The sequence below is a fragment of the Acinetobacter tianfuensis genome (genome assembly GCF_003611465.1).
GTDB lineage: Bacteria > Pseudomonadota > Gammaproteobacteria > Pseudomonadales > Moraxellaceae > Acinetobacter > Acinetobacter tianfuensis.
The window spans coordinates 1-42,424 of sequence record NZ_RAXV01000035.1 but is presented as its reverse complement, the minus strand read 5'-3'; the positions used below and the strand labels follow the sequence as shown (position 1 = coordinate 42,424).

Genomic DNA, 42,424 nt, shown 5'->3' with positions numbered 1-42,424 from the left:
TTCTAACGTGAGTATTGTGCCGAGCCTCCTATGCTTTACGCTATGCCCAAAAAAATCCAATTTGCACCATCTCAATCGAAATGGCAGCTGTCATCTGAGCAGTCTGTATTGGTATTAGTAGGACTGCAAAACTTACGTATGCAGCAGGGCGTACAAGATACACAATTAATGGAAAATATTATCCAGCTGACCAATAAAGCCAAAGCCTTAGAGATTCCAATTGTTGATTTATATGGTGATGATTTGCTTCAAGGCATGCAGCAGCTCGGTGAATATGCAACTACACATCCGCAGCTGATCTTTGCCGGGCAAATAACGCCTATGCTGAAACAGATTTTGCCGCATCTATACAGCGTAACTGAACAAATCTGTGTGATAGACGATGCAGTTGTGCTGAATACTCAGGAACAGCATATTCAATGGGTGGATGCAATTTCAGAGCAAGGCATTCATCATATGAATAGCTACAGTTTAATGCGGCTTTGGAATCTATCAGCGCCTGCAGAATTTGTTTTATCGGCAAAAGGCATATTATTAGCAATTGCAGAACAGCTGGATATGGATGCCTTAGAAATTGATCCATTAACCGATTTACGCAGCTATGGCTTAGACTCTGTGGCCATGGTCAGTCTAGTTGGACTATGGCGTGCCAATGGTGCAAATATTACCTATGAAAGTTTTTGGCAGCATGCAACTGCAGCCGAATTGCTGCAAATTTTGATGCCTGAAAATTAAATTTCAGCAAATCGAAAATATTTTTTTATAAAATAGGAAAAATCATCACCAATTCAGACTTTGCGCATTGTAATTCTTGCTTAAGCTTTCTATCATTGCGCCCTTGTTTTCGCGATTGGCCTGGATTGAACATTGAATAATTTTCTAGCAGAACATTTGATTCATCGTGATGAAGATTTTATGGTGATACATAAGCCTGCAGGCTTGCTCACAGTACCAGGAAAAACTGCAGATTTGCAGGACTGTCTAATCAATCGCTTACTCCAAGCAGAACCAAGAACTTTGCTGATTCACCGCTTAGACCGCGATACATCAGGCATCTTGGTTTTTGCACTTTCTAAATTGGGTCAAAACCGCATCTCCCGTCAGTTCCAAGAACGTCAGACCTCCAAAACATATCAAGCTATTGTGGCAGGCCATTTGCATGGTGAAGGCACTGTAGATGTCCCTGTGATTTACGATCCAGAGCATCCGCCTTTGCATATTGCTGCGCCATCACACAATAAGCCCGCATTAACGTACTGGAAAGCTGCTGAACAATTTGAAATTGACGGCTCTCCTGTGACGCGGATGATCTTGACTCCAATTACAGGGCGTTCGCATCAGCTTCGGGTGCACATGCAGTATTTAGGTCATCCAATCATTGGGGATACCCTATATGCAAGCCCTGAACAGCAGGCGCTGTCTGCTCGTTTATGCCTGCATGCAGCGCAATTAAGCTTTAAACATCCTAAAACTGAGCAAGACGTTGAGTTTAATTGTCCTGTGCCGTTTTAATGTCTGAAAAATATCGGTTATTTCGCTCACATTTTAGTGGGCTTTATGTCAAAATATATTGCTAAGAGATGCATTTTTTTGCTCAAATAAACTTCAATGTTTGGGTCTCAAAATCGCAGTCCTAACTCTAGATAAAGGTGGAAAAATTGCAGCAGTTTGCTATTGGTCAGCGTTGGTTATCTGATACAGAAACAGAGCTTGGTTTAGGTGTCCTTATTGACGTTGACGAACGTTCAATCAGCATTTTATTTCCAAAAAGCGATGAAACCCGTGTATATGCACGCAATAATGCCCCTTTGTCCCGTATTGTTTTTAATGCTGGCGATGAGCTGCAAGACCAAGAGGGTGCAGCTTGGACAGTAGAATCTGTTGAAGACCGCAACGGTGTGCTGCGTTATAACGTGATCCGCACTTTAGAAGACGGCACAGAAGAGCGTAAAGCGCTGAATGAAACACGTATTGGCGCCAATATTCAGCTGTCTAAACCTTTAGACCGTCTGCTTGCCAGCCAAGTAGACTACAAAGAATGGTATGACTTACGTATTGAAGCTTTGCTCATGCAAGCGAATATGAAAGCGAGCCCATTGCGCGGTTTAGTTGGTTCTCGTGTGGGCCTGATTCCGCATCAGTTATATATTGCACACGAAGTTGGTAAGCGTTTTGCACCGCGTGTATTGTTAGCCGATGAAGTTGGCTTGGGTAAAACCATTGAAGCGGGTCTGATTATTCATCAGCAGCTGAAAACAGGCCGCTCTGAACGCATTTTAGTTTTAGTCCCAGATTCACTGCAATATCAGTGGATGATTGAAATGCGCCGCCGTTTCAATCTTGAGTTCTCTTTATTTGATTTGACCCGTACAGCTTCAATTAAAGAACATGATCCCGATTTAAATCCATTCTTGACAGAGCAGCGTATCATCGCATCTGTCGATTTGATGATTGACCATGATGACTTGCGTGAACAGGCGCTTGAAGCTGGTTTTGACTTGCTGGTGGTCGATGAAGCGCATCATTTGATGTGGAGCGAAGAGGAAGGCGGCAATGACCGTTATGACCTGATTGAAGAGCTGGCACAGCAAACGGCTGGTGTATTGCTGTTAACAGCAACACCAGAGCAGTTGGGTGTAGAAAGCCATTTTGCGCGTTTACGTCTGCTGGATCCTTCACGTTTTAACTCGCTTGACCGTTTCTTAGATGAAGAAGAGCAATATCAGCAGACTGCAAAAATTGCAGAAGTGCTGATGTCTGATATGCCGCTTGAAGCTGCGCATTTAGAGGCAGTCGAAGTGCTGTTAGGCCAGCGTATTGAAGATACGCCTGAGCAGCGTTTCCGCGCGATTCATGAAATTTTAGACCGTCATGGCACGGGCCGTATTTTATTCCGCAATACACGTGAAGCAATTCAGGGTTTCCCAGGCCGTGACTGCCAGCCAGCACCATTGCCCGCGCCGGAAAACTGGTCTAAAGACGGTAAGCTGCGTGAGCAAATGTGGCCAGAAGAAGCGCAATTAGATGGCGCTTGGATGGAACATGATCCGCGTCTGATGTGGCTGATGGAAAAGCTGCGCACAGAATTGAAGCACAATAAAGTGTTGCTTATCGCACGCAGCGGTCCAGTGGTTGAAGCGCTGGAAAATGTACTTCGCCTGCATGCGGGGATCCGTACAGCAATGTTCCATGAAGGCATGAGTTTGCTTGAGCGTGACCAAGCTGCAGCTTACTTTGCTGAAGAGTCATATGGCGCGCAAATTTTACTGTGTTCAGAAATTGGTTCTGAAGGCCGTAACTTCCAATTTGCCTCTGACCTCGTGTTATTTGACTTGCCGGCGAACCCAGACGTTTTAGAGCAGCGTATTGGCCGTTTAGACCGTATTGGCCAAGAAAACCGTATTCAAATTCATGTGCCTTATTTAGTGGGTACTGCGCAAGAGCGTATGTTCCGCTGGTATAACGAAGCACTGAATATTTTCTGCAATATTTCACCTACAGCGCAAACGCTGCAAGAAAACTTCATTGTAAACTTAAAAGATTGTTTGCTGACTGATATGGGGCAGCAGTTTGAAGATTTGCTTGAAGAAGTGTCTGTACAGCGTGAAGCTTTGGAAGCTGAGCTGCAAGCTGGCCGTGACCGTCTGCTTGAATACAACTCATGCCGTCCAGTTGTGGCGCAGGAAATTGTACAGGCTTTAGAAAGCTATGATGACAACACGACTTTGCCAATGTTCATGAAGCGCTTTATGGCGTCTACAAATATTGACTTTGACGAGCAAAGCAACGGTACAGTCATTATTAAGCCGACGGATCAAATGCAGGTGCAAGGCCTGACATTGGATGAAGAAGGCATGACAGCAACGTTCTACCGTGACCAAGCGCAGTTGCGTGAAGATGCGCAGTACTTGACGCTAGAGCATCCATTCACAGAAAGCGTGATGGAAATGATCAATACGCAAGGTTTCGGCAGCACCAACGTTGCTGTATTGAAATCCGCTGCATTGCAGCAAGGTTCAGTGCTGATAGAAGTTTGGTTTAAGGTGGATGTCATTGCGCCGAAAGCATTGAACTTGCCGTCAAGCTTGCCGCAGCAGCTGGTACGTGTGCTGTTAAGTGAAAAAGGTCAGGATTTATCGCAAAAAATTGCACCTGAAATTTTGAAGCCGTATTTACATCATTTAGATGGCAATAGCTGCCGCCAAGTGGTTAAAGCGCGCCGTGATGTGATTGAAGGCCGTTATAACCAAGCGTTGGAAATTGCAAAAGCTGCATTGCCGGGCTTTAAGCAACAGGCAAAAGAAGTGTATGGCGGAAAATGGCAGTATGAAATTGACCGCTTAACTTACTTGAAGCAATTTAACCCAAGCATTCGTGAAGACGAAATTGCACGTTTGCAAAAACTGCAAAAAGAGGGGTTAAGCTTGCTTGATGGCTTATCGGTTACGCCAGAAGCGATTCAAGTGATGGTTGTTGTTAAACCATAAAATAGAATGATCTAATGAAAAAAGCACCTTCGGGTGCTTTTTTCTGCAAAGCCGTTACTGCAAGTCTAGCTTAATCGAACGGTTCAATCATGTAGGTATTCAGCAAGTGCTGCACGGAATACTCTAAGCTTTCGTCTTCTGTATCAATGACAAAAAACTTTTCAGCAAGTAGCTGAAACATAGGGTGGGGTGTGCGCAGGCGGATATGAATATGATGCTGCGCCTGCAGCTGTTCAGGTTTGACATGCCTAAGCAGCGGCTGTTCTAAAACGGCGGCACAGCAGGCTAAGTGTGGCAGCGCGGCTAATACTAAATCGGCTTCTGCATCTGAAGCCACAATAATTTCGGGTTCGTATAAGCGAATCTGATGTGCCAGCGCCTTGATTTGAAGTTCTAAGGGCTGATACAGGTCTAAAGAAATATGCCTTTCAGATTCGGCTGCATTAAACGTATCGATAAAACGCATTGTTCGTCTCAGTGAGCGAACTGCATAAAGTGCTGCCAGATTTTTTCAGCGCTTGCTGTAGCGCGCTGCGGATTAGGATTAAGGTCTAAATAGTCACGTTCTATACGTACAAGGTAGGCCGCAATTTTGTGTGCAGAAGCATTTTCCTCTTCCGCCAATATATCTAAAATACCGTCGATATAGCTGTCATAAGTGTTTTGGGCCTCTGATGGATTATCCAGCGCCATGGGATTCCAGTCGCGAACAAGTGTGTCGTAAATGTTTAAAATAAACTCTTCTGGATTTGTGCTATTGCTCATGTTGTCCCTCTTATTATCATGACAGCGCTCACGCTTTTTATTGGCTAAGTGTAATTATGCAGAGATACTGCAAACTGAAAAATTCACTCGGTTTATCAATGTACAGTAAATATATGGTTAATGCGACTGAATGATTGCAGTTCGTTCATGCTATCTGTCTGTAAAATACAGCTTTATTTTATTTCGTAGATTTACATTTGAAGTGCATCACCATGCTGTCGCCATAATACCTGACGCTGACTTTTAAGGCCGAATCTTTTTCTTGACTGATGATTCAAGCGTTGAGTGATGTCTGAAACATATGCATTTGTATCGTTATTTAAATCACAGCCTTTTTCATTTGTACTGCATTGCCAAGCACTATATAAGAATCAGCGAAATACCAGTCTATATCTAATTCTATTGCAGTATGCTCATGCAAACTGAACTCCTCAGCTTAATCTGCTGTCATTGTTTTTAGCTGATTTTAACCAGATTCAATAGGTTGATTGCGGCTTGGCAAACCTCTACAGCCTTGCGTGAGTTGTTTTTTTCAGCTAAAGATAATCCATTTTCCGATCTGCAATAGACACCAAAGATTTCTGTGTTTCTTGCCTGCACTCGTATCTGTTTTCAGATCACTAAACTGAGCCTGAAGCTCAATTTCTATGAGCCGACCATGAATGCTTTTGCAGTTGCTCTGCTGGCCGAGGATTGTGCAAGAGCTTTCCGCTTTGTTTTATTCTGCTCTATGAAGCGGCAGGTTCAATACAGGCTGACTGAAGCATAAGAAGTGATTGGTTTGAGATTTCATTGAATATCAAGATGCGAGATGACATGTATCCAATTGCTTTCTTCCAATAAGTTAATCTCTGCTGCACTTTATTTGAGAGCCTCAGATATAAAAATGCACTTTAGGGTACTTTTTTATGAGCTGAACAAGGCTATACTTCATTCGCTGAAAGAGCAGAAAATTGAAACAGAAAAACTGAAAATGGATATCAGAATGTCTGGAATAAAAACAGAGAAAACCCCGCTTCATTTTACTCACGCAAATGGTATTCCTGGCGACAGCTATCAAAAATTTTTCGGATTTCTGAAAGATGATTTTGATCTGAAATATATTCCGCTGATTGGCATGCACCCAGATTATCCTGTCACACATGACTGGAGGTTTCTTGTAGATCAGGTTATACATGATATAGAGCACCAATTTTCAGGCAAAAAGGTTGTTGGTCTTGGTCATTCATTTGGTTCACTGCTGACCTTAATGTGTGCCTACAAACGTCCAGAGCTGTTTTCACAGCTGGTGATTATGGACCCGCCATTTGTGGTGAGCAAAAAATCAATACTGTTACAGTGTGCACAGAAACTTAAGCTGAAGGCTGTAGATAAACTGACGCCAGCGGGTATTACGCTGAAACGCACTGATTTCTGGGAAAGCAAAGAGCAGGCTTATCGCTCCATGCGCAATAACAGTTTATTCCGTAATTTTGATGAAACCTGTTTTCAGGATTTTATTCAGTCAGGGCTTGTTCCTGCACAGTCGGGCGACGGAGTGACGCTGCGAATACCGAAAAATATGGAAGCTGAAATTTTCAGAACCGTGCCAGCATGGTGGTGGCGGACACCAGGCAAAGCTCCTGTGCCGCCAGTGCATTTAATTACCGCAGACAGCAGTCCCTTTTATAAGCAGGGCTTTCCGCAGAATGTACAGAAAATTTATAAAATTGATTACAGCCTGGTGAAAGGCGGGCATATGTTCCCGCTGGAGCAGCCTGAAAAAACAGCATTGCTGGTGAAGAATATTATAGAAATGCAGAGAGCAGAGTAAAAGCAGGGAACAGAATTTTGGGATAAGCGACTTTCGATCAGGTCATTTTTGAATGAAATTCGGTTTGCAATTTTGTGACATATATTCAGTTTTCCTCCTGCCTGAATCTGATAAGAACAGGAAGGAGGGAAAAGAAAGGCTCTTTAAATTGTGCCCATCTTCATGGGCATGGCTAAATTGATCTAAATTACTGACAGATCAGCGTTACAGGCTTGTCAGTCTGCGTTTCAGCATTCAGATTAAATTCACTCTTACAGACAAAATCTTCAGTCTGGATTTCAATAGGGTAGTATTTGTCGGTTAAACCAAAAACGGTGATCATCTCATTACTGCCAACAGGATATTTTGCACCCTGTTCAGAAATAAAGTTGACAATGCTGCCTTTTTTAATTGATTGCTGATTTGAATCTATAAATCTGAAACTGACATCACGGTTTTTTTGCTGTTCTGGCAGTTTAAACTCAATGATGTAACCACGTTGATTCATGGGGGTAATACTGCGATAAGTTTCATTGATATTGCGTTCTACAGATAATTGATCTTCATTGAAACCAATAGTGTTTTGAGCATATCCATGCAAGTTGTAGCTGAAGATTTCCCCGTTTTTATCAGTCTTGCCAATAACAGAACCATTACTGTAAATATCTATATCTGGTGAACCTTCAATACGGATCAGGGAGAAACTGTTATAAATGTACTTACTCAAGTCAAATCTGTTCCCCAGCCAGACCAGTGAACCCATATAGTTTGCTGAATAGTACTGACAGTTGTCGGTTTGCAGATACTGCAGACCAAGTTCTCCCACATTTGTTTTCATGCGTGTGGACAGGTTTCCTGAATACACATCATCTGAACGGCTTGCTCCAATGCTGTAGTCCATGCCTGTATTTTCATAGGTGCTGTGACTGAACTGCAGACTGGTTTCATGTTCATCACGCTGAGAAAAGCTCGCTGATTTTCTGCTGTCGTTAAATGTATAGCTCAGCATAAGGTCAAAACTTGCATTGTCCTTGCTTACAGCATCGTAAGAAATGCCAAGACTGCCATACAGCCCACGAGCTATATGTCTGCTTGTTCTTAAGTTGAAAATTTTCTGATCGGTTTGTGTGGCCGGTCTGTAATTTCGTTCAACATAGCTTAAAGAAAGATTGTTCAGCACTGGAATGTTATATTTTGACAGGTAGACCTGATGTTCCTGTTTAGGCAGATACCCTGTTGTGTAGTCATCGAGGCCCAGCATGCGGAAGTCTTCGCTATAGTACTGTGAACGCAGACCTATGCTGTAATCCTGTAAATCGCGTTTGAATTCTGCATTGACGGTATAGCCATCCAGTCCCCAGTCATCTACACGGCTGTATGCAGAATTGATTTCCAGTAAACCCATTTTATACAGATACTGACTCCACAGCAGCCCGGCGCTTTCCAGTGATTTACTGTAGTCAGCAACGGCGCCTAGCGTGGTGTATTTACTGATACCGTGCCGGACATAAGCGCTGCTAAACCAGTTGCGGTAGTCTTCGTCGTCAAAAGCATAGTTATAACGCAGTTTACCTGCTGACAGGTTGTAGTCTGTGAGGCCTGGACGCAGCAGACGCTGATTCACAAAAATATCCATGCTCTGAACTTTGGTGTTGCCCAGCACATCTTTAACAATTACGTCAGCACTGCCCAGTCCATTAAAACCAATATTACTGTCTATACTGAACTGTCCTGGGTTGACTCTGCCACTATATGCCTGTGCACCATTAATAATTAAGTCAACACTGGATTGAGTGAGGGCACTGCCCTGGATGGAAGGCGTGTTCCAGTAAGTAAAACCTGATCTGCCAGTGAAATTGGTGCCGAAGCTTAAGCCACCGAAGTAAAAGGATTGATTCAGTCCTGTATAGGTACTGATGTTATCTCCCAGTTTCAGAGTGGTCATGTTTTCAGGAAACTCAAAACTTAAAGATGTGTTTAAGCGGCTACTCTGAAAACCGGAGTCTTGATTGTTTTCATAGTCTTTCTGGAATAGATGTCCACTGTTGAACAGCATGTTCTTCCAGAAAATGTTCAGGTCTGTAGATGCACTCAGCTGCTTGTTGTAATCGCCATCCTGAAAATAGGTATTGTAGTTTATAAAACCCCCAAGACCAGGGAATTCCAGTTTTGGTGCCTGTAGCGTCTGTAACTTCTGACCTTGCAGGTATTGAGCGGGTATGCTGAGTTTCAGCAGTTGTGATTTTTCATCGACTTCAATACCAATATCAGGACGGTCAATTAAGCAGTACTGAATATTTTTGTCGTTCAGGAAAGAAAATACAGAAATATTGACAAAACCGGCTTTCAGGATGGCACATTCAACGAAGAGCTGATTCTTTTTTTTAAGAACCAGAGCATCCTGTTTAAGGTCTATACCGTTGATCCAGAGTCCAGTGATCATATTTTCAGTACCCGAAGAATTTTCAGAGTTAAGCTGAGTTGGAATAGTCGGTTCGGCAGCAATGGCAGCGCTCTGAAAGCAGCACACAAACAGCAGTACAACGGAAGGCGCGATGACTGTGTTTTTTAATTTTCGAATGACCATTACTGTTCCTCCACAATGTCAAAACTCAAGGTTCTTGAGTCAGGTGTTTTTGTGACCAGTTTCAGCGGAGTACCAGCAGGTACAGTAAAATTTTTCAGGTTAAACTGAGCTTGCTTATGCGGCAGCACATACTTAAGTTCGTTACTGCTGTAGAGTGTTTTGCCTGTAGTGTTTTGCACTGTAAATTCAGCAATCTGGAAATGTGCTGTTCCAGCATTTTTTGCCAGCAGAACAGGTTCATGCTGCGCATTTTTTGTCAGTTTAAATGACATATCGGGCTGAAAACCGTTGCCTGCAAACAATGGAATATTAAAGCCATAGGCAAATCTGACCCCTTGAGCTTTTTCTGCATCTGGAAGAGGATTAAAAACCACTCTCCAGGCGGCTTCTTCTTTTAATTGCATGGCTGAAACAGGTTGTGTGAAGCCCATGCGAATCATACGTCGTGTATCCGCTTCAAGCACAAAAGACTGTGGATTGACCATCAGCTCTGTATCAGGTGTTAATACATCCTGACCTGAAGCATCCTGAGTCCATCGGAACACACTGACTTCGTAACTTTTGGATTTCTCATCACTGCTTGAAATCAGATGTGTTGTAGTACTGCGCTGTCCCTTGTCGCCGCTGATAAATAACTTGACTGGGAAAATAGATATATTTGCATGAGCAGGCATATTGAACAGGCATGCGGACGCTAAAAGTAAACTAAAGTGTTTACTATATTTGGAGTGCATAAAATTTCCCCAGACGTTATTCACGTTAAAAACGACAGAATCAATGGTGATAAAACTAAAAATGGCAGCTGTTTTTCATAAAATATTGTTTATAAAAATATTTGATGTATTTGTGCCGGCAGCCTAAGCCGGAGCTGAAAAGGAAATGCTTCCAGTTCAGCTTGAGCAAAGCCGGATTTCATGAAGTCCTAAAAATACCGGGATTAAAAATCAGTAATTCATGTTAATGGTGACAGTATCTTTATATTCACCAGCCAGATAATTGGGTGTTGTTAACCCAGATGCAAGTTTTGCTGAAAGTATATATTTGTCATCAGTGGTTGAAGCTTGAGCTGGTACAGTTGAAGGAGTGCCATTGACTACAACAGGAGTTCTTCCTCCTGTTACACTGATATTGTAAGGGATGGTGGAGCTGGTATTGTCTTTATGTCTTACCACTGAAGTATTTGCCCCTGTACTATTGGCAGATTTTATGTCCAGCATATAAGCGACATTGCATTTGATGCTGAAATCTGCATCAACATTGGTGCCATCCACCGGTAAGGTTTTGTTGATGACAGGTGTGGTACTGCTTAAAGTACAGCTGGGTGGAATAGTCAGTGTGTAGTTGACAGTTACGCTTTGGTTTGCAGCATAAGTACAGAATGCAGAACTGCTGAGTAGTAAAGCGCTGGACAGTTTGAGTAAAGAATTCATAAATTTTGAATTTCCTGATGTGAGTAAAAAATATATTTAAAGGTAATGGAGTATAGGGTTTAGTTTAAAATTGAATGGTTTTTTATAAATAACCCAAAGTAGGTATTTAAAAAAATGAAGAAACTTTTTTTTCAATAAATAAGGATCAGTTTTAATAAACTGTAGGAACGATATATAAGTCAGAAGGTATTCACGCTGAATATCATGGATGTATGGTATGTACCTGGAAGATAATTCTGCAGATTGTCAAAATTAGATATTGATATTTGCGTATACAGCTCTAAATTTTTTGAAGCGGATGAGCTGCCAAAATAGGTGTCGAAATTATATGTTCCACTTGATGCTGATGTGCTTGCTCCAGCAACAGGATAAGTTCCATCCCAAGTCCCACCCATACGATTATTAAAACCTACTGGAATGTATGTGTCTGGTTTGTTGTTTAAATAAAAAGCACCGTATTGTCCATTTTTATTTAACCATTCGAAACTTGGGCGAACCCGTTGGGTGCAATTTTTAAAATTTACTTTAGTCGTTATTACACCAGTATTACCCTGGCGCAGGTTAACAGTTCCTGTATTACCCGAAACAGTACATAATGGAGCAGCATAGGCTGAGTTAAATATACTGAACAGGCAAATGCTGCCAATGAGAGCGATGTGTTTTTTCATTGATCAAAGTCCAGAATTGTTTGCTTCAATGTATTCATTTTGAATTTAAGGTACATACCTACTTTTAGGTATTTATCCGCATATACTTTGATCATGGAATTTAGATTTATGTAATACCAAACTTTAAGTATGGCAGTGAGTTTTATTGAGCAGATGTTAAACATTAGAGTGTCTAAAACTCTGAATACAATGCAAAAAGTAGGGATCTTTCTGCGGTAAAACCAAACGAATTTGGATGTTTACAATAGGATATCTGTCACAGATTTATCTATTTATGATTCTTGATTAAAAAAAATATTTAAAAAATAACCAATTACAGTGATAGTTTTAATAGGCCTAAAAATTAAAAATTAAAAATTAAAAAGGTTGATTGGATGATAAAAAGTGCTCAATTTAAATTGCAGCTTACTCAAACCGATGCTTGTTCTAGAGGATGACCCTGTTCATCAGTTGAGAATTGCAAAAATACTAGAAAAAATAGGCTATATGGAGAATGATATATTTTTTGCTCAAACAATTGCGTTTGCAAAAAATATTTGCCAATCAAATTCCGTGGAGTTTATGTTGGTAGATTTAAGTCTGCCTGATGGCAACGGCATAGATTTTATTCAAAATATTCGGGATGAGAGAGCAAGTAAAATACCAATTATGGTGCTTTCTTCATGGAATACGCTCGAGGTTATTTATCAGGCCTTGCATGTCGGCGCAACAGGCTATGTTTTGAAAGAAAAAGATGATTTTGAATTGATGTTTTCTATACAGGCAATTTTGAAAGGCGGTGCGATCATTGATCCTTTTATTGCAAAAAAGATATTAAGAGAATTTAAAAAACAGGATATGGAGGATCAAATTTTTGAAATAAATAAACTCAGTCCTTTATCCTCAAGAGAGGCTGAAGTGCTTTCATGTGTTGCTGCGGGCATGAGTAATCTAGAAATCGCCGCGGACTTATGTATTTCCAAATTTACAGTACAAGTTCATATAAAGAATATTTATCAAAAACTGGAAGTGAATTCGCGTATGAAGGCGGTGCAGGCCGCAAAAAAAATGAGAGTTTTGCAATAAGTTTTTATCTGTTGTGTAAGCTTATTTTGAAATCTAGAAAAATAATAAAAAAGCCCACCAGAGTGAGCTTTTTAAATTATATGCAGATATTAACGGCCATTTCGTCCGCGGCCGCGAGGCGCTTTAGTGTTAGGGCGAGTCGTACCGTTGGTACGGCGCTTTGGTTTCTCACTGTCATCCATTTGCCAAATACGTTTAGTACCTGATTTTTTCACAGAACCATCTTTATTTTTACGGACCATTGGCTTACCGCCAGTACCGCCTGGTTTTTTCACATAAGAACGCGAACGATAAGGTTCTTCAGCAGGTATATTTTGGAAGTCAGGGTAAAGCAGAGGTTCAATTTCTTTGGTATCACCCGGCCGTAAGCCGAGCTGCACTAAGTCAATAGCACCAATACGTGTACGGATTAAACGCAAAGTAGGGAAGCCTACAGCGGCAGTCATACGGCGTACTTGACGGTTGCGGCCTTCACAAATTTGAATTTCAATCCAAGAGGTTGGTACAGATGCACGGAAGCGTACAGGAGGATCTCGATCCCATAGCCATTCAGGCTGTTCAACTTTGATCGCTTTGGCTGGCAATGTCATGCCATCTTTCAGTTCAACCCCTTTACGCAGCTGTTCAAGCGCTTCCTCAGTGACATCACCTTCGACTTGAACCAAATAAGTTTTGTATTTCTTATTTGCAGGGTTAGTGATGTACTGGTTTAAGCCGCCATGATCGGTCAAAAACACTAAGCCTTCAGAATCCATATCCAAGCGACCAGCTAGACGTAATGTCGGGTCATCTACGAAGTCAGACATCGTCATGTGTGCTTCGTCTTTACGGAATTGGGAGAGCACGTCATAGGGCTTATTTAGAATAACAATTTTCATCTAAAGGTACTGATAAATAAAGAGAATATTTGGAGTGGCTGCTATATTACCCGCATCGTTACCCATTTATCTCAAAGTGGCAGCGGAAAGGCATGAAAAAGCCCACTGGTTTGCGGACTATTGTATCAGGTTTGAGATTTATATTCTTCAACCTTATTTTTCACATATGACTTATGCCAAAACTCATCTTTTTCAGATTGATGAATTGGCTGCTTAATTTCGCCTGACTTGATAAGAGCATAGAATTTTGTGCGTCGAATCGGTATGAAGCAGAAATGGTGACAGAAAATAGGACGCTGATGGATCAAGGATGGATGTGAAATACGGGTTGGCAGCGTTGCATGTGCGGTATGGGTTTATCTCTTTTGATAAGATAAAAAAACCAGCTTTAGGCTGGTTAGTTTGGTCATACATTTAGGGCTTGTAATTATCTAAGATTGACTTCCTGCCATCAGGGGTTGTTTCTATCTCATACATTGTTTCATAAGTTTGTTTATCTTCAGCAGATTTTGAGTCTGCAAGCTGTCTTAATTTAGATTTATATTCAGTTTTATTGGCGTGAAGCAGACTTGCATAGTATGCCCATTCTGTTTGATCGTAATAAGGATCATCTTTAGTCATATTATCTAACTGTTTTTTATATAAATTGGCACTGTATAAATAACAGCCTTCAATCTCATTTTTAGGTTTCTTTAAAACTTCAATGAGTAAACATTGAAAATTTTTCATGTTAGCTGTTTCTTTTATTGCTAAAATTTTATTTGTAATAGCATAGGCTTCAGCATAATTACCAAGTCTCATATTGATATTTAGTGAAAGATTATTTCGTTCTTTCTCTGAGTTAATTTGAGAAATTTTAGGAAGAATGTCTTTTAGCTTCTGATTGATATTTTGGGGGGCTGGCTCATGTTGAGATTTAATGAATATCTGATTGTATTCATTTATAATTTCTTTACTTTCTTGAGAGAGTTTGGCATCAGTTCTGGCTGTTGAGCTTTGTGTGCGGGTTTCTGTTTCACTTGAACTGTTACAAGCTGTGAGAGGAAGGATGAAGAGTAATAATGGGAATACTATTTTTTTCATTAGTTTATACGCTTAGCTGCTGAATTTAGTTTAAAAGTATATTTTTTATATGGAGGAATAGGAGTTGCATATCCCACACTGTCCGCTGGTTTTACTGTGTATCCCAATGTTAATTCAGCCTCAACGAGTTGCAGGTTTGGTTCCGGTAAGGTGATATTGCAATTTCCATGTGGCGCTTTCTTTTTATCAGTACTCCACATTCCTTTGCCTACGGTTATTTGGCAGTCCTTAAAACTTTTCCTTCACGACTAACTTTTACATTGCCGTAAGGTAGAATCGTTGCGCTCTCAGATAACGGATAAGCATTAATTGAGACACTGATAAATAAATTTTTGTCATTTAAAACGTAGTTTAAAAAATAACTGACCGGGTAATCCCCCCTAAAAATAAAAGGATCTAAAAGTAGAATTTTCTCTTAAGATACAAGCAGGAGATTCTGCATGAATACATCGGTAGAGTTTTGAGGGATATAATAATTTATATATTTCTCTTTTTCTGCATTAAAGGCATTATTTGGATTGTTGGAATTCGAGTGACTAATTTGCATATCTCAGAGCACGAAGTGTAATAATAACTAAAATACTCATGATTAAATAGAGGATATATTCGGAAATCCCGCTTGAAGGATTATTGGGCAAATAGTAGTGAAGAATAAATATAATTACAGCAATAGCAATGATATAAGTCATTTATTTATCCTCAGCCCAAAATACTTTTGAAAACCGTCAGCTCTTATATATCATTATAGGGCAAATTTATTGTGCAGCATGCTGGACTTTGCGCTTGCTAATCCAAAACAGCTGCAGCGTTCCTGCAAGCAGCACCATAGCTGCAATACTAAACTGTTGATGATAATTTACGCCCAAATGCTGTAATGCGCTAAAACTCAGCCCGCCAATCAGCTGTATGGCGGCAAAGCTTAATGTCGCAATACTCCACAGTTTTTTATAAGCCGTGCCATAAAGCTGCAAAATGGTATAGGAGGTTAAAAATACAACTGCAGGATTCAGCAAGCCAGTAAGGAAGGATGAAAGAAAGGTAAAGATAGCATTATGGCTGAAAACGGCGCTAAAAATGGCCACTACATAAATGCTGTATAGCAGTTTTAGGGTCTGAATATTGCCAAGTTTTTGCGCTAAGCAATACGCGCTGAATGCACCTAAAGCACTGCCTAAACCATATAAAATCCAGTTTAGATTCATCCAGAATAAATCTAATTTCAGCACCTGCGTTAAATAATCAATCCAGAAGAGAGAGTGCGGCACATAGGCAAATGCACTGCAGCCATAGACAAAAATGAGGCTGAAATACATCAGGTTCAATGTAACTTTGTTGGTGTGCTGAATAGGCTGCGCACAGAGCAAGGGCTTAAGTGTTTTTAAGAAATGGCTTAGGCAGAGGCTGATGATAAGAGCAAATGCAGTTAAAATCAGCCAAGCGCTCTGAATGGAAATCTGGTCTAAGTAAGGCAGAAAAAGTGTGGCGAGCAATACGCCAATACCAATGCCGCTAAAGCCGATAAAATTGATTTTAAAACGGTCCTTCAGCTCTGAGCATTGAGCTACAATACTGGGCGCTAAAATCATGATTAAGCCGCCGCTGATTCCTGAAATGACCCGCCAAACAATATACCACTGGGCTGCAAATTCAGAGAAAGCGCAGCTTAGCAGGCTCAGCATGCCTGCAAATGCTGCCAGTTGAATATAGACAGCCATTGTGCGGCTTTGCGGTAATTTCATGGCCCAAAACGCGCCAATTAAATAGCCTAATAAGTTTGCGCTGCCCAGTATGCTGGCAAATTGTGCTGTCCAGCCAAAAGCTTCACGGGTAGAAGGCAGCAGCGCTGTATATGAGAAACGCAAAATACCAATACCTAAGCACATGCAAAGGCATAAAAATAGGCTTAATAAGGTACGTGAAGCAGGCATTCATTGTTCAGCATTTTTATAATCGGTCAAAAATTAACATGGCTGATTTTTTATTAACAGTCATAAGTCCTAAGTTTTTGAGGATTTAAACTAAAGTCTAAGCGCATTAAATAATGAGTTGGGCAGAGCTGTGGAAATGATGCGTCATTGTGTATTGGGTCAGATATGTCTGATACAGCTAAAAAAACCGTACAAAGGCACGGTTTTTTTAGCTGTATTCAGATTAACGCATTTTTGCCAAGAAGCGACCTAAACGGCTAATTGCCTCACGGAGTTCATTTTCTGCAGGCAAGAACACCACACGGAAATGATCTGGTGTAGGCCAGTTAAAGCCTGTGCCTTGTACCAGCAATACTTTTTCTGCTTTTAGGAAATCCAGCATGAATTTTTCATCATCCTGAATTGGATAGATTTCAGGATCCAGTTTGGGGAAGCAGTACATTGCGCCTTCAGGCTTCACGCATGAAACACCAGGGATGTCATTCAGCATTTCCCAAGCAATATTGCGCTGTTCGTATAGGCGGCCGCCTGGGCGAATTAAATCATTAATCGATTGATAGCCGCCTAATGCAGTTTGAATGGCATATTGCGCTTGATGGTTGGCGCATAGGCGCATAGATGCAAGCATGTCCAAACCTTCAATGTAATCTAGAGCGCGTGACTTGTCGCCTGTAATCGCCATCCAGCCTGAACGGTAACCCGCAATACGGTAGGCTTTAGACAAGCCATTAAATGAAATACACAATTGGTCACCAGCAAGCGCAGCGACAGAAACGTGTTCGATACCGTCATATACGATTTTGTCGTAAATTTCGTCTGCAAAAAGAATTAAATCGTATTTTTTAGCCAAAGCGACGATTTGCTCTAAAACATGGCGCGGGTAAACAGCGCCCGTCGGATTGTTCGGATTGATAATCACAATACCGCGGGTATTTGGCGTGATTTTGCTTTCCATATCTGCAATGTCAGGATACCAGTGGTTCTCTTCGTCGCATTTGTAATGAATTGCATTGCCGCCAGACAGGTTAACTGCAGCTGTCCAAAGCGGATAATCAGGCATCGGCACCAGCATTTCATCACCGTCATCCAGTAAGCCTTGCATTGCCATAACAATCAGTTCAGAAACACCATTGCCGACATATACATCATTGACATGCATATTTAAGATGCCTTTTTGCTGGTAATATTGGCAAATGGCTTTACGTGCAGGAAAAATACCTTTTGAGTCGGTGTAGCCGACTGCATTCGGCAGGTTTAAAGCAACATCATTAATAATTTCTTGCGGCGCTTCAAAGCCGAATGGCGCTGGGTTGCCAATATTCAGCTTAATAATTTTATGTCCCGCTTCTTCCATCTCGTTGGCCGCTCGCAACACTGGCCCGCGAATGTCGTAGCATACATGCTCGAGCTTAGACGATTTCTTAATTTCGCGTGGGGTGAGGATAGTGTTCGGCATTTTAATATTCTCGGAAAGAGTGGGGGTTACTTTTGCATAGCGGTATAAATAACTTTTAAATGTCTCTGTTGTTACTAAATCGAGATGATGTTCATCTTTAAGTAAAGCAACTATTTTTTCATGCGTAAACCCTGCCTGCTGATATTGTTTAATTACCGGCAGCAGATTTTTAAAAATCACGCTCTTTTTCTGCGACATTTTTTAATCCTGAGCAAGAGTTGGCTTAAGCCTATCACTAAATTTGCTTACAAAAAAGCATTAAATTTAAAATTTGCTTACGTGCGGGTTTTTATTTGCTTACTTTTTGCTTTTCTGGACATTATATATCTTTTGTAATTTGTAGAATAAACACTAGAATTTTAAGATTGAATGACGTAAATATAGGATTATCCTATTTTAAATAGCACAATATAAAGGGACGTCACTATGGGAAAACTCAATAAAACAGATAGAGAGTGGCAAAGAGAGCTGTCGCCAGAAGAGTTTCGCATTACGCGTCAAAAGGGCACGGAGCCTGCTTTTACTGGTAAATATTGGAATACGAAGCAAGAGGGTGTATATGTCTGCCGCTGCTGCGGTGAACCTTTATTTACATCTGAATCAAAATTTGACAGCGGCTGCGGCTGGCCGAGCTTTACCCGCCCTGTAAATGGCATGGTTATTGAAGAGCATCAGGACACGACACACGGTATGGTCAGAACTGAAATTGTTTGTCATCATTGTGACGCACATTTAGGGCATGTTTTTCCTGATGGCCCAGAGCCGACAGGTTTGCGCTATTGCGTAAATTCGGCTTCCTTAGACCTAAAAACACAAGAAAAAAATGATGAGGAAACATATCCATGACAAGCATTTATCAGTTTGAAGCAGAATTGTTAGATGGAAAAATAAAATCGTTTGCCGACTATGAGGGCAAGGTGCTTTTAATTGTAAATACCGCAAGTAAATGCGGTTTTACGCCGCAGTTTGCTGGACTGGAAAAATTGTATCAGGATTATAAAGATCAGGGGCTGCTGGTGCTGGGTTTTCCATGCAACCAGTTTGGCGGTCAAGACCCAGGTTCAAATGATCAGATCGGTTCATTTTGCCAAAAAAACTATGGGGTTGATTTCCCCATGTTTGCTAAGGTTAATGTGAAAGGCCCAGAGGCTCATGTGATTTTCCGCTACTTAACCAATAATTCCAAGGGTATTTTAGGGAATGGCATTAAGTGGAACTTTACTAAGTTTCTTATTGGTAGAGATGGAACGGTGATTAACCGCTACGCACCGACAACTAAACCTGAAGACTTGCAGGCTGATATTGAAAAGGCCTTGGGAGCAGCTTTGGTGTAACTGTGCAAGATGCGTCATTATCAAAAGTAAAGGCGCGAATAGCGCCTTTACTTTTTCTGAGGGAGTAGAGGTTTGTGAGTAAAAGGCAGTCTGCGGCAGTATTGATTTTATTTAGCATGATTTCACCTGCAGCATTGGCAGGTGTGCAGGACGATGAGCTTTTGAAGCTGCTGAAAACACCTGTCGCTGAATATAAACTGGATACAGCGCCTTATGTGATAGATCCTAAAATTGCTAAACGGCAGTATGAAGTCACTTGGCGGATTGCGCCGTATTTTAAAGTAAATGCCGAAGATTACCGTGCATACCGCCAGCCGATTAAAGTGGAAATGACCGTCGAGGCTGGCTCAGGGGTGATTCTGCAGTCGAAAACATTACGCAGTTCTGGTTCGGTACGTGTGGATCAAAAAGTGCATGATGCCTTGCAAAATGCTGTTTTACAGTCATTGCCGTTGGTGGAAAAAACGATGCGCTATACATTGGTTCATGAATTTAATTTAAACAGCCCATCGTGATTGAAACATTATTTCAAGTATAAAAAATGCCCTGATGATCAGGGCATTTTTTAGGTTTGCTGCTGTATAGTTTTATAAGATGGCTTTTAGGCGCTGAATTGCTTGTTCGCATTGCGCTAAGTCTGCGACTAAGGCAAGACGTACATGATTTTCACCTGGGTTGCCTTGTTGGGTTTCACGCGACAGGTAGCGGCCAGGAAGCACTTTAATATGCGCTTTTTCCATCAGCATTTTGGCAAAAGTTTCATCATTATCAACTTTAAGCCAGTAGTAGAAACCTGCATCCGGTTTTTTTAAAGGCAGTAAATGGCCTAATTCATTTTGGAATAATTCAAACTTAGCGCGGTATAAACGGCGGTTTTCTTCTACGTGAGTTTCATCGTCCCATGCTGCAATAGAGGCCAATTGATGCTGAACCGGCATTGCAGCGCCGTGATATGTACGGTATTGCAAATATGGTTTTAACAGCGCAGCATCGCCAGCAACGAAGCCAGAGCGCATACCCGGCAGATTAGAACGCTTAGACAATGAGTGGAAGACCACGCAGTTTTTGTAGTCATCACGTCCTATTTCAGCGCAAACCTCAAGTAAACCGGCAGGCGCATTTTCAAACCAAAGTTCTGAATAGCATTCATCGGATGCAATGACAAAACTATATTGATCAGATAGCGCAATCAGCTTTTTGAACTGTTCTTTAGACAGTACAGCGCCTGTTGGATTGCCCGGTGTACAGACAAACAGCAATGCTGTTTTTTCCCAAATTTCGGCAGGGACTGCATCAAAGTCGCCTAAATAGTTATTTTCTTCTGTGCAGTTAATGAAGTATGGTTTTGCGCCTGCAAGCAGCGCCGCACCTTCATAAATTTGATAGAACGGATTAGGCATCACAACATAAGGCGCATCTTCACGGTTTACCAAAGCTTGCACAAATGAAAAAATTGCTTCGCGTGTTCCTGAAACCGGCAAAATATTGCTATCCGCACTAATGCTATTCAGCTTAAAGCGCTGTGTCAGCCAGTTTGCAATGCTGCTGCGCAGTTCAGGCAGGCCTTTTGAGTTTGGATAAGTCGAAAGGTGCTGGAAGTTGTCAATAATTGCTTGTTTCACGAACTCAGGCGCTGCATGTTTTGGTTCGCCAATTGAAAGCGGAATCAAAGGTAAATCTGCAGGTTGAATATCCGTAAAAAGTTTATTTAGCTTTTCAAATGGATAAGGGTGCAATAAAGACAGACTTGAGTTCATGAAACGTTTACCGGTTAAATTAAGTTAGTGATGGCTGCAGACTTGGCTGGAGGCTTCATCAAGTGCAGATTTTAATTGTTCTGCAAATGTTTTTGCTTCAGCAAAATTCATAGGTTTGCCATCTTTTTTTGTCACAAAGAAAATATCTTCTGCACGTTCGCCTAAAGTGGCGATTTTTGCAGAGTGAATGTCTAGACCTTGCATCATAAATAAGCCGCCGACTTTCGCGAGCAGGCCAGGGTGGTCCAATGTCGCAATTTCGACCATGTTTTGCTGCAGGGCTTCATTCAGCGTTACAGTAACGGTGTTCTCAATGTCAAAGTGCCGCAATTGGCGTGGAATACGGCGCTGCATTAAGCCAGGGTATTTATCCGCCTGATTTAAAGCTTTAACCAAGGCTTCTTTTACAGTGTGTTCGCGTTCTGGGTCTGTCAAGAGGGTGCCAAAACGGTCAAGTACAACATAAGTGTCTAAGCTGAAAGCTTTCACCGCGGTAATAATGCGTGCATCTTGCACGTCTAAATTCATACGGTCTAAAACGGCAACAGTTGTTGCAAATAAGTTTGGCTGATCTTGAGTATAAATAAAGATTTGTACGGCATCTTGGGCAAATTTACGGTGTGCGCGCATCAGCACCAGCGGTTCGGGGTTATCGCCATGCTGTAAAATAGCGCGGGTATGCCATGCAATCTCATCGGCAGATTCTTTGATAAAATACTCATCTCCCAGTTCCTGCCAGACTTGTTCGACTTGATTTAATGCAAAATCCTCGACCAGCAGTTCGCTGGCTGCAAATTTAGTGTCTTCAATCAGCATTTGATAGTCTACTGGACGGTCAAGGCCTGAGCGGATGACATCACGCGCTTGGGTGTACAGCTGGCGCATAAGTGATGCGCGCCATGTATTCCAAAGTTTAGGGTTGGTCGCGTTAATATCTGCAACAGTAAGGGCGTATAGATAATCCAGATGCTCCATATCCCCCATGGTTTCTGCAAAGCATTTCACAACATCCGGGTCTGAAATATCTTTTTTCTGAGATGTTACAGACATGAGCAGGTGGCTTTTAACCAGCCATGCGACCATATTGGCTTCGCGTTCTGTAAAACCGTGCGTCAGGCAGAATTTGATCGCATCAGATGCGCCAAGTTCACTGTGGTCACCGCCTCGGCCTTTGGCAATATCATGGAAAATAGCAGCTAAATAGACAATATCACGGCGCGCTAAGCGCTGGAAAACTGAGCTGACTACAGGGAAATCTTTTGCAAACTCAGGCTCTTTAAAGCGGTTTAAATTGCGGATCAGCAGCAATGTGTGCGCATCTACAGTATAGATGTGGAAGAGGTCATATTGCATTAAACCAATGATTTGGCCAAAGGCGGGAATGTAATTGCCCAGCACGCCATAGCGCTTCATGGCAACTAAAGTGTCGTATAGGCGGTATGGCGAGCGGATAATAGCCATAAATAAAGCTTGATGCGCAGGATTATTGCGGAAGTCTTGATCTATGCGTTTAGCCGCTAAAGTCAGCAGGCGAAGCGTGCGTGCGCGGATGCCTTCGATTTCTGGGCGGTTGGCCAAAATATAGAAAATTTCTAAAATGGCGCTTGGGTTTTCAGAGAAAATTTTATGATGCTGTACAGCTAGTTTTCCGTCGACTAATTTGAAATTTTCGTTGATTTCTTCGATTTTACGTTCGTAGTTCGGTAAGCGCGGTGCAATGACAGATTCGTTAAAGTATGAGAGCAGCATTTCATTTAGGGTAGAAACTTGCTGCGCATTGCGGTAGTAGCGTTTCATGAACTGCTCAATTGGGTAATTTGGCGATTTATTTTCTTCGCGCTGATAACCGAATAAAGCAGCAATATCCCGCTGATAGTCAAACAGCAGACGATTTTCATCGCGTTTGGTTAAGCGGTGCAGGTGGTGGCGGATTTCCCAAAGAAAGCTTTCGGCTTCCTCAAGTACGCCCAATTCAAATTCGGAAATAAAACCTAGATGAACTAAATCATAAATACGGTTTACACGGAAATGGCGTTTGGCAATCCAGCCAATTTGATTAATGTCGCGAATGCCGCCGGGTGCATTTTTAATATCTGGTTCTAGGTTGCTTTCTGTGTGGTTGTGCTGCGCATAGCGTTTTTCCTGTTCGAGCATTTTTGCATCGTAAAAGGTTTTATCGGTCCATGTTTGAGACACAATGCGGCGGGGCCATTTTATGAGCTGCTGATTGCCGGTAATTAAGCGCGCTTCAATCAGCGCTGTTGCAACCGTTAAGTCGGCTGCGGCTTGAGCAACACAATCTGCGATAGTGCGTACGCTGATGCCGGGCTTGAAGTTGCCGACATCCCATAATGATGAAATAAAGGTGGAAATGAGTTTTTCTTGATCTGCCGTAATTTCTTCTTCCGCCAAAATCATAATGTCGACATCTGAATATGGCAGCATTTCACGGCGGCCGTAACCGCCTACGGCAAATAGGCCTAAATTACTGTTCTCCAGTTCAGCATGTTTCCATAGAAAAATCAGCGCCTCATCAATCATATTTGAGCGCGTTAAAATGATCTCGCGTATAGATAGACCCTGTTCAAAACTTTCCTGCAGCTGATTTTCAACATCGGTGCGCCATTGGTTAATTGCTTTAATATCGTGGCTGCTTTGAGCGTAATCGAGCAGTGGAAGAGTATTGATCATGAACAGGGTCCGTTGTTTGTTACAAGCTTAGTTTTGATGAACACTGACTTGCTGTGCAGCTTGGGCTGCCAGTTCGCGCGCTTGATCTGTTGTTTCAGCACGTGCTGTCGCAACACCCATGCGGCGGCGTTTAAAACCTTCTGGTTTGCCAAATAAGCGTAAATCTGTGTTCGGATTTGTCAAAGCAAGATTTAAGCCAGAAAATGATAAGTTTGAGTTATCTACACCTGCATAAATAACAGCGCTGGCAGCCATGCTGTGGCGAGCGGTATTTACAGGCAAGCCTAAAATAGCGCGGGCATGCAGCTCAAATTCACTTTGAAATTGAGAGGCTAGAGTCACAAGGCCAGTATCATGCGGGCGAGGAGATACTTCACTAAACCATACTTTGTCACCTTTGACAAATAGTTCTACGCCAAAGATTCCGCATCCGCCAAGCGCTGCAGTGACTTTATGCGAAATACGTTTAGACTCATCGAGCGCAGCAGGTGTCATGGCTTGAGGCTGCCAGCTTTCTACATAGTCGCCTGAGTCTTGGCGGTGGCCAATAGGGTCACAATACGAGGTTTCGATTTCACCAGTTTCCGCATTTTTAGCGCGTACAGTCAATAAGGTAATTTCAAAGTCGAAATCAATTTGTGATTCCACAATCACTTTGCCTTGATTTACACGGCCGCCGGTTTGCGCATATTCCCAAGCGGCATCGACTTCATTAAAACCTTTAACGCGGGATTGTCCTTTACCTGATGATGACATCACAGGTTTCACGAAGTTTGGATAGCCGATGTCGTCGCAGGCAGCGCGGAAAGAGTCCAGTGAGTCTGCAAAACGGTATGCTGAGGTTGGCAGGCCTAGTTCTTCCGCGGCTAAACGGCGGATACCCTCACGGTTCATTGTTAAATTAACAGCTTTAGCGGAAGGAATAATGGTGACAGCGCCAGCATCTTCAAGTTCAACTAATACCTGCGTTGCAATGGCTTCAATTTCCGGTACAACTAAATTCGGTTTGATGCGGTCAATCAGCTGTTTCAGCTCAGCAGGGTCAGCCATATTCAGGGTGTGTGAATAGTGCGCAACTTGCATCGCTGGCGCATGATCGTAACGGTCAGCTGCATGCACTTCTACGCCTAGGCGCTGCAGTGAAATAACAACTTCTTTACCCAACTCGCCTGAGCCTAAGAGTAATACTTTGAAAGCTGAAGATTGTAGCGGGGTACCAATAGTCACGCTCATGTGGATAATCCGTGCTTGATTTTATGGGCTTTTAGCATAGCAGAACTAATCGTGCAGATAAGTATGCGTTCATATAAATAAATGATAAATTCCAACAAATTTTTATAAAATGCATAGGCTCATTTGCCTTAATAGGCGTAGCCAAAGAAGTTGACGATTAAAAGAGGGCTGTTTTTTTAATGCCAATCTAAGATGAATTGGATTTATTGTTTATTTAAGCATGGCATGAGGCGGCTGCATGGCATATCGGTGAAATACCGTGCAGCTTAGATTGAATAAAATAGAAATTTGACTTCATGATGGGGTGAATTAAAAAGGTACTGGCACGTAGGTATAAACCAAACCATAAGTTAGCGCGGCAGTTAATGTCGCCATGACAATCCGTTTAAACTTAAAGTAAAGTGCAGTCAGTACAATAAAGCCAACTAGCATGGCAAAGCTTTTATTTGGTGTTTCAAGCAGCGGCGGCAATGTTGCAACAACAAGCATAGAGCTGATTGCGGCAATGCCGATAGAACCTAATGCAATTTTGATCCATAAAGCGCCGCGTTTTTGTGAGCCTTGCTGAAACTTTTGAATAACAAAAAATGGCCCAAAGCGCGAAGCAAAATTGGCAATGCCTACTAAAATGCCGACAAGTATAATTTCGATATTCATGTTAGGCTCCAGTATGCTCATTATCTTGCTGTTTTAAAACATAATGTTTAAACAGGCCCGCTAGAATGCCAGAAGAGATGCCAATGAAAATAGCTGCTGAAAGATCGATAAAATAGCATGATACAGCAGAAACAAGAGTAGTTACTGCAACCACAAAAGTATGTTTCTTTTCAAAAGCAGCCAGTAAGAAGCTTAGGAATAAAGCGGGAAGCAAGAAGTCGAGCGCTGCCTGTAAAAACTGCGGCAGATTGCTGACCTGATCTGCAAAAAGCCCGCCTAAAAAAGAACCCAGCGCCCAAGACATCCAGCTGAATAAACTTAAGCCAAGCATCCATGATTCAGACCATTCCTGACGGCGCTGCGTCAGTTTAATCATGCCTGAGGCAAAAACTTCATCGGTTAAACCCCAAGACCAAATAGCTGTTTTTTTCAGATTTAAGCGGTCTTGAATGAGGTTCTGCAATGCAGGGCCATATAGCAAATGACGGATATCTAAGGCAATAACCGTCAGCGCCGTCATCCAGATTGATGTTCCGCTGCCAAGCAGCGCAACGACTAAGAACTGACTGGCGCCAGCATACATGGAGCAGGAGAGAAACAACGCTTCCCAAGCAGTAAAGCCAAATTGCGTCGCAGAGACACCAAAGGCAAAAGAAACAGGAAGATAAGTGAAAATAATCGCTTGACTATCTTTAGCACCTTGCCAAAAACCAGCAGGTTGTGCTGGGGATATATTGTGCTCTGACACGACACACCTTGTGGGATAGTTGATCATTAGGTCAAATTAGATTGAGTATTGTACCTGAATTTACTAGCATAGTGCCGAAATGTTTGAATCAGTAGGCTCAATATGTTTAGCTGCAAATCACATGCGGTAAAAGCCGTAATTTTGGCCGGAAGCGCTATGCTGCTGCAGGCTTGCGGAAACTCTTCTGATGCGCCTGAAGAAAAGGTTATTATTAAAGCTGCGCCTAAACTAAGCAATGATGCGACTGCTTATGCAAATGAAGCGTGGAAGTTTATGAATGTTGTCGATACTCTAGTATATGAAAAGCAGTCTGGTGTGCTGGAAGAGCAGGTGCGAAAGCCTGCACGCAAGCTGAGTACAGATTGGCGTATCAATGTAAAAATGACAGATTCTGTAACTGAAGGTAAGTTTGCACTTTGCCGTAAGGCATTAACAAGCTTAGATATTTGGGCGCGCACAGTCATTGAGGGCGATGCCAATGCCGTACAAAAACAAGCAGATTATGAACGCGATAAAAAACAATGCGAAGGTGCGATTGCAAATCCAGAGCTAGGCAATACGGACCCTAAAAAAATTGGTGTTTGAATATACGCACGGTTAACTGTGATAAAAACAGCAGAAACTTCTGCTGTTTTTTTATTTTTTCAATAAAGACTTTAAATGGATTAATTTTTTTATTTTCGGCTGTTTTTAAAATCCACTAAATTATTGCTATTCGATAATATTTTTCAAATAAAAGCTATTTTTATATGGTTTTTAATTATCATTGATAATGATTTTAAGATGAAAAAAGTATTAAATTTAACATTCTTGGTGTCATTCGGTATTTCTGCCAATGCGTGGCCAATGATCGGAACAGCTCTTATGAAGCAGCGCCTTGCAGTAATGGTTTTGATACAGTGGATGTTTGTCAGCTGCACTCTTAAATATATATTCAGTATGCGAATGAAGCGCTAAATTAAAGCAAAACAATAATAGGATCTAAAAAGAGGCCTTAGATTTGCACTATAAATGTGCTTATTTGTAAAGAGGCTCTGATATTTATGGTAAAGCATGCGCAATACGGTGCAATAAGCCTATATCAAGTATTTCAATTCTACGGAAAGTGACTTTCAGTACGCCGCGTTTTTCTAACTCTTGCAGCTCCTGATTGACGGTTTGCCGTGAACAGACAAGCAGCTGCGCTAACTGCTCCTGTGACAAATGAATGCTGTGCTGTTCAATTGCAATATGATTGCCGTAGCCATTTAAAATAAACAGAAGCCGCTGCGCTAAACGCTGGGAAATATTTTGGGTTTGAATTGAGATCAGTTCTAAAAAAGCATAGCGCAATTTTTGGCTGGTCAGCTGGGCAATATGAAACCAAAATTGCGGATGCTGTTCCAGCAGCTGCTGTATGCTGACGCTGGGCAAATGCAAAACCGTACTTTTTTGCAATGTAATTGCATCGTGTGAACGCGGCTGGCGGTCGACTAGAGATATTTCGCCAAACCACATGATTGGCTCAGCGATGGCTGCAATGGCTTCTTTGCCTTGAATGTCAATATGGCCTAACCGAACAGCGCCTTCTAAAACTGCATAGATGCCGTCAAAAGGGTCGCCTGATAAAAAAATACGCTGATCTTTTTGACAGCTTTGGTATTGCGCATGCTGCAAAATAAATTGCTGATACATTGGGCTGAGCTGATTAAACCAAAAGTTATTGTGCAAATGTGTTAGATATTGCTGATCAGGCATAAAAATTCCATTTTTTATATTTCAAAATCAGTTGTCGGCTGCGCGACAACTTGCGCTTAATTAATCTTATATAGTGGAATCATAATTGCTACAAGGATGCACTGATATGACGAAATTAGAACAGCTGTTAAGTCAGTATGCAGCTTACCATTTGGATCATAAGAATATTATTACCCATTTTATCGGTATTCCGCTGATCGTATTTTCTTTAATTTGTCTGACTGCACGTGCTGGTGCGGTTGTTTCTGGCTTTGAAGTGACCTTAGCGATGGTCATTTTGACGGCCTCTGTCATTTATTATTTAAGCTTAGATAAAATTTTTGGTCTAATTATGCTGGCTGTTTATGTACTGGCTTATCCATTAGCGTATATTGTGGCGCAATGGAGTATGGCAGCATGGCTGAGCGCAAGCATTGGTATCTTTATTGTCGGCTGGATATTTCAGTTTGTTGGGCATTTTTATGAAAAGAAAAAGCCTGCATTTATGGATGATGTGATTGGTCTGGCCATAGGTCCCTTATTTGTTTTGGCAGAAATGGTTTTTATGCTCGGTTTTCGTAAAGATATTGAGCAGCGTATGCTGGAAGAGGCCAGAAAGCAGCGCGCAATGATGGATCAAAAAGTGAAAGAGCCAGTGAATGTTTAAATTGTATTTAAATCAAGCCTCTAAAGAAAAAGGCTGATCATTTGATCAGCCTTTTTTGTGCTGCAGTATTTAAGATAAAGCTGTTTTAGCATTGTGCTGTACTTTATGTGCATCAGCAGACGCTTTTTGAGTGCTTCCTTTGGCTTTTTGCGCACTTAGAGCAGCTTTTTGAGCATCAGGTTTTGCGGTTTTGGCATCAGTTTTCGCTATTTTAGCATCGGTTTTTGCCATGGTTTTTTCATGACTGTTTTTGTGGCTATTTACTTTTTGCACTGCAATGCATTTTCCGCCGCGATGGTTAGCGCCAGTGCCGCCTGTCAGTGTGGTGCCTTGCGGGCAGGCAAAAGCCGTCGCGCTTAAAACCGTTAAAACACTTGCTGCGATAATTGTGCTTAATTTTTTCATTGCTTTTGTCTTTATGAAAATAGGCATTGGCGCCTGATATTTAAGATAAGCCCAGCCACCAAATGATTCTGCTGTAGATTGAGGTGAGTGTTGAAAAGAATTTATATACAAGTGTGATGAATGATTATTTTTAAGTTTGGATTCATTTTTCTAGATTAGAAATGAAAAATTTAGGATTTTGAATTTTGAAAAAACGCACAGCAAACAAAACCCTTTGCCATTTTTATAGGTATAAAAAAAGCTCCAGAGTCGGAGCTTTTTTCATGTGCTTAAATGAGTTTTAAGCAAATTATACGTTGAAGCGGAAGTGCAGAACGTCACCGTCTTGAACGATGTAGGTTTTGCCTTCTAAGCGCCATTTGCCAGCCTCTTTCGCGCCAGCTTCACCGTTGTACTGAACAAAGTCATCATATGCTACGCATTCTGCGCGGATGAAGCCTTTTTCAAAGTCAGTGTGAATTACACCTGCCGCTTGAGGTGCAGTTGCCCCAATTTTTACTGTCCATGCGCGAACTTCCTGCACACCGGCAGTGAAGTAAGTTTGCAAGCCAAGCAGTCCATAACCGGCACGGATGACAACGTTCAGTCCAGGCTCTTCCATACCAAGAGCTTCTAGGAACTCAGCACGGTCTTCGTCTTCAAGCAGTGAAATTTCAGCTTCAATTTGGTTGCAAAGCGGAACAACAATTGCATTCTCTTCAGCGGCTAACTTTTGAACAGCTGCTAAGTGAGGGTTGTTTTCAAAACCGTCTTCTGCAACGTTCGCGATGTACATTGTTGGCTTTAAAGTCATTAGACCAAAGCCGCGAACCAATTTACGTTCGTCATCATCTAAATCAGCTGCGCGTGCAGGTTTACCTTCGTCTAGCAACGGTAAAATTTTATCTAGAACGGCTTTAGTTGCAATCGCTTCTTTGTCGCCGCCTTTAGCTGATTTTGCTAAACGTGTAACTGCTTTGGTTACTGTTTCTAAGTCAGCTAATGCAAGTTCAGTATTGATTGTCGCGATGTCATCCAGCGGATCAATTTTGCCGTTAACATGAATAACGTTTTCGTCTTCGAAGCAGCGAACGACGTGAGCAATCGCATCCGTTTCACGAATGTTAGCAAGGAATTGGTTGCCTAAGCCTTCACCTTTAGATGCGCCTGCAACTAAGCCTGCAATGTCCACAAACTCCATTGTGGTCGGTATAACGCGCTGCGGGTTAACAATAGCAGTCAATTTGTCTAAACGCGGATCTGGTACAGGAACGATGCCTGTATTTGGCTCAATTGTACAGAATGGGAAGTTTTCAGCAGCAATAGCAGCTTTAGTTAGAGCATTGAAAAGAGTAGATTTACCAACGTTCGGCAAGCCGACAATACCGCAATTAAAACCCATGAAATAACTCACACAGTGTTATATATAAAAATTGCCGATGATTTTACATGAAAGCCATGACAAAGTCATGGTTTGCTTATGCGTGAGCGAAGGCCGCTTAAATGCAGCGGCAGCACTGATGCTGTGAGGGATATGAAATATAATCAGTGCTGTAGAAGACGTTTTTGCATATTGGCGCCGCTTTTGCGAGAAGCTATTTACTGCTTAGGATTTCATTATAATAAAAGCTTTCTATTTATCTGCTTCCGTGTTGTTCATTGTATGAAATGGGGCGGTTGCTTTTTATTCGAGTGATTTATTGTACGGTGTTGAAATATATTTAAAAAACTCATGCTGCATTTTATTCTTTAAGTCCTTTTTGCTATTTGCACTATAGACGTGAAATTCAGCTTGGTGTTTTATCGGACTTGGCCTTTAAACATTGAATTTGCGCAAAATTCACATTGTTTTTCTTTATATGTGTGACTAAAGTATCCTGCTGATAAGTCAGCTTTCTTCACGTTCTTAACGGCCTTATACCTAGAACAATGATTTTGGAGTTTTTATGCGAACGTTATACCAGTTTCCGCTTTCTCATTTTTGTGAAAAGGCGCGCTGGATTTTAGATCACAAAGAATTAGAATACGTCGCACAAAATTTAATGCCAGGTGTTCACCGCGCATTTGCGCAGCTGAAAACAGGTCAAAATAAACTGCCTATTTTACGTGATGGCGATATGTGGGTAGCAGATTCCACTCAAATTGCATTGTATTTGGATGAAAAGTATCCAGAGCATAGCCTTTTACGTACAGACAGTCAGTTAAGAACACGCGCTTTAGAAATCAATGCGCTTTCAATAGAATTGGGGCTGCATGTCCGCCGCTGGGGGCTATCTCATGCCTTAATTGAGGGCAATGAGTCTTTAGATATTCTTATTGGCGAAAAGGGGTATTTGCGCCGTTTAGAAAAATATTCAAAGCCTATTTTAAAAGCGATTGTATCTAAGGGGTATCAGCTGGATACAGAACAAGTTGCAGATTCAAAAGAGCGTATGCAGGTGCTGGTAGAACAGCTGAACCAGCAGATTATTGAGCAGGGCGGGCGTTATTTTGTAGGTGACCGTATTGGTTTGGCGGATATTGCTGTATGTTCGATGCTTGCGCCAATTTTAGAAGTTTCAGGCACGCCTTGGGAAAAAGAATCAGATGAAGTTATTTCTGATGAATTCAAGCAATATAAAGAGTATTTGCAGGAATTGCCTTTAGGGCAGTATGTGCAGCGGATTTATAAAACCGAGCGTAATGCGCGGGTAGATTGGCGCGGCGTATAATATTGATAAGTTTGGCTTGGTATTGAAAAAAACGCGCCTTTGGCGCGTTTTTTTCAATATGAACTGGTATCTTTATTATGCATGCATTAAACATATGGTACAGGTTGAGAAATCTCGATACCTTGGGTTAATTGAGTGAGTGCAGATAAATCGCCCGAGGCTAGCGGCATAATGCCTGTAAGTTTATGGGCGGCACTGGTTAATTGTGAACTGATTTGGCTTAAGTCAATATTGCCCATTTGACTGCTGCCGGAAATGAGGTCTGACAAATTCGGAAGAGTGCCGAAGTTGAGGTCTGGTATTTGATCTGTGCTGCTGTCAATATCTTTTTGTCCAGAAGATGGAATTGAACTCAGCAAGTCTCCTAAGTCTGGCATTTGAGCATTGCCTAACAAATTACTGAAATCGCCTTTTTGCCCCAGCATATCGACGACAGGCTTTAATGAGCTTAATACGTTATTTAGATCGGCAGAAAGTGTTAGGAGTGATGGATTATTGACAAAGTCGAGCATGGTTTTAACGCTATTCAGTACATTATAAACGGCGTTAACAGTCTCTGTCTGGCTTGAATCTAGACTTCCGCTTTCTGCAAGTAACTTCAGTAAGGGATTAGTTCCTTTAAGCATGCCTGAAATGGTTTCTGGAATATTGCTGCCGTTTGCCTGAGTAAGCGTGCTAACCAGCGCAGTCACACTGCCAATTACAGATGGCAGCGCTTTTTGCAGCATAGCCATATCTATATTTGAACTGCCAGTATCAATGGATGCAAGCAAGGGCATAAGAGATTGTGCTGCAATTTTTGCAATATCGCCCATATCGGCATTGCCTGCATTGAGTGTGCCAGTAATTTGAATGATTGGCTGAGCAATTGCTAAGACTTTATTTAGTGTACTGATAATTTGTGCGGTATCTGTGTTGGTGTTGGAAGCAGCGAGCTGAGCCAATAATGGTTTTAGGGCTGTAATTGCGCTGGCTGTATTTTCAGAGACATCTGTCTGACCGTTAAAGCCATTGATTAAACTGGTGATGGTCTTGACGACTGTCGGTAAAGATTGAAGCAGTTGAGCTTGGCTGGTTGAAGATGAACTATTTAGTGATTGCAGCAGCGGCTGCAAAGTTTGCATAAGCGTATTGAGTGTTTCTGCATTCAGAGCAGGTTTTGAACCGCCAGAGCTTAAACTGCTGATCATATTGATGATTGAAGGCAATGATCCTGCTAAGCTGCTTAAATCAATGGAGCTTGATTTAGCGGTATTGCTGATAAGAGAGCCGATAGCAGGTTTTATTAAGTCTGAGAGTGAGCTCAGCTGTAATTTAGGGCTGAGGACTGAGCTGATTTTAGGAGCAGCTGCGAATAAGCTTGTGAATTTTAATGCCATGGAGTGTATTCCTTATTATTTATTTTTAACCAGTATTGTTTAATTTTTGAGCTGATTTTTTTCAAGGTATTTTTAAACTGAAAGTTATGAAAAGTAAAATATTGAAAAATGAATCATTTTAAAAATGTGAGATGCTGTTCTCGTTTTATGCGGGTGATATGAGGATAATTGTTTGATTTTTAAAGAAGATGTATTTGGTCGGAAAGGGCGGTAAATACGGATGAATGGATCATATTTATGTTTTGCGTGAATAGTTAAAATAATAGGTGAGAATGAATCACGATGATGAAATTTGTCATTAAATTTTAATAAACAAGTAAAAACTGGGTAAATATTTCTAAAAAGTGATCAATAAGTGAAAAAATATTTGGCAATGGGTTTGTTATTTATTACATTGGAGAAGAACGCTGAATCGAAGCGTGAATGGCTCATAACACAAAATAAAGTAATTGGCGCAGCTGCGTAACAGGGAGCAAAGCATGGAACTCGACCGCTTTGATAAGCAAATTTTAGAAATTTTAACGCATGAAGATTTGAACTTAAATGAATTGTCTGAGCGTATAAATTTATCTGTAAGCTCTGTGCATAGACGAATTAAGCATCTGATTGATCAGAATATTATGTCAGGTTTGAAGCGTGAACTGAATTATCAAAAATTAGGTTTCAGCTTGCACGTGCTGCTGCAGGTTTCGCTCAGTAAACATGATACAGATACTTTTGCTAAATTTTTAGAAGAGCTTGAGAGTATTCCTGAAGTGATCAATGCTTTTTTGGTGACAGGGCAGTCTGCAGATTTTATTGTCCAAGTGGTTGCAAAAGATATGGAAAATTACAGTGATGTTTTACTCAAGCGGATTGGGAAAATTGAACATGTTGTGGCGCTGCATTCCAGCTTTGTGATTAAAGAATATAATGTTTTTAACTGTACAGGATTGCTGAGCAAGGCTTGAGCGCTGCAGTGACTGGCTGCTATCTATATAAGGGTGGGCAGTAATCATTATTTTTGCTTTGAATAAGCGGTACTTCTTTTTTTTACTTATATAGTGCTTACATGGAAATAGGCAATAAAAAACCACTTAGGATTAGTACACCTAAGTGGTTGTTTTATATGGTGGGCCCACACAGACTTGAACTGTGGACCAACGGATTATGAGTCCGCTGCTCTAACCAACTGAGCTATAGGCCCTATATGCCGAAAGTGTTATATATCAACAAGTTCAAGCGAAATGAATACTATCGGAGATTTTTTGAAAAAACAAGTGTTTTTCCTTCTTGTTGTACACTAACAAAACAAATTCTATTAAGGAGGAATAAAAAATACTATTTTCTTAGGGTTTTCCTGAAAATGCAGAAAAATATTGGATAGAGCAGAGTGATTGTTAGTTTGATTTTACTTATAGATTTTATATATTATTTGAGGCATTCTTGGTTTAGGCGCGAAGAAATACACTTATTTTTCTGGATGCAGAAAAATAACAATAGAAAAGAAAATGAGATGATTTAACAATCAACGGCCTCTGTTTTCTTGGAATCGAGATAAATTTCGATTAAAGACCATACAGATACTAGAGCGAGCATACCTAAAGAGAAAAGCAATGCGCTGATAACCGTCATTTTTGAATCCTGTAAAGCCTAAAATTGTTTTAAAAGAACTTAAATGAGTTCCTTTAACCTGCGACAAAAGTCTAATAAGAATTACTAGGCATGAACAGTACTAAAAATATACTTATTAATACTTTATACTTCTCATTTCATATTTATTTTAAATCAATAAATATACAGTTAGCGTTTCTAAGTCTTAAAAAAATATATAAAATTATACATCTGTACTGAATCTACAGTTTTGCTCTTGACTGTCCTTCTAAAGAGGATGAAATTAGGCACTCTTTTTTATACCTTGCTGTTCATTCATGCTGAAAAAAATTATTGGCGAATCTGCGTTTAAGCTTTCAGGCTGGACTTATGAAGTTAAACCGGATGTGCTTGAAAAAAAACAAGTCATTGTAGGTTTTGAACATACATCTATGATGGATGCTGTGCTTTCCCTTGCTCTGTTCCAAATTTATGACCTTAAAATCCATACTTTAATTAAAAAAGAGCTCTTCAAAGGTCCGATGAAGCCTATTTTAGACGCTGTTGGCGGCATTCCAGTTGACCGTCAGTCAAGTAAAGATATTGTGCAGCAGATGGCTGAACACTTTGCGGCAAATGATAAATTTAACTTGGTCATTGCGCCTGAAGCAACTCGCGCTAAGCGCGGTGAAGCGCGCAAGCCTATCCGTACTGGTTTTTGGTATATTGCAAAAGCAGCCGGTGTGCCTATTGTCTTAATGTATGCAAATTCACATACAAAAAAAGGCGGTATTTTTGGCAAGATCTATCCGACAGATCTAGATCATGATCTGGCGCTGCTGAAAAATCTGTACAAAGAAAATACAGGTTTGGACATTATTATTCCAGAACCTAAAAACAACTCTTAATTGATGAAAAAACTCTAAACTAAGCACTTTCTCAAAAAAAAGCGCTTATGGTAGAATTTGCACAATTTGAGAGGCATAAGGCCAATCTACAAGGAGCATATTTCGCATGGCGGGTCATTCCAAGTGGGCTAACACAAAGCATCGTAAAGCAAAACAAGATGCGAGCCGCGCTAAAGTATTCACAAAATTTATTCGTGAAATCGTAACAGCTGCCCGTTTAGGCGGCGGAGATGTTGCATCTAACCCGCGTTTACGTGCTGTAGTAGAAAAAGCATTATCAGCAAACATGACACGTGACACAGTCAACCGCGCCATTGCACGCGGTGTAGGCGGTGAAGAAAATACTGATTTAAAAGAAGTAACCTATGAAGGTTATGGCGTTGGCGGCGTTGCTGTAATTATTGAAACAATGACAGATAACCTTAACCGTACTGTTCCTGATGTACGTCATTGCTTCTCTAAGACTGACGGTAATTTAGGTACAGCTGGTTCTGTAGCCTATATGTTTACTAAGCGCGGTGAGATTACTTTTGAAGATGTTTCTTTAGAAGATAAAATTATGGATGTCGCTTTGGAAGCAGGCGCGGAAGATATTGAAGTTGATGAAGACGAAATCTTAGTTATTACAACGCCTGAAACATTCGGTGAAGTTCAAGATGCTTTAACTGCAGCTGGCTTAAAATCTGATAATGCAGAAGTTGTAATGAACCCTTCAACTAAAGCACTGATTACAGATGTTGATCAAGCGAAAAAAATCGTGAAAATGATTGATATGTTTGAAGACTTAGATGATGTTCAAAACGTTTATACGAATGTTGAGTTCTCTGACGAAGTTTTAGCGCTGCTTGATGAATAATCTTTGCACTGCTTAAAAAAACGCGCCAAAAGGCGCGTTTTTTTATTGGAATATGGCCACATTCAGTATTTAAAAAATGCGCAGACTTGCTTGCCTTCTGCCGCAGTTTAAGTGTAAGAGGCTGCGCCTCTATTTGATCAATCGAGGAAATTTTATCTTCGAGACATTGCCTCAAGGCTAGATGTGTATGATTTAAGATGCAAATAACCAATCGCAAATGGCGAATGCAGACTGAAAACCAATAAAACCATACTAAAAGTATGTGTATATTAGGGGGGTATAGTTTTCTATTTGAGCATAAAATTATGTCGACTAAGTTTGTATTTAGATTTGCGATGATTTTACTGTTGGTGCTTCTGCTTTCGGCGCTTGCAATTCACTTCTTTTTTAATCCGGGCGCAACAGTTATTCTTTGGATTTTTGCAATGCCGCTTATCTTGGGGATTCCAATTTTATCTTCTGTGGTTTTGGCGACCAATGAAGAATTGGATATTCATGCTGTAAATTAAGACATTTGTTCCCGCAATTTTTATATTGATCATGCAGATGTGACCGCTGGAACGGTCTATGCATTACAATAGCTGTTAATTTAAAGGCTATAAATAGAGGAAATGTAGATGAAGCATCTTGTTTGGATGAGCTTAGTTCTTGTTGGGCTTGCAGGCTGTGCAGCTCAAAAAACTGAAAGTACTGCACAAAAAATCGGTATGACGAATCCTGCAAGTCAATATTGTGTTGAGCAGGGCGGTAAGCTGGAAATACGCAATGAAAATAACGGACAGGTTGGTTATTGCCATTTAGCGAATGGTCAGGTTGTTGAGGAATGGGCGCTGCTGCGTTCTAGCCAGTCTAACTGTGTGCCAGAGGAGGCTAATCGTTTAGTCGGTCAGTCTAATGTATCCGAAGATCAAATTAAAACGCTGACAAAGTCTCAAATTGTACGCATGGTCAAACCAGAGCAGCCAGTGACTATGGACTACCGTTCAGAGCGTGTGACTGTGACAGTAGATCCAAATAGCAATAAAATTATTGCTGCAAATTGCGGTTAAGCATCTGCGTTTAAAAAGCCCGAAAGGGCTTTTTGTTTGTTCAGAATGCGCTAATTTACATGACAAAAGCCAAACGATCTTTTATATTGCCTGTCGTAAGGAGAAGTTCATGAAAAAGTTACTCGCTTTATCTGTTTTGGTGGCTTTGGCTGGCTGTGCTGAAAAGAAACCATTAACCCCTGAAGAGCAGTGGCAAGGTTATTGCCGCAGTGTAGGCAATGCAGCGCGTACAGTAATGCTTGACCGTCAAAATGCAATTGAAAAAGACAAAGCTGTAGAGCATGCCAACAAAATTGAAGACGAAACGACTAAGAAGTTTCTCTTGACGATTGTAGATGAGGTGTATGCGCTTCCAGAGTCTGCAGTGAAAGAGGATGTTGAAGCTTCCCGTGAGAAAATTCGTGCGGAATTTACAGCGAAATGTATCGCCACGCCGCATGATAAAATGCCTGAATATAAGCCTTTCTAAGTTTCTAAGACTGAAACAGTATTGAAGGTGACCGCTCTTTTTAGGGCGGTTTTTTATTTGAAGCCTATTGGTTTGAGTGAACGTGAATAGCGCTTTTAAGCTGAAGCGGTTTAGTATTTTTTATAAAAATATTTATTCGCCTAAATGACATAGCAGAAGACGATATATTGAAAAGAATCATGATTCAGATACTCAAAATAGCCTAAGCTAGATTGATCACAAATTGTCACAAATCCTATATCTGCAATATAGAAAAGCTTATCTTTTTAATGAATAATGGCTTTAAAGATCCGCATTATAAGGAGCAGCAAATGGATGTTGTCGGCTATATGAACCATGCAGATTTACTTTTGGAAGATGAGCAGGGACTTGTCATTATTGGCGGTGTCAATTATGTGCTGAGCATAGGCGACAAGGTTTACTTTAAGCGCAATATAGATCAAGGATTGCAGCAGCGCTGTGCGATTGATATTTCCTTTGCCAGCAATCAGCATTGCGGCTTATTTGAAGACCAGTGCCAAGTAAAATTCAGCGGCAATCGTACAGAATTAAATCAATATATTTCAGCAACTACAGTACACTAAGGTGGAATATCCAAGGGTTAGAAAAAAGGGCAACATTTGGTTGCCTTTTTTATGAAGTGAGTTTTTGTTAAAAGTTAATTTGAGTGGCTGAAGAGTGTGCAATAAGTACTGAATTTGCTTAATGTTTGAACGAAGTGTGTACTATTTATTTATGAAATAATGGGCATCACAAAGAAACACTGTACTTGCATTAACTTTTAACTGGAATTTTAGTAAAATTTAGCAGTCCATATTGCTTGTGAAGCTTTATTTAAAGCAGGAATTCATGAGTAATTTTTTAAAAAAGAGGAATAACACCGTGCTAGAAGCTTACCGCCAACACGTTGCAGAACGTGCCGCACTCGGAGTCCCACCGAAGCCACTTGATGATGCTCAAACAGCTGCATTAGTTGAATTATTAAAAAATCCACCAGCGGGCGAAGAAGCATTCTTAGTTGATTTGCTTGAAAACCGTGTTCCTGCAGGTGTTGACCAAGCTGCATACGTTAAAGCTGCATTCTTAGCTGCTTTGGCTAAAGGCGAAGCTGCTTCACCTCTAGTTTCTAAAGAACGTGCTGTTTACTTGCTAGGCACTATGCTTGGCGGTTATAACGTTGCTCCTTTAGTTGCGCTTCTTGATGATGCTGAGCTTGCAGAACTTGCAGCTGACGCGCTTAAGAAAACTCTTCTTGTATTTGATGCGTTCCATGACGTTGCTGATAAAGCAAAAGCGGGCAATGCAAATGCACAAGCAGTTATGCAGTCTTGGGCTGACGCTGAATGGTTCACTAGCCGTAAAGACGTTCCTGAAGAAATTAAACTGACAGTTTTCAAAGTAACTGGCGAAACAAACACAGACGACTTGTCACCTGCACAAGACGCGTGGAGCCGTCCAGACATTCCGTTACACGCTAACGCAATGCTTAAAAACGTACGTGACGGTATCAACCCAGAAGTTCCTGGTGAAGTTGGTCCGCTTAACCAAATCAAAGACCTTATCGCGAAAGGCAACCAAGTTGCTTACGTAGGTGACGTTGTTGGTACTGGTTCTTCTCGTAAGTCAGCAACTAACTCTGTACTTTGGTTCTTCGGTGACGAAATTGCTCACATCCCGAACAAAAAAGACGGCGGTTATTGCTTAGGTTCTAAAATCGCTCCGATTTTCTTCAACACAATGGAAGATGCTGGTGCATTGCCAGTAGAAATCGATGTTCAAAACATGAACATGGGCGACGAAATCACGCTTAAGATTGACCACGCTGCTGCTAAAGTAACGGCGTTCAAAGACGGCGCTCAAATCGCTGAATCTGAACTTAAAACTCCAGTTCTTCTAGACGAAGTACGTGCTGGCGGCCGTATCAACCTGATCGTTGGCCGCGGTTTAACAACTAAAGCTCGTGAAGCACTAGGTCTTGCACCTTCAACTTTATTCCGTACTCCAGTTCAACCTGCAGCTACTGGTAAAGGTTTCACTCAAGCTCAAAAAATGGTTGGCCGCGCTTGTGGTCTTCCTGAAGGTCAAGGTGTACTTCCAGGTACTTACTGCGAACCTAAGATGACGACTGTTGGTTCTCAAGATACAACAGGTCCAATGACTCGTGACGAATTGAAAGACTTAGCTTGCCTCGGCTTCTCTGCTGACCTAGTTATGCAATCTTTCTGTCACACAGCTGCGTATCCAAAACCAGTTGACGTTCAAATGCAGCACTCGCTTCCTGATTTCATCATGAACCGCGGCGGTGTTTCTCTACGTCCAGGTGACGGTATTATCCACTCTTGGTTAAACCGTATGCTTCTTCCAGATACAGTTGGTACTGGCGGTGACTCACATACTCGTTTCCCAATCGGTATTTCTTTCCCAGCAGGTTCTGGTCTTGTAGCATTCGCTGCTGCAACTGGTGTTATGCCGCTCGATATGCCTGAGTCTGTACTTGTTAAGTTCAAAGGTAAAATGCAGCCTGGTATCACACTACGTGACCTTGTACATGCGATTCCTTATGTTGCGATTCAACAAGGTGACTTAACTGTAGAGAAGAAGGGTAAGAAAAACATCTTCTCTGGTCGTATCTTAGAGATCGACTTAACAGAAATGGAAACTGACCTGACTGTTGAGCAAGCGTTCGAACTTTCTGATGCTTCTGCTGAACGTTCAGCTGCTGGTTGTTCTATCACACTTTCTGAAGAGAAAGTTGCTGAATACCTTAAATCAAACATTACTATGTTGAAATGGATGATTTCTGAAGGTTATGGCGATGCGCGTACTATGGCTCGTCGTGTTGAGAACATGGAAAAATGGTTGGCGAACCCATCACTTCTTAAAGCTGATGCTGACGCTGAATACACGAAAGTGTATGAAATCGACCTTTCTACAATCACTGAACCAGTTCTTTGCTGTCCGAATGACCCAGATGATGCCAAATTGCTTTCTGACGTTCAAGGCGTGAAAATTGACGAAGTATTCGTTGGTTCATGTATGACGAACATCGGTCACTTCCGTGCGGCTGGTAAATTGTTAGAGAAAGTTCCTGGTGGTTCTTTATCTACTCGTCTTTGGTTAGCTCCTCCAACTCGTATGGACGAACGCCAATTGATGGAAGAAGGTTTCTACAATACTTATGGTAAAGCTGGCGCGCGTACTGAAATGCCAGGTTGTTCATTATGTATGGGTAACCAAGCACGTGTAGCACCGAACACAACTTGTGTATCGACTTCTACTCGTAACTTCCCGAACCGTTTAGGTCAAGGTGCAAACGTTTACTTAGCGTCTGCTGAACTTGCTTCTGTTGCTGCTGTACTTGGTAAATTACCAACTCCAGAAGAATATCAACAATATGCTGCTCAAATCGACAGCATGTCTGCTGACATCTACCAATACTTAAGCTTCGACAAGATGGAGTCTTATACAGACGCATCTAAAGAAGTTGATACGAAGAAAATTGCTGCTGCTCAATTGTCTTAATGAGCCAGGATAAAGAAAAGCCGAAAGGCTTTTCCCTGGCGCAAGGGCAAATCTATGATTTGCTGAGCAAAAGTAGTTAAAATAAGGGCTGATTTATCAGCCCTTATTTTTTATGCAAAATTATTACGAAAATAAATTTGAGTCTATTTTTTTAGAATTTGGATTAGAGCTTGCAAAAGAAAAAATTGTGGAAGATCTTTTGTATAAAAGTTCACAACCTAAAACAGGTGGTTTTAAAAATAAATTTGATATGTTTTGGCAATCAAATTTTATAAATATAATTAATATTAATGATGTGAAAAATGAAAATTACATCCTTGCATTAAGCCTATATATTCGTTACGAAACAAATAATAAAAATATTTGTATTCAGTATTTAAATCTTGATTTACAAAGTTTTATTCTAGCAATTCGATATTCTGGAATTATCCTTAATTCTGATCATAGTTCTTGGGGAATATTGAAGGTTGTAGCGGAAGAGCTGGCTATAGATCAGTTAAGTAACTTTATTCGGACAGTAGAGCACTTACAAGAACAGTATAAATTTAGATTAGAAGATTACGAGGATATTAAAAATAAGCTAAATATTGGTCAAATTACTGCTATGGTTTTTGGCAGTATATATGCTTATG

At 41.1% G+C, this 42,424-nt stretch carries 40 protein-coding genes and 1 tRNA gene; 20 read left to right on the top strand and 21 right to left on the bottom strand.

Annotated features, from left to right (window positions below; all coding sequences use genetic code 11):
- Nucleotides 1–30: 30 nt before the first annotated feature.
- The 3 genes from D7V32_RS14070 to rapA all read left to right on the top strand — a co-directional run bounded on the left by D7V32_RS14070 (nucleotide 31) and on the right by rapA (nucleotide 4,487).
- Nucleotides 31–735: a phosphopantetheine-binding protein gene (locus tag D7V32_RS14070; RefSeq protein WP_120403470.1), complete on the top strand. Its 705-nt coding sequence runs from the start codon at nucleotides 31–33 to the stop codon at nucleotides 733–735.
- Nucleotides 736–867: 132 nt separating this feature from the next.
- Nucleotides 868–1,512 (top strand): RluA family pseudouridine synthase, encoded by a 645-nt coding sequence (locus D7V32_RS14065; protein WP_120403469.1) that lies wholly within the window; start codon nucleotides 868–870, stop codon nucleotides 1,510–1,512.
- Nucleotides 1,513–1,649: 137 nt separating this feature from the next.
- Nucleotides 1,650–4,487: an RNA polymerase-associated protein RapA gene (rapA, locus tag D7V32_RS14060; RefSeq protein ID WP_120403468.1), complete on the top strand. Its 2,838-nt coding sequence runs from the start codon at nucleotides 1,650–1,652 to the stop codon at nucleotides 4,485–4,487.
- Nucleotides 4,488–4,557: 70 nt separating this feature from the next.
- On the opposite strand, the gene D7V32_RS14055 is transcribed toward rapA, so the two are convergent.
- Nucleotides 4,558–4,953, bottom strand: coding sequence for a hypothetical protein (locus D7V32_RS14055; RefSeq protein ID WP_120403467.1), 396 nt, complete (start codon nucleotides 4,951–4,953; stop codon nucleotides 4,558–4,560).
- A gap of 8 nt (nucleotides 4,954–4,961) precedes the next feature.
- On the bottom strand, nucleotides 4,962–5,252 hold the full coding sequence (locus D7V32_RS14050) for a hypothetical protein (protein WP_120403466.1): 291 nt from the start codon (nucleotides 5,250–5,252) through the stop codon (nucleotides 4,962–4,964).
- Nucleotides 5,253–6,237: 985 nt separating this feature from the next.
- Between D7V32_RS14050 and D7V32_RS14045 the strand changes: the two genes are divergently transcribed.
- Nucleotides 6,238–7,065: an alpha/beta hydrolase gene (locus D7V32_RS14045; RefSeq protein ID WP_120403475.1), complete on the top strand. Its 828-nt coding sequence runs from the start codon at nucleotides 6,238–6,240 to the stop codon at nucleotides 7,063–7,065.
- A 187-nt stretch (nucleotides 7,066–7,252) separates the two neighbouring features.
- Here the strand turns inward: D7V32_RS14045 and D7V32_RS14040 are convergent, their stop codons facing one another.
- The 4 genes from D7V32_RS14040 to D7V32_RS14025 form a co-directional block, all read right to left on the bottom strand.
- On the bottom strand, nucleotides 7,253–9,631 hold the full coding sequence (locus D7V32_RS14040; RefSeq protein WP_120403465.1) for a fimbria/pilus outer membrane usher protein: 2,379 nt from the start codon (nucleotides 9,629–9,631) through the stop codon (nucleotides 7,253–7,255).
- Complete coding sequence (locus D7V32_RS14035) at nucleotides 9,631–10,305, bottom strand: fimbrial biogenesis chaperone (RefSeq protein ID WP_228200222.1); 675 nt, start codon at nucleotides 10,303–10,305, stop codon at nucleotides 9,631–9,633. Before D7V32_RS14035 ends, D7V32_RS14040 begins: the two co-directional genes overlap by 1 nt.
- Before the next feature lie 270 nt (nucleotides 10,306–10,575).
- Nucleotides 10,576–11,061 carry a spore coat protein U domain-containing protein gene (locus tag D7V32_RS14030; protein ID WP_120403463.1) on the bottom strand — a complete coding sequence of 162 codons (486 nt, stop codon included), beginning with the start codon at nucleotides 11,059–11,061 and terminating at the stop codon, nucleotides 10,576–10,578.
- A gap of 179 nt (nucleotides 11,062–11,240) precedes the next feature.
- Nucleotides 11,241–11,729, bottom strand: a complete 489-nt coding sequence (locus D7V32_RS14025; RefSeq protein ID WP_120403462.1) for a hypothetical protein — start codon at nucleotides 11,727–11,729, stop codon at nucleotides 11,241–11,243.
- A gap of 384 nt (nucleotides 11,730–12,113) precedes the next feature.
- Between D7V32_RS14025 and D7V32_RS14020 the strand changes: the two genes are divergently transcribed.
- Nucleotides 12,114–12,794, top strand: coding sequence for a response regulator transcription factor (locus D7V32_RS14020; RefSeq protein WP_120403461.1), 681 nt, complete (start codon nucleotides 12,114–12,116; stop codon nucleotides 12,792–12,794).
- Between the two features lie 89 nt (nucleotides 12,795–12,883).
- Here the strand turns inward: D7V32_RS14020 and D7V32_RS14015 are convergent, their stop codons facing one another.
- From D7V32_RS14015 to D7V32_RS13990, 5 genes are all read right to left on the bottom strand, one after another.
- A complete protein-coding gene (locus D7V32_RS14015) occupies nucleotides 12,884–13,672 on the bottom strand; it encodes an rRNA large subunit pseudouridine synthase E (RefSeq protein ID WP_120403460.1) in 789 nt (262 codons plus the stop codon).
- 414 nt (nucleotides 13,673–14,086) lie between these two features.
- A complete protein-coding gene (locus tag D7V32_RS14005) occupies nucleotides 14,087–14,755 on the bottom strand; it encodes a hypothetical protein (protein WP_120403458.1) in 669 nt (222 codons plus the stop codon).
- Nucleotides 14,755–14,955, bottom strand: a complete 201-nt coding sequence (locus tag D7V32_RS14000; RefSeq protein ID WP_120403457.1) for a hypothetical protein — start codon at nucleotides 14,953–14,955, stop codon at nucleotides 14,755–14,757. Before D7V32_RS14000 ends, D7V32_RS14005 begins: the two co-directional genes overlap by 1 nt.
- 555 nt (nucleotides 14,956–15,510) lie before the next feature.
- Nucleotides 15,511–16,683, bottom strand: coding sequence for a YbfB/YjiJ family MFS transporter (locus D7V32_RS13995; protein WP_213072554.1), 1,173 nt, complete (start codon nucleotides 16,681–16,683; stop codon nucleotides 15,511–15,513).
- A 223-nt stretch (nucleotides 16,684–16,906) separates the two neighbouring features.
- Nucleotides 16,907–18,337: a pyridoxal phosphate-dependent aminotransferase gene (locus D7V32_RS13990; protein WP_120403455.1), complete on the bottom strand. Its 1,431-nt coding sequence runs from the start codon at nucleotides 18,335–18,337 to the stop codon at nucleotides 16,907–16,909.
- A gap of 228 nt (nucleotides 18,338–18,565) precedes the next feature.
- Here D7V32_RS13990 and msrB point away from each other — a divergent pair, with 228 nt between their 5' ends.
- The 3 genes from msrB (at nucleotide 18,566) to D7V32_RS13975 (ending at nucleotide 19,988) form a co-directional block, all read left to right on the top strand.
- Complete coding sequence (msrB, locus tag D7V32_RS13985; protein WP_120403454.1) at nucleotides 18,566–18,985, top strand: peptide-methionine (R)-S-oxide reductase MsrB; 420 nt, start codon at nucleotides 18,566–18,568, stop codon at nucleotides 18,983–18,985.
- Nucleotides 18,982–19,473 (top strand): glutathione peroxidase, encoded by a 492-nt coding sequence (locus D7V32_RS13980; RefSeq protein ID WP_120403453.1) that lies wholly within the window; start codon nucleotides 18,982–18,984, stop codon nucleotides 19,471–19,473. The genes msrB and D7V32_RS13980 overlap by 4 nt, the downstream gene beginning before the upstream one ends.
- 74 nt (nucleotides 19,474–19,547) lie before the next feature.
- A complete protein-coding gene (locus D7V32_RS13975; protein ID WP_147394228.1) occupies nucleotides 19,548–19,988 on the top strand; it encodes a hypothetical protein in 441 nt (146 codons plus the stop codon).
- Between the two features lie 72 nt (nucleotides 19,989–20,060).
- On the opposite strand, the gene dapC is transcribed toward D7V32_RS13975, so the two are convergent.
- The 5 genes from dapC to D7V32_RS13950 all read right to left on the bottom strand — a co-directional run bounded on the left by dapC (nucleotide 20,061) and on the right by D7V32_RS13950 (nucleotide 26,559).
- Nucleotides 20,061–21,230 (bottom strand): succinyldiaminopimelate transaminase, encoded by a 1,170-nt coding sequence (gene dapC / locus D7V32_RS13970; protein WP_120403451.1) that lies wholly within the window; start codon nucleotides 21,228–21,230, stop codon nucleotides 20,061–20,063.
- Between the two features lie 24 nt (nucleotides 21,231–21,254).
- Nucleotides 21,255–23,921 (bottom strand): [protein-PII] uridylyltransferase, encoded by a 2,667-nt coding sequence (gene glnD, locus D7V32_RS13965; protein ID WP_120403450.1) that lies wholly within the window; start codon nucleotides 23,919–23,921, stop codon nucleotides 21,255–21,257.
- A 27-nt stretch (nucleotides 23,922–23,948) separates the two neighbouring features.
- The gene (gene purT / locus D7V32_RS13960) at nucleotides 23,949–25,163 is read right to left on the bottom strand and encodes a formate-dependent phosphoribosylglycinamide formyltransferase (RefSeq protein WP_171407675.1); all 1,215 of its coding nucleotides are present in this window, start codon (nucleotides 25,161–25,163) and stop codon (nucleotides 23,949–23,951) included.
- A gap of 300 nt (nucleotides 25,164–25,463) precedes the next feature.
- Nucleotides 25,464–25,811: an L-valine transporter subunit YgaH gene (gene ygaH, locus D7V32_RS13955; RefSeq protein ID WP_120403448.1), complete on the bottom strand. Its 348-nt coding sequence runs from the start codon at nucleotides 25,809–25,811 to the stop codon at nucleotides 25,464–25,466.
- A 1-nt stretch (nucleotide 25,812) separates the two neighbouring features.
- Nucleotides 25,813–26,559, bottom strand: coding sequence for an AzlC family ABC transporter permease (locus D7V32_RS13950; protein WP_120403447.1), 747 nt, complete (start codon nucleotides 26,557–26,559; stop codon nucleotides 25,813–25,815).
- 102 nt (nucleotides 26,560–26,661) lie between these two features.
- Between D7V32_RS13950 and D7V32_RS13945 the strand changes: the two genes are divergently transcribed.
- Complete coding sequence (locus D7V32_RS13945) at nucleotides 26,662–27,144, top strand: hypothetical protein (RefSeq protein WP_120403446.1); 483 nt, start codon at nucleotides 26,662–26,664, stop codon at nucleotides 27,142–27,144.
- Nucleotides 27,145–27,600: 456 nt separating this feature from the next.
- On the opposite strand, the gene D7V32_RS13935 is transcribed toward D7V32_RS13945, so the two are convergent.
- The gene (locus D7V32_RS13935; protein WP_120403444.1) at nucleotides 27,601–28,296 is read right to left on the bottom strand and encodes a Crp/Fnr family transcriptional regulator; all 696 of its coding nucleotides are present in this window, start codon (nucleotides 28,294–28,296) and stop codon (nucleotides 27,601–27,603) included.
- 106 nt (nucleotides 28,297–28,402) lie between these two features.
- Here D7V32_RS13935 and D7V32_RS13930 point away from each other — a divergent pair, with 106 nt between their 5' ends.
- A complete protein-coding gene (locus D7V32_RS13930) occupies nucleotides 28,403–28,942 on the top strand; it encodes an Mpo1 family 2-hydroxy fatty acid dioxygenase (RefSeq protein ID WP_120403443.1) in 540 nt (179 codons plus the stop codon).
- Nucleotides 28,943–29,011: 69 nt separating this feature from the next.
- On the opposite strand, the gene D7V32_RS13925 is transcribed toward D7V32_RS13930, so the two are convergent.
- Entirely contained in the window at nucleotides 29,012–29,347 is a 336-nt protein-coding gene (locus tag D7V32_RS13925; protein ID WP_120403474.1) for a hypothetical protein, read from the bottom strand.
- Between the two features lie 289 nt (nucleotides 29,348–29,636).
- Nucleotides 29,637–30,728 (bottom strand): redox-regulated ATPase YchF, encoded by a 1,092-nt coding sequence (ychF, locus tag D7V32_RS13920; protein ID WP_120403442.1) that lies wholly within the window; start codon nucleotides 30,726–30,728, stop codon nucleotides 29,637–29,639.
- Nucleotides 30,729–31,272: 544 nt separating this feature from the next.
- Here ychF and D7V32_RS13915 point away from each other — a divergent pair.
- Entirely contained in the window at nucleotides 31,273–32,037 is a 765-nt protein-coding gene (locus D7V32_RS13915; protein WP_120403441.1) for a glutathione S-transferase family protein, read from the top strand.
- A gap of 86 nt (nucleotides 32,038–32,123) precedes the next feature.
- On the opposite strand, the gene D7V32_RS13910 is transcribed toward D7V32_RS13915, so the two are convergent.
- Nucleotides 32,124–33,416 carry a hypothetical protein gene (locus tag D7V32_RS13910; RefSeq protein WP_147394227.1) on the bottom strand — a complete coding sequence of 431 codons (1,293 nt, stop codon included), beginning with the start codon at nucleotides 33,414–33,416 and terminating at the stop codon, nucleotides 32,124–32,126.
- A 479-nt stretch (nucleotides 33,417–33,895) separates the two neighbouring features.
- On the opposite strand from D7V32_RS13910, the gene D7V32_RS13900 reads away from it, so the two are divergent.
- A complete protein-coding gene (locus D7V32_RS13900; protein ID WP_120403438.1) occupies nucleotides 33,896–34,366 on the top strand; it encodes an Lrp/AsnC family transcriptional regulator in 471 nt (156 codons plus the stop codon).
- 159 nt (nucleotides 34,367–34,525) lie between these two features.
- On the opposite strand, the gene D7V32_RS13895 is transcribed toward D7V32_RS13900, so the two are convergent.
- Nucleotides 34,526–34,602, bottom strand: a tRNA-Ile gene (locus D7V32_RS13895).
- Between the two features lie 724 nt (nucleotides 34,603–35,326).
- On the opposite strand from D7V32_RS13895, the gene D7V32_RS13890 reads away from it, so the two are divergent.
- The 8 genes from D7V32_RS13890 to D7V32_RS13855 form a co-directional block, all read left to right on the top strand.
- Nucleotides 35,327–35,896 carry a 1-acyl-sn-glycerol-3-phosphate acyltransferase gene (locus tag D7V32_RS13890; protein ID WP_120403437.1) on the top strand — a complete coding sequence of 190 codons (570 nt, stop codon included), beginning with the start codon at nucleotides 35,327–35,329 and terminating at the stop codon, nucleotides 35,894–35,896.
- 106 nt (nucleotides 35,897–36,002) lie between these two features.
- Nucleotides 36,003–36,752, top strand: a complete 750-nt coding sequence (locus D7V32_RS13885; protein ID WP_120403436.1) for a YebC/PmpR family DNA-binding transcriptional regulator — start codon at nucleotides 36,003–36,005, stop codon at nucleotides 36,750–36,752.
- Between the two features lie 305 nt (nucleotides 36,753–37,057).
- The gene (locus tag D7V32_RS13880; protein ID WP_120403435.1) at nucleotides 37,058–37,261 is read left to right on the top strand and encodes a hypothetical protein; all 204 of its coding nucleotides are present in this window, start codon (nucleotides 37,058–37,060) and stop codon (nucleotides 37,259–37,261) included.
- Between the two features lie 108 nt (nucleotides 37,262–37,369).
- Entirely contained in the window at nucleotides 37,370–37,801 is a 432-nt protein-coding gene (locus D7V32_RS13875) for an I78 family peptidase inhibitor (protein WP_120403434.1), read from the top strand.
- 109 nt (nucleotides 37,802–37,910) lie between these two features.
- Complete coding sequence (locus D7V32_RS13870; protein ID WP_120403473.1) at nucleotides 37,911–38,270, top strand: hypothetical protein; 360 nt, start codon at nucleotides 37,911–37,913, stop codon at nucleotides 38,268–38,270.
- Nucleotides 38,271–38,581: 311 nt separating this feature from the next.
- Nucleotides 38,582–38,854 (top strand): hypothetical protein, encoded by a 273-nt coding sequence (locus tag D7V32_RS13865; RefSeq protein WP_120403472.1) that lies wholly within the window; start codon nucleotides 38,582–38,584, stop codon nucleotides 38,852–38,854.
- A 298-nt stretch (nucleotides 38,855–39,152) separates the two neighbouring features.
- Entirely contained in the window at nucleotides 39,153–41,792 is a 2,640-nt protein-coding gene (locus D7V32_RS13860; RefSeq protein WP_120403471.1) for a bifunctional aconitate hydratase 2/2-methylisocitrate dehydratase, read from the top strand.
- 112 nt (nucleotides 41,793–41,904) lie between these two features.
- On the top strand, nucleotides 41,905–42,424 hold a 520-nt coding region (locus D7V32_RS13855), incomplete at its 3' end, for a hypothetical protein (protein WP_147394226.1).

Coding starts and splice junctions, on each gene's coding strand:
- D7V32_RS14070 (WP_120403470.1), top strand. CDS start 31: ATGCTTTACGCTATGCCCAAAAAAATCCAATTTGCACCATCTCAATCG.
- D7V32_RS14055 (WP_120403467.1), bottom strand. CDS start 4,953: ATGCGTTTTATCGATACGTTTAATGCAGCCGAATCTGAAAGGCATATT.
- D7V32_RS14050 (WP_120403466.1), bottom strand. CDS start 5,252: ATGAGCAATAGCACAAATCCAGAAGAGTTTATTTTAAACATTTACGAC.
- D7V32_RS14045 (WP_120403475.1), top strand. CDS start 6,238: ATGTCTGGAATAAAAACAGAGAAAACCCCGCTTCATTTTACTCACGCA.
- D7V32_RS14040 (WP_120403465.1), bottom strand. CDS start 9,631: ATGGTCATTCGAAAATTAAAAAACACAGTCATCGCGCCTTCCGTTGTA.
- D7V32_RS14035 (WP_228200222.1), bottom strand. CDS start 10,305: ATGCCTGCTCATGCAAATATATCTATTTTCCCAGTCAAGTTATTTATC.
- D7V32_RS14030 (WP_120403463.1), bottom strand. CDS start 11,061: ATGAATTCTTTACTCAAACTGTCCAGCGCTTTACTACTCAGCAGTTCT.
- D7V32_RS14025 (WP_120403462.1), bottom strand. CDS start 11,729: ATGAAAAAACACATCGCTCTCATTGGCAGCATTTGCCTGTTCAGTATA.
- D7V32_RS14015 (WP_120403460.1), bottom strand. CDS start 13,672: ATGAAAATTGTTATTCTAAATAAGCCCTATGACGTGCTCTCCCAATTC.
- D7V32_RS14005 (WP_120403458.1), bottom strand. CDS start 14,755: ATGAAAAAAATAGTATTCCCATTATTACTCTTCATCCTTCCTCTCACA.
- D7V32_RS14000 (WP_120403457.1), bottom strand. CDS start 14,955: ATGTGGAGTACTGATAAAAAGAAAGCGCCACATGGAAATTGCAATATC.
- D7V32_RS13995 (WP_213072554.1), bottom strand. CDS start 16,683: ATGCCTGCTTCACGTACCTTATTAAGCCTATTTTTATGCCTTTGCATG.
- D7V32_RS13990 (WP_120403455.1), bottom strand. CDS start 18,337: ATGTCGCAGAAAAAGAGCGTGATTTTTAAAAATCTGCTGCCGGTAATT.
- msrB (WP_120403454.1), top strand. CDS start 18,566: ATGGGAAAACTCAATAAAACAGATAGAGAGTGGCAAAGAGAGCTGTCG.
- D7V32_RS13980 (WP_120403453.1), top strand. CDS start 18,982: ATGACAAGCATTTATCAGTTTGAAGCAGAATTGTTAGATGGAAAAATA.
- dapC (WP_120403451.1), bottom strand. CDS start 21,230: ATGAACTCAAGTCTGTCTTTATTGCACCCTTATCCATTTGAAAAGCTA.
- glnD (WP_120403450.1), bottom strand. CDS start 23,921: ATGATCAATACTCTTCCACTGCTCGATTACGCTCAAAGCAGCCACGAT.
- ygaH (WP_120403448.1), bottom strand. CDS start 25,811: ATGAATATCGAAATTATACTTGTCGGCATTTTAGTAGGCATTGCCAAT.
- D7V32_RS13945 (WP_120403446.1), top strand. CDS start 26,662: ATGTTTAGCTGCAAATCACATGCGGTAAAAGCCGTAATTTTGGCCGGA.
- D7V32_RS13935 (WP_120403444.1), bottom strand. CDS start 28,296: ATGCCTGATCAGCAATATCTAACACATTTGCACAATAACTTTTGGTTT.
- D7V32_RS13930 (WP_120403443.1), top strand. CDS start 28,403: ATGACGAAATTAGAACAGCTGTTAAGTCAGTATGCAGCTTACCATTTG.
- D7V32_RS13925 (WP_120403474.1), bottom strand. CDS start 29,347: ATGAAAAAATTAAGCACAATTATCGCAGCAAGTGTTTTAACGGTTTTA.
- ychF (WP_120403442.1), bottom strand. CDS start 30,728: ATGGGTTTTAATTGCGGTATTGTCGGCTTGCCGAACGTTGGTAAATCT.
- D7V32_RS13915 (WP_120403441.1), top strand. CDS start 31,273: ATGCGAACGTTATACCAGTTTCCGCTTTCTCATTTTTGTGAAAAGGCG.
- D7V32_RS13910 (WP_147394227.1), bottom strand. CDS start 33,416: ATGGCATTAAAATTCACAAGCTTATTCGCAGCTGCTCCTAAAATCAGC.
- D7V32_RS13900 (WP_120403438.1), top strand. CDS start 33,896: ATGGAACTCGACCGCTTTGATAAGCAAATTTTAGAAATTTTAACGCAT.
- D7V32_RS13890 (WP_120403437.1), top strand. CDS start 35,327: ATGCTGAAAAAAATTATTGGCGAATCTGCGTTTAAGCTTTCAGGCTGG.
- D7V32_RS13885 (WP_120403436.1), top strand. CDS start 36,003: ATGGCGGGTCATTCCAAGTGGGCTAACACAAAGCATCGTAAAGCAAAA.
- D7V32_RS13880 (WP_120403435.1), top strand. CDS start 37,058: ATGTCGACTAAGTTTGTATTTAGATTTGCGATGATTTTACTGTTGGTG.
- D7V32_RS13875 (WP_120403434.1), top strand. CDS start 37,370: ATGAAGCATCTTGTTTGGATGAGCTTAGTTCTTGTTGGGCTTGCAGGC.
- D7V32_RS13870 (WP_120403473.1), top strand. CDS start 37,911: ATGAAAAAGTTACTCGCTTTATCTGTTTTGGTGGCTTTGGCTGGCTGT.
- D7V32_RS13865 (WP_120403472.1), top strand. CDS start 38,582: ATGGATGTTGTCGGCTATATGAACCATGCAGATTTACTTTTGGAAGAT.